Below are 56,415 nucleotides of genomic sequence, written 5' to 3' on the forward strand. Positions count from 1 at the left end.
CGGTCCGGACGTATGTTCGAACCGGGCGGCGCGTTGGGTGTCCTGCACGCGGAACGGGGGCACCATGGTGGGGGACGAACCAGGAGGAGGGTGTTGCGATGCCCGGTTCTACGGACGGTTCTACGCGAACGATGGGGGTGCTCACCGTCGGCGGACTCGTCGTGGTGACGGCCTACACGGTGGCGCTCGGCAGCAACGGCTGGCTGTGGTTCGGCTGGGTCGTGCTCGGGCTGATCACCCTCGGCATGGTGGTCACCCGCGGCTCGTGACGCTCAGGCGCCGGTCAGCCTGCCCGCGGAGTGCACGCCCGGCTGGTACTTGGGCAGCCGGGCGGTGACCTTCATCCCCGCCCCCACGGCGGTCTCGATGACGAGGCCGTAGTCGTCTCCGTAGACCTGACGGAGCCGGTCGTCGACGTTGGAAAGGCCGATCCCTCCGGACGGGCTGACCTCCCCGGCGAGGATGCGGCGCAGCAGGACGGGGTCCATGCCCACGCCGTCGTCCTCGATGACGACCAGCGCCTCCGCCCCCGCGTCCTGCGCGGTGATGCTGATCCGGCACTTGTCGGTCCTGCCCTCCAGGCCGTGTTTGACGGCGTTCTCGACAAGCGGCTGGAGGCAGAGGAAGGGCAGGGCGACCGGGAGCACCTCAGGGGCGATCTGGAGGGTGACGGAGAGACGGTCGCCGAATCGGGCCCGCACCAGCGCCAGATAGTGGTCGATGGCGTGGAGTTCGTCGGCGAGGGTGGTGAAGTCGCCGTGCCTGCGGAACGAGTAGCGGGTGAAGTCGGCAAACTCCAGGAGCAGTTCGCGGGCGCGCTCGGGGTCGGTACGGACGAAGCTCGCGATCACCGCGAGTGAGTTGAAGATGAAGTGCGGGGATATCTGGGCCCGAAGCGCCTTGATCTCGGCCTCTATCAAGCGGGTCCGGGACTGGTCGAGGTCGGCCAGCTCCAGTTGGACGGAGACCCAGCGCGCGACCTCACCGGCCGCCCGGACCAGCACCGCGGACTCGCGGGGGGCGCAGGCGACGAGGGCGCCGTGGACGCGGTCGTCGACGGTGAGGGGGGCGATGACCGCCCAGCGCAGGGGGCAGTCCGGGGTGTCGCAGGTCAGCAGGAACGCCTCGCCCCGGCCGGACTCCAGCGGTTCCGCGAGCCGTTCCATGATCTCGGCGCGGTGGTGGCCGCCGACTCCGTCCCAGGCCAGCACCCCCTTCTGGTCGGTCAGGCACAGGGCGTCCGTGCCGAGCAGGGAGCGCAGCCGGCGGGCCGACTTGCGGGCGGTCTCCTCCGTCAGGCCCGCCCGCAGCGGGGGCGCGGCCAGGGAGGCGGTGTGCAGGGTCTCGAAGGTGGCGTGTTCCACGGGGGTGCCGAGGCCGCCCTGGCTCTCGGGGCGCGCGGTGCGCCGGCCGAGCCAGAACCCCGCGGCCAGCAGCGGCAGGATCGCCACACACAGTCCGGCGATGAATCCGCTCATGCCTTCACCTCCGGTCTGACCTGTCCGCCGGCCAGCTCCTCCGGCAGATGGAACCGGGCCAGGATCGCCGCCGTCCCGGCCGGTACCCGGCTCGGGGTGGCCAGGGACACCAGGATCATCGTGAGGAAGCCCAGCGGCACCGACCAGAGCGCCGGCCAGGCGAGCAGGGCGTGCAGGGCGCCGGTGCCGGGGAAACCGGCCATCGTCGCGGCGACGGCGAGCAGCGCGGAGCCGCCGCCCACCAGCATTCCGGCGGCCGCCCCCTGCGGGGTGAGCCTGCGCCACCAGATGCCGAGCACGAGCAGCGGGCAGAACGAGGAGGCGGACACGGCGAAGGCGAGCCCCACGGCGTCGGCCACCGGCAGCCCGCCGACCAGGGCGCTCGCCGCAAGCGGTACGGCCATCGCGAGCAGCGTGCCGAGCCTGAAGTGCCGTACGCCGCGCGAGGGGAGGACGTCCTGGGTGAGGACGCCCGCGACGGCCATGGTCAGGCCCGAGGCGGTCGACAGGAACGCGGCGAAGGCGCCCCCGGCGATCAGCGCGCCCAGCAGGTCGCCGCCCAGGCCGCCGATCATCCGCTCGGGCAGCAGCAGGACGGCGGCGTCCGCGTCGCCGGTGAGGGTGAGTTCGGGGGCGTACAGGCGGCCGAGGGCGCCGTAGACCGGGGGCAGCAGGTAGAAGGCGCCGATCAGGCCGAGGACGGCGACGGTGGTGCGGCGGGCGGCGACGCCGTGCGGGCTGGTGTAGAAGCGGACGACGACGTGCGGCAGGCCCATGGTGCCGAGGAAGGTGGCGAGGATCAGTCCGTACGTCGCGTACAGCGGGCGTTCGCCGCGGCTCTCGGCCTGGGAGGGCGACAGGCCGCCGTCGCCGTCGCGCTCGGCCTCGGGGACGGCGGCGCCCTCGGCGAACGTGAGCTGGGTGCCGGCCTCGATGCGGTGGGTGCCGGCGAAGAGCCGGAGCTGCTGGTCCTCGTGGGGGCGGCCGTCGACGGTGCCGCTCACCGTGACGGTCAGCGGACGCTCGAGGCGCAGGTCGAGGCCGTCGTCGACGCGGACGGAGCGCTGTTCGCGGAAGGCGGCGGGTTCGTCGAAGGCATGGTGCGGGGCGCCGTCGCCCTGCCAGGCGACGACCAGGAACAGGGCGGGCACCAGCAGGGCCGTGAGCTTCAGCCAGTACTGGAAGGCCTGCACGAAGGTGATGCTGCGCATGCCGCCCGCGGCGACGATGGCGACCACCACGACCGCCACGATCACTCCGCCCAGCCAGTCGGGCGCGCCGGTGAGCACGGTCAGCGTCAGCCCGGCGCCCTGGAGTTGGGGCAGCAGATAGAGCCAGCCGACCCCGACCACAAAGGCTCCGGCCAGCCGCCGTACCGCCGAGGAGGCGAGGCGGGCCTCGGCGAAGTCGGGGAGCGTGTAGGCGCCGGAGCGGCGCAGCGGGGCGGCGACGAAGAGGAGCAGGACCAGATATCCGGCGGTGTAGCCGACCGGGTACCAGAGCATGTCGGGGCCCTGGACGAGGACCAGGCCGGCGATGCCGAGAAAGGAGGCGGCGGAGAGGTACTCGCCGCTGATGGCGGCGGCGTTCAGACGGGGGCCGACGGTGCGGGAGGCGACGTAGAAGTCCGAGGTGGTGCGGGAGATGCGCAGGCCGAAGGCGCCGACGAAGACGGTCGCGAGGACGACGAGCGCGACGGCGGGGACGGCGAGGTTCTCGTTCACGGCGCCTCAGCGGTCCTGGTCCTCGACGAGGCGGACGAAGTCCCGCTCGTTGCGTTCGGCGCGCCGCACGTACCAGCGGGCGAGCAGCACGAGCGGGGGGTACAGGCAGAAGCCGAGGACCGTCCATTCCAGGCGGTCGGAGTCCGGCATGGTGGCGAACAGCAGCGGCAGCGGGCCGATGAGCAGTCCGAGGACGGCGACCACGGCCATGGCGGCGCGCAGCTGGGAGCGCATCAGGGAGCGGACGTAGGTGTGGCCGAGGGTGGTCTGCTCGTCGATCTCGGTGCGCGGGCGGTAGTAGCCGGAGGCGGGGCGGGTGCGGCGGGGCGGTCCGGTGACGACGACGCGGCGCTCGGCGGGGTCCTGGTTCGGCACTGTCAGGTCCTCCTCATCAGCAGATCCCGCAGTTCGCGTGCGTGCCGCCGGCTGACCTGGAGTTCCTCGGAACCGACCAGGACGCTCACCGTGCCCGCGTCCAGGCGGAGTTCGCCGATGTGGCGCAGGGCGACCAGATGGCGGCGGTGGATGCGGACGAAGCCGCGGGAGCGCCAGCGCTCCTCCAGGGTGGACAGCGGGATACGGACGAGATGGCTGCCCTTGTCGGTGTGCAGACGGGCATAGTCGCCCTGGGCCTCGACATGGGTGATGTCGTCGACGGAGACGAACCGGGTCACCCCGCCGAGTTCGACGGGTATGTGGTCGGGGTCGGGCTCGTGCACGGGGATGCGCGGACCGGAGTCGATGAGTTCGGCGGCCCGACGTATCGCCTCGGCGAGGCGCTCCTTGCGGACCGGCTTGAGGACGTAGTCGACGGCCTTGAGGTCGAAGGCCTGGACGGCGAAGTCCTCGTGGGCGGTGACGAACACGACCAGCGGCGGCTTGGCGAACCCGGTGAGCAGCCGGGCCAGGTCCAGTCCGTCGAGTCCGGGCATGTTGATGTCGAGGAAGACGACGTCGATCGCCTCGGGCCCGGCCGGCCCCGACTCCAGCGCGCGGTTGATCCGGCGCAGCGCCTCGGTGGCGTCCCCCGCGCCCTCCGCGCTGCCGATGCGGGGGTCGGCGTGCAGGAGGTACAGCAGTTCCTCCAGCGAGGGGCTTTCGTCGTCGACAGCCAGGGCGCGCAGCATGAACGTGGAGTGTAGGAGCAATTCGTACGCCTGCACACGGGCCGAGGTGTGGACGTCTCCGCTGGATAGGGTGCCGCCATGAACAGCAGGCCCACGCCGTTCGACGACCTCGACCGGAAGATCATCACCGCCCTGATGGCGAACGCCAGGACCAGTTTCGCCGAGATCGGCGCGGCCGTAGGACTGTCCTCCACGGCGGTCAAGCGACGAGTGGACCGGCTCCGGGAGACCGGTGTGATCACCGGGTTCACGGCCACGGTGAAGCCGTCGGCGCTGGGCTGGCGCACGGAGGCGTACGTCGAGGTGTACTGCGAGGGCGCGGCACCGCCGCGGCGGCTCGCGGAGGTGGTCCGCAACCATCCGGAGATCACCGCGGCGATGACGGTGACCGGCGGCGCGGACGCGTTGCTGCACGTCCGGGCGCGGGACGTGGAGCATTTCGAGGAGGTGCTGGAGCGGATCCGCGTCGAGCCCTTCATCCGGAAGACGATCAGCGTGATGGTGCTGTCCCATCTCCTCCCGGAAAGCCCGGAGGCGGGCGCCAGCCACGCGGCACCGGACGGCGCAGCAGACCTGCGCTGAGCAGCCGAACAACGCAGCATTCCTGCGCGAAGACGCAGCCCTGGTTCCTTGTCGGGCTTCTCGATCCCTTCCTACCTTGGTGTCAACCCAGTCCACACCGCACGAAGCGGAGGAACCCCTCTGTGCCCGAAAGCCGTGTGCCGCGCCGACGGCGCTTCCTCGTCTGCGAACCCAGACATTTCGCCGTGCAGTACGCGATCAATCCCTGGATGCACCCGGACACCCGGGTCGACGTCGATCTGGCCCAGGAGCAGTGGCAGTCGCTGATCCGCGCCTACCGCGCCCACGGCCACACCGTCGACACGGTGGAGCCGGTCCCGGGCCTGCCCGACATGGTCTTCGCCGCGAACTCGGCGGTCGTCGTCGGCGGCCGCGTCTTCGGATCCCTCTTCCACGCACCCGAGCGGCGCCCGGAGTCCACGCACTACGAGACCTGGTTCAAGACGGCGGGCTTCGACGTGTACCGGCCCGAGTCCGTGTGCGAGGGCGAAGGCGATCTGGTGTGGACGGGCCGCTATGTGCTCGCCGGCACCGGTTTCCGCACCACCCGTGAGGCGCATCGGGAGGTGCAGGAGTTCTTCGGCCACCCGGTGATCAGCCTGACGCTGGTGGACCCGTACTTCTACCACCTCGACACGGCGCTGTTCGTCCTCGACGACAACAACATCGCCTACTACCCGGAGGCGTTCTCGCCGGGCAGCCGTGAGGTGCTCGCGCGGCTGTACCCGGACGCGGTGCTCGCCACCCGCGACGACGCGTCCGCGTTCGGCCTGAACTCCGTGTCCGACGGCCGTCATGTCTTCATCGCGCCGCAGGCCGAGGCCCTGGCCGCCCGGCTGGACGCCCGCGGCTATGTCCCCGTCCCCGTCGACCTGTCGGAGTTCCGCAAGGCCGGCGGTGGCATCAAGTGCTGCACCCAGGAGATCCGCTCATGACCGCTCCCGCGCAGACCCGTTCGTCCACCGATCTGATCCGCGCCGAGGAACCGGTCCTGGCGCACAACTACCACCCGCTGCCCGTGGTCGTGGCCCGCGCCGAGGGCACCTGGGTGGAGGACGTGGAGGGCCGCCGCTACCTCGACATGCTGGCGGGCTACTCGGCACTGAACTTCGGCCACCGCCATCCGGCGCTGATCGAGGCGGCACACGCCCAGCTCGACCGGCTGACCCTCACGTCCCGGGCCTTCCACAACGACAGGCTCGCCGAGTTCGCCGAGCGGCTGGCTGCGTTGACGGGCCTGGACATGGTGCTGCCGATGAACACGGGCGCCGAGGCCGTGGAGAGCGGTATCAAGGTGGCCCGCAAGTGGGCGTACGAGGTCAAGGGCGTCCCGGCCGACCAGGCCACCATCGTGGTCGCGGCGGACAACTTCCACGGCCGTACGACGACGATCGTGTCCTTCTCCACGGACGAGACCGCTCGGCAGGGCTTCGGGCCCTTCACCCCGGGCTTCCGGATCGTGCCGTACAACGACCTGGCCGCGCTGGAGGAGGCCGTCGACGACACCACGGCGGCGGTGCTCATCGAGCCCATCCAGGGCGAGGCGGGCGTGGTCATCCCGGACAACGGCTATCTGGCCGGGGTGCGGGAGCTGACCCGGCGCAAGGGGTGCCTGTTCGTCGCGGACGAGATCCAGTCGGGTCTCGGCCGCACCGGCCGCACCCTCGCCGTCGAGCACGAGTCGGTCGTGCCCGACATGCTGCTCCTCGGCAAGGCGCTGGGCGGCGGCATCGTCCCGGTGTCCGCGGTGGTGGCCCGGCGGGATGTGCTCGGGGTGCTGCGGCCCGGTGAGCACGGCTCGACGTTCGGCGGCAATCCGCTGGCCGCCGCGGTCGGCACGGCGGTGGTGGAGCTGCTGGAGACGGGCGAGTTCCAGCGCCGGGCCGTCGAACTCGGCGTGGTCCTGCGGGGCGGTCTGGCGGCGCTGGTCGGCAAGGGAGTCGTCGGCTTCCGGGCGCGTGGCCTGTGGGCGGGCGTGGACATCGACCCGGCCGTGGGCACCGGGCGGGAGATCGGTGAGCGGCTGATGCGGGAGGGTGTGCTGGTCAAGGACACCCACGGCTCCACGATCCGCCTCGCACCCCCGCTGACGATCAGCGCCGAGGAGCTGACCGGGGCGCTGGCCTCGCTGGAGAAGGTGCTTGCCTGAGGCTCGCGGTGGCCGTCACTCCTTCTCGCTGCGAGGGTGAACACTGGGATCAGAGGTGGTAGACCACTGACGTGGACCGCTCTCAGCGACCCCAGGGACGGAGAGGCGGCCGTGGGCACACATGAGGAGCACGCCGCGGAGCGGCATCGGTTCGACGTGGCCGATGCCGCCCCTGTGCTGCTCGACGCCCAGGGCCTGGTGACCTGCTGGACCAGCGGGGCCCAGCGGCTGTTCGGGTACGGTGCGGCGGACGTGGTGGGCAGGCCGGTCTCGGCCTTGCTGTCGGCCGAGGACGCGGCGCGCGTCCCCGAACTGGCCGAACGCTGTCGCCGGGACGGCGGCTGGGCGGGACTGCTGACCGCCCGGCGCGCGGACGGCCGTGAGCTGCGGGTCATGGTGCGGGTCGTCGCCGCGCCGGAGCCGGACGGTCCGGCGCGCTGGCTGGCGCTGCTGTCGGAGATGGATCAGGCGCCCGGCTGGGACATGAGCCGGACGATGCTGGAGCAGATGGTGGCCCGCTCGCCCGTCGGCATAGCGATCGTGGACACCGACCTCAGGTTCGTCTGGTCCAACGCCGCACTGGAGGAGTTCGGCGGCGGACCGCCGTACCAGCGGCTCGGGCGACGGCTCAGGGACATACAGCCCGGTCTGGACGCGGCGAGCGTCGAGACGCAGATGCGGCGCGTGCTGGAGACCGGCGAGCCGGTGATCGGCTACGAGCATCTGGGCCATGTGCGCTCCGCCCCGCACCGGGAGACGGCGCACATGATGTCGTTCACCCGGCTCGACGACGACCGGGGCCGGGCGATGGGCGTCTACTACACGGTCGTCGACGTCAGCGAGCGGCACCAGGCCCGCCGTCGGCTCGCCCTGCTGGACCGGGCGGGCCGGCACATCGGCCGCACCCTGGACGTGGTGCACACCGCCCAGGAGCTGGCCGACGTGGCCGTGCCGGGCTTCGCCGACCTGGTCGGGGTGGACCTGCTGGAGTCGGTGCTGAGCGGCGGGGAGCCCGCGCCGGGGCCGCTGAGCGACAGCGGGCCGGTGCAGTTGCGCCGGGCGGGCCACCGCTCGGTGGACGAGGACGAGGCCGTCGGCATCGGCTCGGTCGCCACCTACCTGGCCGGGTCGCCGCCGATCCGGTGTCTGACCACCGGCAGCTCCTGGCGCGCGGAACAGCTCGATCCGCTCGCCCGGGAGTGGGCGACGGACGTGCTCGGCCGGGAGGCCACCTTCCGGGAGCTCGGTCTGCACAGCGTGATGATCGTGCCGGTCCGCGCGCGGGGCGTCACCCTGGGGATCACCACGTTCTTCCGGCGGCGCCGCAAGGAGCCCTTCGACGAGGACGATCTGCGGCTCGCCGAGGATCTGGTGTCGCGGGCCGCGGTCTGCGTGGACAACGCCCGCCGCTACACCCGCGAACGCGACGCGGCCCTGGTCCTGCAGCGCAGTCTGCTGCCCCACCGGCTGTCCGAGCAGGACGCCGTGGAGGTCGCCGCCTGCTACCGGCCCGCCGACGAGCTGACCGGCCTCGGGGGCGACTGGTACGACGTGGTGCCGCTGTCCGGGGCGCGGGTCGCCCTGGTGGTGGGCGAGGTGCCCGGGCACGGCATCGGCGCCGCCGCGGCGATGGGACGGCTGCGTACGGCCGTACGGACGCTCGCCGCACTGGATCTGCGGCCCGAGGAGGTGCTGGCGCATCTCGACGACCTGGTCGGGCGGTCGGCCCGGGACGACGGTGTGGCGCCGGACGCGGAGGGCGCCGACAGCATGCGGGCGGTGGGGTCCGGGTGTGTGTACGCGGTGTACGACCCGGTCGACGGGCAGTGCACCCTGGCCGCCGCGGGCCATCCCTCCCCGGCCGTGGTGCTGCCCGACGGCGAGGTCACCTTCGTCGATCTGCCGCAGGGCCCGCCGCTCGGCATCGGCGGTCCGCCGTTCGAGTCGGTCGAGACGGTGCTGGCCGAGGGCAGCACCCTCGCCCTGTACACGGACGGTCTGCTGGCCCGTGGGGACTCCCGGGCCGTCGACGCGGACCCCGACCGGCTGCGGCCGGCCCTGGAGCGCCCCGCCCCCTCACTCGCCCTGCGTTCCAGGGCCGTGGTCGACGCGCTGGTCCCGGCGCGGCCGCACGACGACGTGGTGCTGTTGATGGCCCGCACCCGGTTGCTCGGCGACGACCAGGTCGCGGACTGGGACCTGCCGAGAGACCCTGCCATGGTCGCCGACGCCCGCAAGAACGCCACCCGCCAGCTGACCGAGTGGGGCCTCGAACCGCTGGCCTTCACCACCGAGCTGGTCGTCAGCGAACTGGTCACCAACGCCATCCGGCACGCCACAGGACCCATCCGGCTACGGCTGATCAGGGAACGCTCACTGATCTGCGAGGTCCTCGACGGCGGCGCCTCCGCACCGCATCTGCGCCACCCCCGCGTCACCGACGAGGGCGGCCGCGGGCTGCTGCTGGTGTCCCAGTTCGCCGAGCGGTGGGGCACCCGTTTCGCCCCCGAGGGCAAGATCATCTGGGCCGAGCAGTCGCTCACGGAACCGAGGGATTGATCAGCGGACTCATCACATATGCGACATGACATGCCAAACTGGGTTGACCCCGGTGGTGAGGCGGGAGCCATGAACGACACGGCGATCGACTACGCGGCGGTCTTCCAGGCCCTGCCCGGCATTTTGGCGCTCCTGACGCCCGACCTGGTCTACGCGGACGTCAACGAGGACTTCCTGCGCGTGACAGGGCGCACACGCGAGCAAGTGGTCGGCCACCACATCTTCGATGCCTTCCCGGAGAATCCTGACAATCCATCCGCAAAGGGCATGCGCAACGTGGAGGCCTCGATGCGCCGGGTGCTGGCCACCGGCGAGCGCGACACCATGGCCCTTCAGCGATACGACGTCGAGTATCCCGACCGGCCGGGACAGTGGGAGGAGCGCTACTGGAGCCCGGTCAACGCCCCGGTCCTCGGGCCCGACGGAAAGGTGCGACTGCTGGCCCACCGGGTCGAGGAGGTCACGGAACTGATCCGGGCCCGCGGCGGCCCGAGCGGCACCCGGACCCGGGTGCTGGAGGCCGAGCTGTACACGCGCGCCCGGGAGCTCCAGGAGCTCAACGACCGGCTCCGCCAGGCCCACGCCCGCGAACGGGAGGTGGCCCTGGCCCTCCAGGAGGCGATGCTGCCCGCCCGCCGGCAGGTCCGCCATCAGGCCGTCGCCGTGCGCTACCGGCCCGCGGTCGGCGCGCTCAACGTGTGCGGGGACTGGTACGACCTGGTGGACCTGGTCGGCGGCAACCGCCTCGGCGTGTCCGTCGGCGACGTGGTCGGGCACGGCCTTCCGGCCGCCTGCGTCATGGGCCAGCTGCGCAGCGCCCTCAGCGCCGCCTCGCGCGTCGCCGCGGGGCCCGCCCAGGCGCTCGACGTCCTCGGCCGGTACGCGCATGTCGTGGACGGCGCCGAATCGGCCACCGCGGTCACCACGTTCGTCGACTTCGACCACCACGCCATCGCCTACAGCAGCGCGGGCCACCCACCGCCCGCGCTGCTGCATCCCGACGGCCGCGTGGAGTTCCTCGACAAGGCCACCGACCCCCCGCTCGACGCCCGCCCCGACCCGATCCCGAGACCGCAGGCGGAGACCGGGTTCACCGAGGGCGCCACGCTGGTGCTGTACACCGATGGACTGGTCGAACGGAGATACGAGGACATCTACGCCGGTCTCGCCCGGCTCGCCGACTCCCTCGTCGCCCACCGCCACGAAGACCCCGAGACCCTCGCGGACGCGGTCCTGCTGGACCTGCTGCCCTCGGGCGGCGCCACGGACGACACGGCACTGGTGGTCGTACGGCTCTGACCTGACGTGAGGACCCTGTCAAGGTCGTCGGAAAGGTCTGCGCCACTCGTCCCCGGCCCGGTTCCGGCCGCCACCGCCGACGCCTACACTGGCACCCCCACAACACGCCGGTTGACCTGCCGGAACACGGCAGTTGAGCCGATCCGCCGGAGTAGAGGAGCGACTCCTTGTTCTACTACCTGCTCAAGTACGTGTTGCTGGGCCCGCTTTTGAGACTCGTCTTCCGCCCCCGCACAGAAGGCCTCGAACACGTTCCGTCCACCGGAGCGGCCATCGTCGCGGGCAACCACCTCTCCTTCTCGGACCACTTCCTGATGCCCGCGATCCTCAAGCGGCGCATCACCTTCCTGGCCAAGGCCGAGTACTTCACAGGCCCCGGTCTCAAGGGCCGCCTCACGGCCTTCTTCTTCCGCAGCGCCGGCCAGATTCCGGTCGACCGCTCCGGCAAGGAGGCGGGCAAGGCCGCGATCCGCGAGGGCCTCGGGGTGCTGCGCAAGGACGAGTTGCTCGGCATCTACCCGGAGGGCACCCGCTCCCACGACGGCCGCCTGTACAAGGGCAAGGTCGGGGTCGCGGTGATGGCCCTCAAGGCCGGAGTGCCGGTGATTCCCTGCGCGATGATCGGCACCTTCGAGGCCCAGCCGCCGGGCAAGGTCATCCCCAACATCCACCCCGTGGTCATCCGCTTCGGCAAGCCGCTCGACTTCTCCCGCTACGCCGGAATGGAGAACGAGAAGGCGATCCTGCGCGCCATCACCGACGAGATCATGTACGCCATCCTGTCCCTCTCCGAGCAGGAGTACGTGGACGAGTACGCGGCCGTCGTCAAGGCGAAGCAGGCCGAGGCGAGCGGACACAAGGAGCGCAGGTTCCGGAGGATCCCGCTCGGCTGAGCCCCCTGGAGCAAGGGGAGTCGGGCTACCGCCCGGGAGTGAGAGACCCCAGCGCCTCGTCCAGCAGCCGACGCAGTACACGCGCGTCCGGCGCGACGGCGGTCACGAGTACGGCGGGACCGGGCAGCGGCATCAGTACGGCGCTCTCCCCGAGACACCTCGCGGTAACCGGCTCACTCCCGAACTCGTGCCGTACGACGACGAGTTGCCCGACAGCGCGATGCCCCGCAAGACCTGCGGGCCCGTCCCAGCCGCCCGGCGACCCGGGCCCGCAGGCGAGTTCCTGATCGAGCACGGTCCGCCCGGCGATCCGCACGGTCAGCCGACTGGTGAGCCGCCCCGGCTCCTCCCCCACCCGCCCGAGCACCTGCTCCTCGCGCAGCACGAGCCGGGCGTTCGCACCGAGGTCGGCCCGTGTGGTGACGTACAGATCGCTGCCGCCGGCGCAGATCAACTGCTCGGGCAGCCAGCGCAGTTCGCCGCCGTCGGCGACGGTGAGCCGGACGTCGTAGCGGGCGTCGCCCTTGGCCTGCCCCGGGAGGGCGATGGTCGCGGCGGCGGATCCGACGTGCAGTCGGGCGCCCTCCGCCACATCGGCCTCGACGGCGAAACGGTCACCGCCCAGGGGCCCGCTCATCGCGCCGACGAGCATGACCCGGGCCTCGCTCCCGCTCCCCCGGGTGCGCCGCAGCGCCAGCGGCCCGTCGCCCTCCAGCACGGGCAGCGCCGTACCGCCCCTGCCGTCGCCGCGCGCGCCGATCCGTGCGGTGGCGGCGACGCCGGTCGCGATCACGCCGACCACGCGGCGAGCTGAGCGCGCACCCAGTCGGCGACGTCCCGCACCCCGTCCTCGGCCCGCAACGACTGGAACACCACCGGCAGTTCGGCTCGCTGCGCCTTGGCGTCGGCCGCCATCCGGGCGAGGTCGGAGCCGACGTAAGGGGCGAGGTCGGTCTTGTTGACGACGAGCAGGTCGGCGGTGGTGACCCCGGGCCCGCCCTTGCGCGGAATGTCATCGCCACCTGCGACGTCGATCACGAAGATCTGCGCGTCGACGAGCCCCTTGGAGAAGGTGGCGGTGAGATTGTCCCCGCCGGACTCCACGAGGATCAGCTGCAGCGGCCCGACCTCGTCCTCCAGATCCTCCACGGCTTCGAGGTTGGCGGAGATGTCGTCCCGGATGGCGGTGTGCGGACAGGCGCCCGTCTCGACGGCGGTGATCCGCTCGGGCGGCAACACGGCCTCGCGCAACAGGAACTCGGCGTCTTCGCGCGTGTAGATGTCATTGGTCACGACGGCGAGGGACAACTCATCGCGCAGGGCCCGGCAGAGCGCGGCAACGGTAGCGGTCTTCCCGGACCCGACGGGCCCACCGAGCCCGATCCGAAGGGCACGACGAGAGCCGTCGGGGCGACGGGCGTCGGCGCTGACGGCGGAGGGTCCGTCGTGGGAGTGGTCGAGATGCATATACGGCTCCAGTTCTGCCGGCCTTGCGCTTTTCAGCCCGTCCGGCGGGTCTTTCGGTCGGGATGGGGAAGGTGCGGCGGGGGCGGAAACTCACGACGCGAACAACCGCACAGCCCAAGCCGCATGCACCTCCGCCCCGATCTCCAACAGCGGCGAGGACGAGGCGGGCAGCGCATCGACCCCGTTGTCGACGACCTCCCGCGCAGCCTCCACCGCCTGATCCACCACAAGGTCCATCTCGTGCGCCAGCCGAGCCAACACCGCCGTGGCCTCGAACGGATCAAGACTCAACAACCGCACGGTCGCGGACGCGGGCCCACTGACGCTCTCGTACACCGCGCAGTACGCGGCATCCACCGGCCCGAGCCCAGCCGCCCGAGCCGCGACCCCCAACACCACTGGCTGATGCGCCCCCTTGGGAAACGCCCGAGCCAGCGCATCAAGCTCACCGGACGGCCAGACGGCCCGAGCGGCCCGCAACAACTGCCGCCCCAACTTCCGCGCGGCGACCCGCAAGGCGGGCGAAGGCGTCCGCGCATCGGCAGCCGCGTCCAACGACACCGGATCCACCCCGAGCGCGGCCGACGCCGCAAGCGCCGCGGCCACCCGCCCCGCCGTGTGCAACCGCCCCCGACAGAAGTCCTCCAGACTCCCGGCCCCGGTGACCCGCCCGGCCTTGACAGCCGCCTCGGCCCCACCGGAGTGCGCATGCCCTCCGGCGGGAAACCGGCCGTCGGCCAGGACGAGAAGCGCTGCCCTGGACATCAGAAGAGGAAGTACCGCTGAGCCATGGGCAGTTCAGCGGCCGGGGTGGCCTCGACCAGCTCCCCTTCGATGTGCACGGCAAAGCTGTCGGGGTCCACGCGCACCTCGGGCCGAGCGTCGTTCTCCCGCATATCGGCCTTGGTGACACCCCGAGTCGACTCGATGCCCACGAACCGCTTCCCGAGCTGAAGCCGCTCGGGCAACCCGTCCTCGATCGCCAACGGAGCGACGAAGTTGAAGGAGTTGGCGGCGGGCCCCCGCCCGATCGCGCCGAACATCGGCCGGGGAAGAATCGGCTGCGGCGTGGGAATCGACGCGTTGGCGTCGCCCATCTGCGCGTACGCGATCTGCCCGCCCTTGATGACAAGCTGCGGCTTGACCCCGAAGAACGCGGGCTCCCACAGCACGAGATCGGCGAGCTTCCCGGTCTCCACGGACCCGACCTGCCCGGCGATCCCCTGGGCGAGGGCGGGGTTGATCGTGTACTTGGCGACGTACCGCCGTACCCGGAGATTGTCCGCGTGCCCGTCCCCCGGCAGCGCCCCCCGCCGCCGCTTCATCACATGCGCGGTCTGCCAGGTCCGCATGATGACCTCGCCGACGCGTCCCATGGCCTGCGCGTCGGAGGAGATGATCGAGATGGCGCCGAGGTCGTGCAGGATGTCCTCGGCACCGATCGTGGAGGGCCGGATCCGGGACTCCGCGAAGGCCAGGTCCTCCGGCACCGCCGGGTTCAGGTGGTGGCACACCATCAGCATGTCGAGGTGTTCCTCGGCGGTGTTGACGGTGAACGGCCGCGTGGGGTTGGTGGAGCTGGGCAGCACATGCGGCTCGGAGACCACGGTCATGATGTCCGGCGCATGCCCGCCGCCCGCGCCCTCGGTGTGGTACGCGTGAATGCCGCGCCCGCCGATGGCGGCGAGCGTGTCACCGACGAAACCGGCCTCGTTCAACGTGTCGGTGTGGATGGCGACCTGGATGCCGGTGCGGTCGGCGACAGTCAGCGAGGCATCGATGACGGCGGGCGTGGACCCCCAGTCCTCGTGCAGCTTCAGCCCCATCGCGCCCCCGCGGATCTGCGACAGCATCGCCTCGTGCGAGACGGTGTTGCCCTTGCCGAGGAAGCCGATGTTGAGGGGGTACTGCTCCATCGCCTCCAGCATCCGCGCCAGATGCCACGGGCCAGGCGTCACGGTGGTCGCCTTGGAGCCCTCGGCCGGTCCGGTACCGCCGCCGATCAGCGTCGTGACCCCCGAGCCCAGGGCCTCGTCGGCGATCTGCGGGCAGATGAAGTGGACGTGCGCGTCGATGGCACCGGCCGTGAGGATCCGCCCGTTGCCCGCGATGACCTCGGTCTCGGGGCCGATGACGAGGTCGGGGTGGACCCCGTCCATGGTGTCGGGGTTGCCCGCCTTGCCGATGCCGGTGATCCGGCCGTCGCGGATGCCGACGTCGGCCTTGACGATCCCCCAGTGGTCGATCACCACCGCGCCGGTGATGATCGTGTCGGGGGTGCCGTCTGCGCGCGTAGCACGCGACTGGCCCATGGACTCGCGGATGACCTTGCCACCGCCGAACACCGCCTCGTCACCGGCGAGTCCGGGCCCGCCGGAACGGTCCTCCTCGATCTCGACGATCAGATCGGTGTCGGCGAGCCGGATCCGGTCGCCGGTCGTCGGGCCGAACAGGTCGGCGTACGCGGCACGCGAGATCTCAGGCATCGAGGGCACCTCCGGTCTCCCCACGCAGTCCGGGCACGACACGGGCGCCGGCGAGCGGGACGAGTTCGACGTCGACGGGGATTCCGGGCTCGAAGCGCACGGCGGTGCCGGCGGCGATGTTGAGCCGCTTGCCGCGGGCGGCGCCGCGGTCGAATTCCAGACCGGGGTTGGCCTCGGCGAAGTGGTAGTGGGAGCCGACCTGGACGGGCCGGTCGGCGGCGTTGAGGACGGTCAGCCGGGTGACCTCACGGCCCTCGTTGAACACGACGTGCTCGTCGGCGAACAGGATCTCTCCGGGAATCATCGAAGCGCCCCTCAGACGATCGGCTCGTGGACGGTGACGAGCTTGGTGCCGTCCGGGAAGGTCGCCTCGACCTGGACGTCATGGATCATCTCCGGGATGCCCTCCATGACGTCGTCCCGGGTGAGCAGCTTGCGCCCGGAGGCCATGAGCTCGGCGACCGTACGGCCGTCCCGCGCGCCTTCGAGGATGTGCGAGGTGATGAGGGCGACCGCCTCGGGGTGGTTGAGCTTGAGCCCCCGGGCCCGGCGCTTCTCGGCCACGTCGGCGGCCACATGGATCAGCAGCCTCTCTTGCTCGTGCGGGGTCAGTTGCACGTCCCACCTCACAGTCCTCGCTCCGGACCGTGCGGGGCCCGGTTGCCGCAGCCACGGGCAAAGTCCCTGGTGGCGTGGAGGGAGGCTAGTTGGACCGAGTTTCGGGCAAGTTAACCGAGCTGTGATCCCGTCATGCTCATCAGGGCGCGCAGACCGTCCTGGAGGACCTCGACCGGGGCCGGCCCGAGCAGGGACTGCTGGGCGATGAAGCCCTGGACGACGGCGACCATGGTGCGCGCGACATGCTCGGCCGGAATGTCCGACCGCATCATTCCGGCCTCCTGGTAGGCCTCGGCCACCCGGATCCAGGCCGTGGTCACCACGCCGTACACCTCGTCCATGACGAGCGCGAGCTCCGGGTTGCGTACGGTCTCCGCCCACACCTGCATGATCAGCCGCGGGAAGGCGGGCTCGCCTTCGACGGACAGGGTGCCCCAGATGCCGAGCGCGCGGCCTAGGACCTCGCCGACCAGCACGTCCGGCGGCGGGGGCGGGCTCTGCCGGGTGACCTCCTCGAACGCCGCGCGCACTTCGGCGAGGACGCCCTTGACGATCGCGGCGATCAGCTCGTCCTTGCCGCTGAAGTAGCGGTAGACCGCCCCGGCCGAGAGGTCGACCTCCTTCAGCACGTCCTGCATGGAGGTGGCGTGGAAGCCGTTGCGGGCGAAGCAGCGGGCGGCGCCTTCCAGGATCTGGCGGCGGCGGGCGTCGAGGTGTTCCTGGGATACGCGGGCCATGCCTCCGAATGTAAAACGAACGTTCTTTCTTGACAAGGGCGCGAGAGGAGTCGGACCGTGGTGTCAGAACTAAAACGAATGATCGTTCTCTATAGCTCCATCGCACACGCAAGGGGGAACCATGTCCACCCGCCGCCGACTGATCGCGGTCGTCGTCCTCGTCCCGCTCCTCGCGGCCCTCGCGCTGTGGGCCTTCGCCTGGCCCGCCGCCCGTACCGCACCCCGTGACCTGCCGCTCGGCGTGGCCGGACCGGCCGCCGCCACGGCTCAACTGGAGCGGCAGCTCGCCCGGCAGGAGGGCGCGTTCGAGATCCACCGTTACGCCGACGAGGCCGCCGCCCGCGACGCCGTCGAGGACCGGTCCGTATACGGCGCGATCGTCGTCGCCCCGGAAGGCACCGAACTGCTCACGGCCTCGGCGGGCAGCCCTGTCGTGGCCCAGTTGCTCCAGGAGCGGCTGGGGCGCCAGGCTGCCGTCGAGAGCACCCGGCTCACGACCGTCGACGTGATGCCCGCACCGGAGACCGACCCGCGGGGCGCGGCCCTGACCGCGAGCGTGCTGCCGCTCGCCCTGGCCGGCATCGCGGCCGGCGCGGTGGTGACCCTGCTCGGGCTGCGCGGCACTCGGGCCGTGGCCGCCCTCGTCGGCTCCGCCGTGCTGGTGGGCCTCGCCGCGACCGCCGTGGCGCACAGCTGGCTGGAGGTCATCGACGGCAACTGGTGGGCGGAAGCCGGGGTACTGGGCCTTGCGACGCTTGCGGTGAGCGCCGCCGTCGCCGGTCTGGCCGCACTGCTCGGACCCGCCGGGATCGGGATCACCGCGGGTCTGGTCATGCTGTTCGGCAACCCCTTCTCCGGGGCGGCCTCGGCGCCGGAGATGCTGCCGGAGCCGGTCGGCGCGGTCGGGCAGTGGCTGCCGCCGGGCGCGGGCGCCGCCGCGCTGCGTTCGACGGCCTTCTTCGACGGCGCCGCGGCGACGGGGCCCGCCCTGACGCTGACCTGGTGGGCCGCGCTGGGCCTCGGCGCCGTACTGCTCGGCACCCTGCTGAAGCAGCGGACGGAGAGTGAGCCCGCGGCCGAGCGGGAACTCGCCTCGGTGTCCTAGGAGGCGCCCGGCCCCGTGTGCTCGGCGGCGATACCGAAGCGCTGCCGTTCGCGGGGGGCCGAGGCGACCTCGCGGACGCCGGAGATCGCGCTGATCACCTGCTCCTCCGGGAGATCGGCGGGGTCCGCGAGCTGTTCGAGCCGTTCGAGGTCGGCGGCGGACACCAGGGCGACGAGGGGCTTGCCGTGCCGTGTCACGACGACGCGCTCCCCGCCGTAGACCACCCGGTTGATCAGGTCGGCGAGCTCAGCCCTGGCTTGCGTCACCGGAATCTCGTAGGCCATGCACCCATCATAACGTCATGTACGTCCTGTACATTTTTTACAGAGACAGCTCGGAGACAGCCCGGAGAACCAGCTCTGCCGCGAGGAGGGGGTCCTGATGACCCGACCGTCCACACCGTCCGCCCGCCATGTCCTGCCCGAGTTCACCGAGCGCACCAGCTACGGGACCCGGACGATGGATCCGTACTCCAAGCTCCTGGAGGAGCGGATCGTCTTCCTCGGAACGCAGATGGACGACACCGCGGCGAACGACGTGATGGCGCAGTTCATGTACCTGGAGCACCAGTCCCCCGACCGGGACATCTCGCTGTACGTCAACTCCCCCGGCGGCCCGTTCAGCGCCATGTCCGCGATCTACGACACCATGCGCTACGTCACCTGCGACGTGGAGACGATCCTGCTGGGCCAGGCAGGTCCGACCGCCGCGGTGCTGCTCGCGGCGGGCACCCCGGGCAAGCGGTACGCGCTGCCGGACGCGCGCGTGGTGCTCAGCCAGCCCTCGCTGCCCGAGCCGGTGGAGGGTCAGGCGAGCGATCTGGCCATCCAGGCCGAGGAGTTGACGCGCATCCGGACCCTGCTGGAAGAGATGCTCGCGCGGCACACGGGGCGCGAGCCGGAGCAAGTGCGCGCGGACATCGAGCGGGACAAGGTGCTGAACGCCCAAGAGGCCCTGGAATACGGGCTGGTGGACGGGATCATCCCGAGCCGCAAGGCCTCGCGCACCGCTCCGGGCGCGAGGTGAGCCGCGGATGCTGCCACCGGAGCTGCCGCCCCTGCCCGCTCTGACACGCGCCGAGGGCGAGTTGATCGACCGATACCTCGACGTGGTCGATCTGCTCGCGCGGATCAACCCCGCGAATCACGGCGACACCTACCGCGGGCTGCGCGCCGCCCAGGCGCTGGTCACCAAGGCGGCCGAACTGCGGGACGCGCTGGCGCTGATGCACCAGCGGGGCGAGACCGAGGTGCACGCCCCCACGCTGGCGCGTGCGCTGCGTGTGCTGGACGGAGAGCGCCGCACGGCTCGTGTCACGGTGCCCCCGCGCTCGGACAGTTGACGCAATCGTTCCCGGTCCGGACACCTCGCGATGGCGCCGAGGCGTCCGGACCGGAGTTGAAACGGACCAAACGAGGTACCCCCTTTCGGCGTAGTCGCGTCTCCTTTTTCCGGCCCGTCAGGGTTGCGCAACGCGCGTTACCCCGGAACCGGAAGAGACGTTCCGTCGCTGGTCCGGGCATCCCCCAGCGCCTCGACACTAGTTCGAACGGAGCAGCGACCACCCGAACGGGTGAGTGGTGAGTAACACCACAAATCCCCGGTTCCGTTGGGATTTCCGGACACCCGTGAGCCAAGATCCCTGTCTGACGACAAGCCCCCGCCACAGCGGCGGGGCGGTCCGGGCGGACGCCGAGTCCTGCCGCCGCCCGGATGACCGGTCGACAGGAGTGGATCGGCAGGAGTGGAGGACCCGAGCACGACGGGTCGCCGGCACGGAGGTTCGTGCCGAGCAGCCCTTGGGGTGAAGCCGCATCGCGGCCGGGCAACTTCGCCAGCCCGAATCCGACAGGTCATCCTTCACAGGCGGCTGACGAAGGGTTGCGCATGACTGCGCTCAATCGTGTCCCGTCGCTCATGGCCCGGGCCGGTACGGCTTCGGCCCTCACCATCGCCGCCGTGGGCGGTTCGATCGTGGCCCCGGGCCTCTCCTCCGAAGCGGAGGCGGCCACACCGGCGACGAAGGCACTCCAGGTCGCGGCCTCCAAGAAGGGCTCCCCGTACAGGTGGGGGGCCGTCGGACCGCACCGCTTCGACTGCTCCGGGCTCACGCTGTACTCGTACAAGAAGGCAGGCAAGAAGCTGCCTCGTACGGCGGCCCAGCAGTACAACAAGTCGCGCCATATCTCCGCCAAGAGCCGCAAGGCCGGCGACCTCGTGTTCTTCCACTCGGGGTCGAACGTCTACCACGTCGGCATCTACGCCGGGAAGGGGAAGATCTGGCACGCCCCGAAGTCCGGGGACGTGGTGAGGCTGCAGAAGATCTGGACCAAGAGCGTCTGGTACGGCCGGGTGAGCTGACCCGGCCGCCCGAGGGGCGGCGGCGCCCTGACACGCCGCCGCCCCAAAGGGTGTGACGCGGGCTCAGAGCCCCCTTCCAGGAGGAGGGCCGTACCCAGGGCCGCCAGCGGCTCCGCCGTCGAGGGGGGCGGCGCCTGCCGTGGACGAGTTTCGGGCGCCGGTGCGGGGGAGGCGTTCGCTAAGGCTCCTGCTGGATCGAGGTGTTGACCGCGCGGGCGGGTACGGTCCAGGGGAGTTCGATGGAGACCGTTTTGCCGCCCTCGCGGGTGGGCCTGACTCTGAGTCGGCCGCCGCACTCGGCGGTCAGCCAGCGGATGATCACCAGGCCGCGGCCGTTGTCCTGCTGGACGGCGGCGGGCAGGCGCTTGGGGAAACGCGGGTGACTGTCGGTGACCCCGATGCGCAGTTGTTCGTCATGGTGCAGTTCGATGTCCACCGTGAAGGTGGGTGACTGGCCGAGGGTGTGCTGTACGGCATTGGTGGCGAGTTCGGAGACGATGAGTCGGATGGTGTCGGCCACGTCCGTCTCCGCCGACAGACCCCATTCCGCGAGGGTGCTCACGACATAGCCCCGGGCCGCGGAGACCGAGGCGGGATCGCTCGGCAGAGTGACGGATGCTTCCAGATGGTCTGCCATGACGACGTCGTCCCTTTCCCACGGGACCGCAGTCCGACACGGAGCGGAAGGTTCGAGTACGGTCCCGGACTGGTGCTTCATCGCCAGACTGCCATTCCCGCGCCGGTCACGGTGGCGATCCACCAAGATATGCATATATCTGTCGCTCAAAGCGGTGAACTCTGCTACGCGAAACCGTATTTGGGCGGCCCGGTTGGAGTAAGGAGTAGCGCATGCAGAACGGTCCCGCGGTACGCCGCCGAAAGCTGGGCGCCGAACTGCGCGCGTTGCGCACCGGTGCGGGGCTCACCAGTGGCGAGGCCGCGCGTCTGGTGGGCTGGCACCAGTCGAAGGTGAGCCGGATCGAGACCGGCGCCAGCGGGGTGAAACCGGCCGACGTGCGGTTACTCCTGGACGCCTACGGCGTCGCCGACTCCCAACTGCGGGAGTTGCTGCTGGTGTTGGCCGGGTCCGACGGCGGCGCCGGACGGCACCACTGGTGGCACGCGTATCGCGGAGTGCTGCCGCCGACCTACCGGGACTTCATCAGCCTGGAGTCCCAGGCGAGCGCGATGCGGACCCTGGAGACCTCCGTGGTGCCGGGGCTGTTGCAGACGCCCGAGTACGCACGGGCGGTGACCCGGGCCGCGGTGGGCGGCCTGGACGAGACGGACGAACGCCTGGACGCGCTGGTCGAGGTGCGTCTCGCCCGGCAGGACGTGCTGCGCGGCGAGCCGCCGCTGGAGCTGAGCGCCGTACTGGACGAGGCGGTGCTGCACCGGGAGATCGGCGGTCCGGGCGTGATGGGCCGACAGCTGTGGCGGCTCGTGGAGGCGGGGCGGCTGCCTCAAGTGCGCTTGCAGGTCCTGCCGTTCAGGGCCGGGGCGCACATCGGCATCACCGGGCCTTTCGTTATCTTCCTGTTCTCGCACACTTCTGATCTGGATGTGGTTGTTCTCGACCACTTGACGAGTAGCCTCTACCTCGAACGGAAAGAAGACCTCCAGGCGTACTCGGAGGCCTTCACCACCCTCCAGATCCACGCCCTTTCACCCGAGGAATCGTTGGATTACATCGCCGGGATAGCTGACGGCGCGTAAGGAGGCACCATGTCTGCACTGCCTCGGAACGTACCTTCCAGTACCGATCTGTATGACGTGCACTGGCTGCGCAGCAGCTACAGCACGGGCGCGAACAACTGCGTGGAGACCGCTCGGCCGCTGACCGGTCCCTGGGCCGGACTGCTCGCCGTACGCGACTCCAAGGCCCCGGCCGGGCCCGCGCTGCTCTTCTCCCCCGAGAGCTGGGCGGACTTCACGGCCGCATTCCAGCCCTGACCGTTCCGATCAAGTCCCGATCAATCCCAATCAGTTCCGATCATTTCCGCAGCCGCGGCGGCAGGGCCGTGTCACGCCGACTCATGGTCGTGTCTCGCCGATGATCCGTACAGCGCGTTCGATCTGCCCGTCCGTGAGGTCCGCGCGGGCGGTCAGCCTCAGCCGTGAGATGCCGTCGGGCACGGAGGGAGGACGGAAACAGCCCACGGCCAGGCCCGCCGCCCGGCAGTCCGCCGCCCAGCGCACGGCCCCCTCCGGGGAGGGCGCGCGCACGGAGACGACCGCGGCGTCCGGACGCACCGCCTGATGGCCCGCGGCCGTCAGGCGGGCGTGCAGTTCGCCGGCCACCGCACGCGCCCTGGCCGCCCGCTCCGGCTCCCGCCGCAACAAGCGCAGGGCCGAGAGGGCGGCACCGGCCGCCGCGGGGGCGAGGCCCGTGTCGAAGATGAACGTCCGCGCCGCGTTGACCAGGTGGTCGATCACCCGGGCCGGACCGAGCACGGCACCGCCCTGGCTGCCCAGTGACTTCGACAGCGTCACCGTGACCACCACATCGTCGGCGCCCGCGAGCCCCGCCGCGTGCGGGGCTCCCCGGCCACCGTCGCCGAGCACGCCCAGGCCGTGCGCGTCGTCGACGACGACTCCCGCGCCGTACTCCCGGCACGCCTCGGCGAGCCCGGCCAGCGGGGCGGCGTCGCCGTCCACCGAGAAGACCGTGTCGGAGACCGCGACAGCCGGTCCTTCGTGCGTCTGGAGCGCCTTGCGCACGGCGTCCGGTTCGGCGTGCGCGACCACCTGGGTCGTACCCCGGGCCAGTCGGCAGCCGTCGATGAGCGAGGCGTGGTTGCCCGCGTCGGACACGATCAGCGAGCCGTGCGGGCCGAGCGCGGTGACCGCGGCGAGGTTGGCCGCGTAGCCGGAGGAGAAGACCAGCGCCGCCTCGAAGCCGCAGAAGTCCGCCAGCTCGCGCTCCAGCTCGCCGTGCAGCTCCGTCGTACCGGTGACGAGCCGGGAGCCGGTCGCGCCGCCGCCCCAGGTCCGCGCCGCCCGGGCCGCGCCCTCGGTGACCTCCGGGTGGTGGGCCAGACCCAGGTAGTCGTTGCTGGCGAGGTCCAGCAGCGGCGAGTCGGCGGGGCGGGGACGCAGCGTCCGTACGAGTCCGGCGCGGCGGCGCAGCTCCGCCTGCTCGTCGATCCAGCCGAACGCCATGGGTCCTCCGGGGATTTTGTAGGCAGCGCACAGACACTAGCGGGACGACCAGGCACCCACGGTGTGGCAATACCCACACCTCGAAGGGCCTGAGTTGTACGAACTCTCCTTGGCCGGGGACCACTCCTTAGGACAGGATCTGCTCTCATGGACCTGCTGAACACGCTGCTGGACAAGGGGCTGCGGCGCGAGCTGCCGACCCGCGAGGAGGCCCTCGCCGTCCTCGCGACCTCCGACGACGACCTGCTCGATGTGGTGGCCGCGGCCGGAAAGGTGCGCCGGCACTGGTTCGGCCGCCGGGTGAAACTGAACTACCTGGTCAACCTCAAGTCCGGCTTGTGCCCCGAGGACTGCTCCTACTGCTCGCAGCGGCTCGGCTCGACCGCCGGGATCCTGAAGTACACCTGGCTCAAGCCCGACGAGGCGTCGAAGGCCGCGGCCGCGGGGCTCGCGGGCGGCGCCAAGCGCGTCTGTCTGGTGGCCAGCGGACGCGGTCCGACCGACCGTGACGTGGACCGGGTCTCGGACACCATCAAGGCGATCAAGGACCAGAACGAGGGCGTCGAGGTGTGCGCCTGCCTCGGCCTGCTCTCCGAGGGCCAGGCCGAGCGGCTGCGCGAGGCGGGCGCCGACGCCTACAACCACAACCTGAACACCTCCGAGGCCACCTACGGCGACATCACCACCACCCACACCTACGCCGACCGCGTCGACACCGTGAACAAGGCGCACGCGGCCGGTCTGTCCGCCTGCTCCGGTCTGATCGCGGGCATGGGCGAGAGCGACGAGGACCTGGTGGACGTCGTCTTCTCGCTGCGCGATCTTGACCCGGACTCGGTGCCGGTCAACTTCCTGATCCCGTTCGAGGGCACCCCGCTGGCCAAGGAATGGCACCTCACCCCGCAGCGCTGCCTCAGGATCCTGGCGATGGTGCGGTTCGTCTGCCCGGATGTCGAGGTACGCATCGCGGGCGGCCGTGAGGTCCACCTGCGCACGATGCAGCCGCTCGCGCTGCACCTGGCCAACTCGATCTTCCTCGGCGACTACCTCACCAGCGAGGGCCAGGCGGGCAAGGCCGACCTGGACATGATCGCGGACGCCGGGTTCGAGATCGAGGGCACCGACGAGGTGACACTGCCGGAGCACCGGGCGGGCGGCGGCTGCGGCTCCGAGAGTTCGTGTGGTTCCGAGGGGGTCTGCGGTTCCGCACCGGCCGTGCAGACCGAGCCCGGCGAGGCACGCACCGACCTGGTCGCCGTCCGCCGTCGGGGCGCCGGAACGGACCTCGCGCCCAATGCCTGACCTGAGCGTGCCCGAGCTGCTGGACCTCGACCGCAGGCACGTGTGGCATCCGTACGGTCCCATGCCGGGTCGGCAGGAACCGCTGGTCGTGGAGTCGGCGAGCGGGGTACGGCTGCGGATGGCGGACGGCTCGGGCGAGCTGGTCGACGGGATGTCGTCCTGGTGGTCGGCCATCCACGGCTACAACCACCCGGTGCTCAACGAGGCGGCGCGCGAGCAGCTCGGCCGGATGAGCCATGTGATGTTCGGCGGGCTCACCCATGAGCCCGCCGTCCGCCTCGCGAAGCTCCTTGTCGATATGTCGCCAAATGGTCTGGAGCATGTGTTCCTCGCCGACTCGGGTTCCGTGTCGGTCGAGGTCGCGGTCAAGATGTGCCTGCAGTACTGGCGCTCGCTCGGCCGTCCCGGCAAGCAGCGGCTGCTGACCTGGCGGGGCGGCTACCACGGCGACACCTGGCAGCCGATGTCGGTGTGCGATCCCGAGGGCGGGATGCACGAGCTGTGGACCGGAGTCCTCCAGCGCCAGGTCTTCGCGGACCCGCCGCCGGCCGAGTACGAGGAGTCGTACGCCGACCGTCTGCGGGCGCTGATCGCGCGGCACGCCGATGAACTGGCCGCGGTGATCGTCGAGCCGGTGGTGCAGGGCGCGGGCGGGATGCGGTTCCACTCCCCCGCCTATCTGCGGGTGCTGCGCGAGGAGTGCGACACGCACGGCGTGCTGCTGGTGTTCGACGAGATCGCGACCGGGTTCGGGCGCACGGGCGCGCTGTTCGCCGCGGAGCACGCGGCGGTGACGCCGGACGTGATGTGCGTGGGCAAGGCGCTGACCGGCGGCTATATGACGATGGCCGCCACACTGTGCACCTCGCGCGTGGCCGACGGGATCTCCCGGGGCGAGGTGCCGGTGCTGGCGCACGGGCCGACGTTCATGGGCAATCCGCTGGCGGCCTCGGTGGCCTGCGCCTCGATCGAGCTGCTGCTCGGCCAGGACTGGCTCGCGGAGATCAAGCGGATCGAGGCGGGACTGCGGGACGGGCTGGCACCCGCGCTCGACGTGCCGGGCGTCAAGGACGTACGGGTGCTCGGTGCCATCGGGGTCGTCCAGCTGGACCACCCGGTGGACATGCGGGCGGCGACGGAAGCCGCCGTGCGCGAGGGCGTGTGGCTGCGGCCGTTCCGCGATCTGATCTACACGATGCCGCCGTATGTCACGGGCGACGCCGATCTGGCGCGGATCGCGCGTGCGGTGTGCGCGGCGGCGCGGGAGGGCTGAGATGACGGTTCTGGTGATCACGGGCACCGGCACGGAGATCGGCAAGACGGTCACCACCGCCGCGGTCGCCGCCACGGCCCTCGCCTCCGGGCGCACGGTGGCCGTGCTGAAGGCCGCGCAGACGGGGCTGCGGCCTGACGAGCGCGGGGACGCCGCCGAGTGCGCGCGGCTCGCCGGCGGGGTGACGACGGCCGAGCTCGCCCGCTATCCCGAGCCGTTGGCTCCGGCGACGGCGGCGCGCCGGGCGGGGCTGGCGCCGGTGCGCCCGCATGAGATCGCCGAAGCCGCCGCGCAGCTGGCCACCGAGCACGATCTGGTGCTGGTGGAGGGGGCGGGCGGACTGCTCGTCCGCTTCGACGACAAGGGCGGCACGCTCGCCGACGCGGCCGAACTGCTGGCGGCACCGGTCCTGGTGGTGGCGTCGGCGGGTCTGGGCACCCTGAACTTCACGGAGCTGACGGCCCGTGAACTGCGTTCACGTCGGCTGGACTTGCTCGGTATGGTGATCGGGAACTGGCCCGACGCGCCTGATCTGGCGGCGCGTTGCAATGTGGCGGATCTGCCGGAGGTGGCCGGAGCGCCGCTGCTCGGGGCGCTGCCGGCCGGGTCGGGGGCGCTGGCACCGGCCGACTTCCGTGCGGCGGCGCCGGGTTGGCTGGCTGCCGAGCTGGGCGGGACCTGGGACGGCGTGGCCTTCCGGGAACGCGTCTGAGGCGTCATGCCTTCTCGGCGAGCAGCCGCACCAGTTCGATCCGGGACCGGATGCCCAACCGTGTGAACACACCGCGCAGATGATGGTCGATCGTCCGGGGGCTCAGTGCGAGCCGGGCCGCGATCTCGCGGTTCGTGGCGCCCTCGGCGGCCATCCTGGCCACCAGGAGCTGTTGCGCGGTGAGCCGGGCGGTGGGGTCGTCGGGACCGCAGGGCGCGGGGTCCGCGGGGGCGCCGAGGGCGCGCAGTTCGGCGCGGGCCCGGTCCGCGCAGTGCGGGGCGCCGAAGGACTCGAACGCCTCCAGCGCGCTGTGCAGCCGGTCCCGCGCTTCCGTGCGGCGTCGCAGTCGGCGCAGCGCGCTGCCGAACAGCAGCTCCGTGCGGGCGCGTTCGAAGTCGCGGGTGCCGCGTCCGTGCAGGCCGAGCGCGGCGCGGTAGTGCTCTACGGCCTCGGCGCCGGGCGTGAGAAGCGCGCGGCAGCGGGCACTCAGGGCGAGGTCGTCGGCGCTGCCGACGGCGGTGGCCCAGCGGTGGTAGTCGGCGTGGGCCACCCGGGCGATCCGGGTGTCGCCGGTGCGTACGGCGGCCTCGACATAGTGCGGAGTGGCCAGGTGGCGGATCGCCCGGTGACCGTGGCCCGGGCCGAACCCGGCCAGCGCCCGCAGCCGGGCCGCCGCCGCGGCGAACCGGCCACTGCCCAGGTCCAGGAAGGCGAGCGCCCACTGTGCGAGGGCCGCGGGCAGACCCAGGCCATGGGCGAGGGCGTACGACCGTGAGCCTGTTGCGTTTTCGTTCTGACTGCGCAGTAGCAGTGGGACACCACATCCGGCCCGGACGCCCCGGTCGTCTCAAGCGCATGGCTGTCTGTCCTCGTGGCTGCGGACGCCGGCACCGGCTTCCTGTCGGCTGGATTCCCCTCAGGCGGCCAGGGCTGCTGCCCGAAGACGGGGTCCAGTCGGCAAAACTTGCGGAGGTTGAGCACCAGCGCAGCGAGTTCCAGTTCGGACTGGCAGGCCGCCCGCCCTCGGCGGGCGAACCGGCGTAGGCGAATACGGTCCTTGAGCTGGCCGTTGACCGGCTCGACGGTGGCGGCCCGGCGCTTGTAGGTCGTCGATCCGTCTTCGGTGGCGAGGCGGTAAAGCATCCAGGTTGTAGCGTCGGCATCCTCGGGCGGGGGCTTCACATTGTGATCCACCTGGGGCAGATCCCGGGCCTTTCCTGGTGCGATGAGGCGGTCGGGCCCGGGGGCGTTCAGGTTCTCCTCGCTCCAGTAGCCGCTGTCGAACAAGAGCGTGCCGATCCAGTCCAGCGTGCAAGGGCACGACGTCTGACTGCACCCGGACGCAGACATGATCCCGGCTCCTGTGGGTGATGCGCACGCTTCGATGCAGCACCCGCCCAGATCCGGGCATTGACGCGGGCAGCGGGCCTGGTGGACGGCGAGGGCTGCCGCGACAGCCACGGGCATCATCGGCTTGAGTTGTCGCCGGTCGTTGCTGTCCTGGACAAGTTCGCAGGCCATGATCAATCCGTCAGCCCCGACGGCCAACTGGGCGTTGTAACCCTGCAGAGCGCCGCCGTCGGCCCCTTGCATCTGTCGGCTATCGGGATCGGTGACGTTGCGCCGGACCTGTGCCGACCTGTCTTTGACACTGTTGCCCCGTGGCCCGCGTTTGCCGCCGCCGGGTGTGATCTGCGCGGTAGTCACAGTGGCCTGGTCCATGGCGTTCTCCCGGGCCGAGCGGGCCCTCGCCAGTTCGTTCTCGGCCCGGACCACCCACCGCTTGGCGCGGGCAACTTCGCGTCCACGGTTCTCGTCGAAGCTGAACGGCCCGAGCACAGGCTTGGGTCCGTGGCCGGCCTCGAAGAGCCGGATCCTTTCTCGCATCGCTTCGATCTGCTCACGTTTGGCAGCCTTCTCGCGCGCCAGACGATCTTGAGCGGCCTGCAGCCGGGCTTCGGCAACAGCCAGCGGGTCCACTCCCACCGGGCGGGTGCCTACTGTGTTGTCCCCGCGCCGGGTGCGCTCGAGGAATTCCTCGTGTTTGGTTGCGATCGCTTTGGCGTCGAGTCCGCGCGCGGCCTCCTCGGCGAGCACCTCTTCCAAGGCTCTGTGCAGTCGGCGCTCGCGGTCCTGTCGGCCCCGAAGTTGCTGTGGTGTCTCGGTGTCTTTCGCTCGGGCTGTGAACCTGGCGTCCTCGGCCTCATCAGCAGCGGCGGCCTCGGCGGTGATCGCGGCGACCTGTTCCTGCAGCCATTCGCGGCGGCAGGATGCATACCGGGATGCGTTTGCCGCGATCTTGGTGCCGTCGATTGCTATCGTGCCCAGCCGTCCCAGCCCGGCCTTCGCGCACACCAGCAGCACCTGCGTGAACAGGTCCCTCACCGAGTCCTGGTGCAACTGCCGGAAGCGGGCTATGGCGGTGTGGTCGGGGACCTGCAGCCCGCAGATAACGCGCATGGCCACGTCGGTTCGGCACAGCCGCTCGATCTGCCGGGACGACCGCACCCCGTCCGCATAGGCGTAGATCAGAAGTACGAGCATCATCCGCGGGTCGTACGCCCGGCGCCCCCTCCCGCCGAGTGCATACCGGGACTCGATCCTGGACAGGTCGAGGTGATCCACGACCTCCAACAGGATCCAGACGACATGGTCTTGGGGCAACCATTCCCGCATGTCGACCGGGAGGAGGAACTGTTGGTCGCGGTCGACCCGACGGAAGCCCTTCGCCATGGACTCATCCAACAGTTCCAGCGGTGCGAACTCCAAAACGCAACAGGCTCCGTGCCGTGCCGGCGCGTTCACGGCACACGTCCGCGTCGCCGGTGAGAGCCGCGAACATCGCGAGGGCGGCCTGGAGATGGCAGGCCCCGTTGTCCTGGCCGGTGGCGTGGGCCTGCCACAGGGCGTCGGTCGCGGCGGCCTCGCCGGCCCGGGGGCGGCCGGTCCAGAAGTCCGCGTACGCCCGGAACTCCATCGCCTGGGCCACGGCGACCGTCGTGCCCCGGGCACGCGCGGAGTCGGCGGCGCGGACGGTGGCGCCGGCGGCGCGGGTGTGGTCGCCGAGGAGCAGGGCGGCGATACCGGCGTGGATGAGGAGGGTGGGGTCGCCGCCGGGACCGCAGCGTCCGGCCGCCGCCTCCAGCAGGTCCCGTGCGTCGGCGTACCGGCCCTCGAAGGCCGCCACCAGCCCGCCCAGCGTGCCGGGCACCGCGACACCGAGTCGCTCGGCGACCCGGGCGGCCTCCCGAAGCCGGCGCAAGTCACCTGTGTAGATGGAGGCTTCGGTGGCTCGGGCGAGGAGGTGGGTCGCGCGTCCGCCCTGTTCCCGTCCCGCTTCTCCGAGCAACGCGTCGAAGGCGTCCGTCGCGTTCCCCGCCCTCAGGGCCACAACGCCGGTCAGGGCTGTGGCGGTGTTCAGGTGGCGGGCGCGGTCGCTGTCCCCCGAGTGCCAGGCGTAGTCGGCGGCGCGCGCCAGCAGGCGGGTCTGCTCGGGTGGGTCGGGGCAGAGGGTGGCGGCGCGTTCGGCCAGGGCGCGTGCCAGGGTGAGGCGTCCCGTCTGCTCCGCCGTACGCGCCGCCTCCCCGAGTTCCGCCGCCAGCCGCCCGCTCGGCCCGAGCGCGCCCGCGCCCCGGTGCCAGGAGCGCCGGGGCGTCTCCCCGGCACCGTGCAGCACCCGCGCCAGCAGCCGGTGCACATCACGCCGGTCCGTCGGACTCCCGGTCTCGAAGGCGGCGATGCGTGTCCACGCGTCGCGGAAGACGACCCCGCTCCCTCCGGCGTGGGCGACACCGGCCGACTCGGCGGCCTCCAGCGGGCGGGTGTCGAGGCGGGCGGCGGTGATGGCGCGCAGGAAGGCGTGGGTGGCGACCGGGTACTGGTCGGCCGCAGCCAGCAGCAACAGCAGCCGGGTGTCGTCGGGCAGGGCGCGGATCTCCGCTCGATGCGCGTAGAGGAACGCGGGCGCCAGTTCGGCGGGTTCCGTCGGGAGCGGGTCGAGCCCGGCCGTCTGCCGCGCGGTCAGTCTCGGTACGGCCTCGGCGGCGGCGCGCGGATCGCCGTACACCGCGCGCAGGACGCGCACTCGGACGGGCTCGGGGAGGGTCGGGGCCAGGTGCTGCCACGCGTCCGTGAGCCGCGGTGTCGAAGTGCGGTCGAGAGGCGGGGGGTTCACCGGGGTCACCACACCAACGACGTTACTGGTGAGTTAATTGACCAGTAAAGACCGGCGATTTCGCCGATGCGGCGCGCGTAGACCCTGCCCGACACTCCTGGCGACCCCACATGCCTCAGGAGGCACCCATGCAGCGCACCGCGCGTCGCATCGCCACGGCCGTCTCGGCCGCGGCCGCATCGCTCCTTCTGGCTCTCTCGCTCTCCCCCACACCCGCCCGGGCGGCGACCCACAACCCGGTCGTGTTCGTACACGGTCTGAGCAGCTCGGCGAGCAGCTGGGACGACTGGATCGCCGACTTCAAGGCGGACGGCTACACCTCCTCGGAGCTGTACGCCTGGTCGTACAGCTGGTCCCAGTCGAACGTCACCACCGCGGGCCAGCTCTCCAGTTACATCAACACCGTGCGCGCGCAGACCGGTGCCGCCAAGGTGGACCTGGTCGTGCACTCCATGGGCGCGCTCAGCTCCCGCTACTACCTCAAGAACCTCGGCGGGACGGCGTACGTCGACGACTTCGTCTCGACGGCCGGCACCCACCATGGCACGACCACCGCCTCATGGTGCGCGTGGCTGTACACCTCGTGCGCCGAGATGTACACCGGCAGCTCCTTCCTCACCGCGCTGAACTCCGGTGACGAGACCCCGGGCAGCGTCTCCTACGCCAGCTACTGGTCGAACTGCGACGACGCGCTCACCCCGGACACCACCGCGATCCTCAGCGGGGCTACCAACGTCGAGGTCGGCTGCATCTCGCACACCGACATGAACAACGACTACGGCGTCTACGAACAGGTGCGCGACTTCATCGCCTGAGCACAGCGGGGGTGCGCGGGGGCGGTCGGGGGGACAATCGGGGTAGTGTCCGTCCTGCCCGGGAGGTCCCCCATGCCGCTTCGGTCCGCCGGTACCGGCAAGGTGCCGCGGGATGCCGTGCACCATCCGCTGTTCGCCCGCTACTACGCCCGCATCAGCGTGAGCGCCGAGTCGAAGCTCGGCATGGGCGCCGTACGCGACCGACTGCTCTCCGGTCTTTCCGGGCGGGTGATCGAGATCGGCGCGGGCAACGGCCTGAACTTCGCCCACTATCCGAGCACCGTCTCGGAGGTCGTGGCGATCGAACCGGAGCGGGTGCTGCGGAAGTTGGCCGTGGAGGCGGCCCTGCGCGCCGACGTGCCGGTCGACGTGGTGCCCGGTGCGGCGGAGGCCCTGCCGGTCAAGAGCGAGGCGTTCGACGCGGTGGTGGTCTCGCTGGTGCTGTGCAGCGTCCGTGATGTGCCGCGCTCGCTCGCGGAGATCCGGCGAGTGCTGCGGCCCGGCGGTGTCGTGCGGTTCTTCGAGCACGGCCGGGGCGGCGGACGCGTGATGACCTTCACCCAGCAGGCCCTGGACCGGACGGTGTGGCCGCTGCTGAGCGGCGGCTGCCATGTCGGCCGGGAGCCGATCGCCTCGCTGCGCGACGCCGGGTTCGAACTCGGCCCCTACCGGCGGATGCTGATCCCGGAGAAGGGGCCGACGCTGCCGTCCTCGTACTGCGTGCTGGGCACGGCGTGGCGGCCCGTGGTCAAGGACTGAATCACTCGCACCACTGCCGCAGCTCGTCCGCGATGTCCTGCACCGTGGCCTCGCCGGTCTTGACCAGCCGGGCCAGTTCACGGACCTGTACCGGCGAGGTGACGACCTTCAGGCCGCTGGCGACCAGATAGGCGTACGCCACGGCGGAGGCGAACAGGGCGTTGGAGCGCTCCAACGCCGGGACGTGGATGAGCAGTTGGAGCAGGGCGGCGGCGCGGGCGGGCGGGGTGTCGTAGACGGGGACGTCGAATATCTCGGCCTCGTGGCGGGCGACGGCGGCGATCAGCGCGCCCCAGTCGGTGACCTGCGGGTCGCCGGGGGTGTTCTGTTCGGCGAGCATCAGCAGCCAGGCGAGGTCGATCCTGAGATTGCTCAACGGATCAACGACGGCCTTCGCGCTCGGCGCCGAACTCCTCGGCGAACACGGACTCGTACTGCTTCATGAAGTCGGCGGCGGCCTCCACGAAGGTGTGGCCGACCTCGCCGGTGTCCTGTCGGACCAGTTCCTCGATGTAGCGGTTGACGCTCATGCCGCGCGCGAGGGCACGTTCGCGGGCCGCGCGGGCGGTGCCCTCGTCCACGCGTACGTTCAGCTGAGTCTTCGCCATGCATCGAAGCTAGCGCCAAGACGCTAGCAGGGCAAGGGGGTCATTCCTGGGGTGGAGACCGGCTCGGACCCAAGAAGGATGTCCGGTGTGCGCCTGGTCACACTACGCTCGGGCCTGGCAAGGAAGTCGCGATGTCCAGGACCGAGGAGGCAGCCTTGTCCACTCCTGCTTCGGCGCACGACTCGGCCGACGGGATCGCGGCCCGGGCCCGCGGTCTGACCAAGGCGTACGGCTCGGGCGAGACGACGGTGCTGGCCCTGGACGCGGTGGACGTGGAGATCGCGCGCGGCCGCTTCACCGCGGTGATGGGTCCCTCCGGTTCCGGGAAGTCCACGCTGATGCACTGTCTCGCCGGGCTGGACAATGTCTCGGCCGGGCAGGTGTGGCTCGGCGACACCGAGATCACGGGCCTGAGGGAACGCGAGCTGACGCGGCTGCGCCGGGACCGGATCGGATTCATGTTCCAGTCGTTCAACCTCATCCCGACGCTGAACGCCGCCGAGAACATCACCCTGCCCATGGACATCGCCGGCCAGAAGCCCGACGAGAAGTGGCTGGACCAGGTCATCGACACACTCGGTCTGCGGGACCGCCTCAGGCACCGGCCCGCCCAGCTCTCCGGCGGCCAGCAGCAGCGTGTCGCCTGCGCCCGCGCCCTCGCCTCCCGCCCCGAGCTGATCTTCGCCGACGAGCCCACCGGCAACCTCGACTCACGGGCCGGTCTGGAGGTGCTCGGCTTTCTGCGCGACGCCGTGGACCAGCTCGGGCAGACCGTCGTCATGGTCACCCACGACCCCGGCGCCGCCGCCCACTCCGACCTGGTGCTCTTCCTCGGGGACGGACGGATCGTCGACGAGATGGCCCGCCCTACGGCCGAGGCGGTGCTGGAGCGGATGAAACGGTTCGACGTGATCCGGGGCGCCGCCGACTCCGAGGAGGACTGACCCGGTGCTCAAGGCGACCCTGCGCAGCTTCCTCGCCCACAAGGGGCGGCTGCTGCTCTCCGCCCTCGCGGTGATCCTGTCCGTCGCGTTCGTCGCGGGCAGCCTGATCTTCTCGGACACGGTCAGCCGTACCTTCGACCGGCTCTTCGCCTCGACCGCGGCCGATGTCACGGTCAGCCCGAAGGAGAACCTCGACGAGTCGCTGCCCTCCGGATTCACGCCCACCCTGCCGGCCTCGCTGGTGGACCGGGCGGCCCGGGTCGAGGGCGCCGAGGCCGCACGCCTTGACGTGGACGTGGAGGGCATCACCGTCGCCGACGAGGACAACGAGTCCGTCGGCCCGACCACCGGCGCCCCCACCATCGGCACCAACTGGAACCCCACCGACCGCAGTCCGGTCGAGCTGACGTCCGGTCACGCCCCCGAGGGTGCGGACCAGGTGCTGATCGACGCGGACACCGCCGACAGCAAGGACGTCGGCATCGGCGACACGCTCACCGTCATCGCCGCACCGGGCTCGTTCAAGGTCGAGGTCGTCGGCATCGCCACCTTCACCACCACCAACCCCGGCGCCGCACTGATCTTCTTCGACACCCCGACCGCGCAGACCAGGTTGCTCGGCGACGCGGACGCCGCCACCAGCATCTCCGTCGACGCCGCGGAGGGCGTCAGCGACCCACAGCTCAAACAGCGCGTGGCCGCCGCGCTCGGCGCGAACACCTACGACTTCCGCACGGCCGACGAACAGGCCGAGTCGGACGTGGAGCAACTGGGCGGATTCCTCGACATCATCAAGTACGTGATGCTCGGCTTCGCCGGGGTCGCCGTGCTGGTCGGGGTGTTCCTGATCGTCAACACCTTCTCGATGCTGATCGCCCAGCGCACTCGCGAACTGGGCCTGCTGCGCGCGCTCGGCGCGGACCGGCGCCAGGTGCGGCGCTCGGTCCTCACCGAGGCGTTCCTGCTGGGTCTGGTCGGCGCCTCGCTGGGGCTGGCCACCGGGATCGGTCTCGCCATCGGGCTGATAGAGCTGATGGGCCTGCTCGGCATGAACATCCGCTCGGCGGACATGGTGATCGGCTGGGCGACCCCGGTCTCGGCGTACGTCGTCGGCCTCGGCGTCACCTTCGTCGCCGCCTACCTCCCGGCCCGGCGCGCCGCTGCCGTCTCCCCGATGGCGGCACTGGCGGACGCCGAGATCGCCGGGGTGGGCCGGCCGCTGCGGATGCGCGCGGTGGTGGGCACCGTTGTCGGGGCACTCGGCGCGGCGGCGCTCGTGGGATGCGCCACCGCCTCCAAGACCTCCTCGTCCGCCTCCCTGCTCGGCCTCGGCGTGCTGCTCACCCTGATCGCGACCGTCATCGCGGGGCCCCTGCTGGTGCGGCCCGTGATCCGGGTCCTGGGCGGGGCCTTCCCGGCGCTGTTCGGCTCGATCGGCCGGATGAGCCAGCGCAACGCCCTGCGCAATCCACGCCGTACGGGCGCCACCGCGGCCGCGCTGATGGTGGGGCTCGCGCTGGTCGGCGGGATGTCGGTGGCGAGCGCCTCGATGACCAAGTCGTTCGACGAGCAGATCGACAAGACGCTGGGCGCCGACTTCGTCGTGCAGAACACCAACTTCGTGCCCTTCCCGCGGGAGATCACCGAGAAGGTCCGCGACACGGAGGGCGTCGGCCTGGTGGTCCGCTCCCAGCTCACGACGATCGCGGCACGGTTCCCCGACGGCGACCGCGTCGAGACGACCGCGGCGGGCTACGATCCGCAGCTCGACGAGGTCGCCAACATCACCTACGCGCAAGGCGATACGGCCACCGCGCTGGCCGACGGCCACATGGCCATGGACCGGGAGTTCGCGCAGGACCACGGGGTGCGCGTCGGCAGCACCGTCCCCGTCGAGTTCCAGGGCGGGCGCACGGCCGAGCTGACGGTGGCGGCGCTGACCGACCAGGACTCCGCCGACGGGTTCGGCACCCAGGGCGGCATGTACTTCGGCCTGGGCACGCTGGAGCGGTACGCGCCGGGCGGCCAGGAGTCCGCGGTGTACGTCAACGCGGCCTCCGGCACCAGCGCCGACGACCTGCGCGCGAACCTGGAGGAGACGCTCGACCCGTATCCCCAGGTACAGGTCAGGGACCTCGCCGACTACAAGGAGCTGGTGCGCGACCAGATCGCCGTCCTGCTGTACCTGGTGTACGCGCTGCTCGGGCTGGCGATCGTCATCGCGGTGCTCGGTGTGGTCAACACCCTCGCCCTGTCGGTCGTGGAGCGGACCCGGGAGATCGGGCTGCTGCGGGCGATCGGCCTGTCCCGGGTCCAACTGCGCCGGATGATCCGGCTGGAGTCGGTCGTGATCGCGGTGTTCGGGGCGGTGCTCGGGCTCGGGCTCGGCCTGGTGTGGGGCGTGTGCACCCAGCAGGTGCTGGCCCTCCAGGGCATGACCGCGCTGGCGATTCCCTGGGGCACGATCGTCGCGGTGGTGATCGGCTCGGCGGTGGTGGGCATCGTGGCGGCCCTGCTGCCCGCGCTGCGCGCCTCGCGGATGAACGTGCTGGCGGCCATCGCGCACGAGTGAGCATCCGGATACCGGAATTCCGGGCTCTCGGCGGGCCACCCGTGGTGTGATCGTCACATGACTGAACTGCGGATACGGCCCGCCGGGCCCGGGGATCTGGACACCGTGCTGGCGTTTTGGAAAGTGGCCGCCGAGGGCACGAGCATCAGCGACGACCGGGACGGGGTGGAGCGGCTCGTCGGCCGGGACCCCGAGGCACTGATCCTGGCCGAGCGCGGCGGCGAGCTGGTCGGCACGGTGATCGCGGGCTTCGACGGCTGGCGCTGCCATCTGTACCGGCTCGCGGTGCACCCGGGCCACCGTCGCCAGGGCATCGGCACGGCGCTGCTCGCCGCCGCCGAGGAGCGCTTCGTACGGCTCGGCGGACGGCGCGGGGACGCCATGGTGCTCCAGCGCAACGAACGGGCGCACCACGCCTGGCGGGCGGCGGGATACGCCCCCCAGGACCAGTGGCTGCGCTGGGTCAAGCCGCTCGCCGACTGACCCTCTTTGCTCGTCCTTTACCCTTGGAGGACCGACTCCCGATCCTCCGACGAAAGGTGTGTGAGCGTCCGCCCATGGGCGAGCCTCCCAGTACGCGACATCGCGCGCTCCTTCCCACCCTGTCCGATCATGGGACGGAGGTGACCCGATGACCGAAGTGCTCCTGCTGCTGGTGGCGATCCTGCTCTCGGTGGTCTGTGGTGCCTTCGTCGCCGCCGAGTTCTCGCTCACCACCGTCGAGCGCGGCGAGCTCGAAGCGGCCGTGGAACGCGGCGAGCGGGGCGCCTCCGGGGCCTTGAAGGCTGTACGGAATCTGACCTTCCAACTCTCCGGCGCACAGCTCGGCATCACCGTCACCAACCTGGTGGTCGGCATGCTCGCGGAGCCGTCCATCGCCCGGCTGCTCGCGGGGCCGCTGGAGTCGCTCGGCGTCTCCTCCTCCACGGCGAGTTCGATCGCCCTGGTGATCGGCACCGCGCTGTCCACGGTCGTCCTGATGGTCGTCGGCGAACTGGTGCCGAAGAACTGGGCGATCTCCTCGCCGCTGGCGATGGCCAAGCGCGTGGGCAACGCGCAGCGCTGGTTCAGCGCCGCCTTCCGCCCGTTCATCACCCACCTGAACAACACCGCCAACCGGATCGTCCGCCGCTTCGGCGTGGAGCCCGCCGAGGAACTGGCTTCCGCGCGCGGGCCGCAGGAGCTGGCGGCGCTCGCCCGGCACTCCGCCAAGGAGGGCATCCTGGAGGCGGACACCGCCGAGCTCTTCGTGCGGACCCTCAACCTCGCGGACCTGACCGCGGAGAACGTGATGACACCGCGCGTGCAGGTCATCGCCCTGGAGGCGTCGGCGACCTGCGAGGACGTGGCGAACGCCACGCGCGCGACCGGCCTGTCCCGGTTCCCCGTCTACCGGGGCAGCCTCGACGCCGTCGTCGGCACCGCGCACATCAAGGACGTCCTCGCCATACCCGCCGCAAGGCGGCCCCGGGTCCGGGTCGCCGAGCTGATGCGCGAGCCGCTGCTCGTGCCGGAGACCCTCACCGTCGACCGGCTGCTGGACCGGCTCTCCGGCAAGCGCACCATGGCCGTCGTGATCGACGAGTACGGCGGTACGGCGGGCGTGGCCACGCTGGAGGACATCGTCGAGGAGGTCGTCGGCGAGGTGCGCGACGAGCACGACCCGCACGAGACGGCCGACCTCTCCCCCGCCGGCAGCGACGACAGCGGCCGGGCCCTGTTCTCGGCCGACGGCTCGGCTCGCCTCGACCAGCTCGCGCGCGTGGGCCTCAGGGCGCCCGAGGGGCCGTACGAGACGCTCGCCGGGCTCGTGGCGACCGAGCTCGGCCGGATCCCCGAGGTCGGTGACTCCGTGCAGGTCGCCCGATGGCGGCTGGACGTCACGGACGCCTCCGGGCACCGCGCCGCGCGCGTGCTCCTGCACGCGCCCCTCGATGACGCCACTGACGGCATGGACGACAAGGGGGAGACGCTGTGACCGCGATCCAGTTGCTGATCGGTCTGGCGACCCTCGTCGTCAACGCCTTCTTCGTCGGCGCCGAGTTCGCGCTGATCTCCGTGCGTCGCAGCCAGATCGAGCCGCACGCCGATCAGGGCGACCGGCGCGCGAAGAGCGTGCTGTGGGGCCTGGAGCATGTGTCCGCGCTGATGGCCGCGGCCCAGCTCGGCATCACCCTGTGCACCCTGGTCCTGGGTGTGGTCGCCGAGCCGGCCATCGAGCACCTGCTGGAGCCGGTGTTCCACGCGCTGGGTGTGCCGGAGGGCGCGGGACACGCGGTGTCGTTCGTGATCGCGCTGACCCTGGCGACGTATCTGCACATGCTGCTCGGCGAGATGGTGCCGAAGAACATCGCACTGGCCGAGCCGGCGCGCAGCGCGCTGCTGCTCGGGCCGCCGCTGGTGACTCTGTCCCGAGGCCTGCGCCCGGTGATCTTCACCATCAACGCCTTCGCGAACGCCCTGCTCAAGCTGTTGCGCGTGGAGACCAAGGACGAGGTCACCGCGACTTTCTCGGACGCCGAGCTGGCGCGGCTGGTGCGGGTTTCGGGCGAGGCGGGCCTGATCGACGAGCGCGCCCGGGAACGGCTGCACGACGCCCTGGAACTGGGCCGCCGGCCCGTGCGGGACGTCGTGCTCCCGCTGGAACGCGTCGTCCACGCGCGCGTGGGCGTCACGCCGGAGGAGTTGGAGGGCCTGTCGGCCGAGTCCGGGTTCTCCCGCTTCCCGGTGGTGGACGAGGCCCGCCGGATCGTCGGCTACCTCCATGTGAAGGACGCGCTGGACGCCTCGCCGCGGGATCTGCCGTTCCGGGTGCCGGACATGCGGCCCATCGCGCGCGTACGGGAGAGCACACCGCTGGACGACGTGCTCACCGCGATGCGGGGCAGCCGTACGCACCTCGCGGCGGTGCTCGGGGACGACGGACGGCTGTCGGGCCTGGTGACCATGGAGGACGTGCTGCGGGAGCTGTTCGGGCAGCGGGCGTGAGAAGGGGGCTCCTTGGTACTTTCCGGGACCCTTGGACGGTACTTCCCGGGACCCTTGGACCGACCGACCGACGGGTATGCGCCTCGGGATACCATGTGCCCCGCCATGCAGACGAACCCCGCACACACCAGCCTGGTCGCCGTCGGCGACTCCTTCACCGAAGGCATGTCGGACCTGCTCCCGGACGGTTCCTACCGGGGCTGGGCCGACCTCCTCGCCGCGCGGATGGCGGCCCGGTCGCCCGGCTTCCGGTACGCCAACCTCGCGGTGCGGGGCAAGCTGATCGGGCAGATCGTCGAGGAGCAGATCGAGGTCGCGGCGGCCATGGAGGCCGACGTGGTGACGCTGGTCGGCGGTCTGAACGACACTCTGCGGCCGAAGTGCGACATGGGCCGGGTGCGCGGGCTGCTGGAGGGGGCCGTGGAACGCCTCGCGCCGTCCTGCAAGCAGCTGGTGCTGATGCGCAGCCCGGGCCGCCAGGGCCCGGTGCTCGAGCGGTTCCGGCCGCGCATGGAGGAGCTGTTCGTCTGCGTCGACGAGCTGGCCGCGCGGCACGGCGCCCTCGTCGTCGACCTCTACGGCGCCCCGTCGCTCGGCGACCCGCGCCTGTGGGACGTGGACCGGCTGCATCTGACCGCCGAGGGTCACCGCCGGGTCGCGGAGGCCGTGTGGCAGACCCTCGGCTACGAGCCGGAGGACCCGGAGTGGCGCACTCCGCCGCCTGCCTCGCTGCCGCCGGGCTGGTTCAGCCGACGGGTCGCGGACGCCCGGTTCGCCCGGCAGCACCTGCTGCCGTGGATCGGCCGCCGCCTCACCGGCCGCTCCTCGGGCGACGGCCTGCCGCCGAAGCGGCCGGACCTCTTGCCGTACGAGCTTCAGTGACCTGGGTCTCGTAGGTTCCACCGAACAGGCCCGTGGCGCTGGCCTGCACGAACCGCCAGTAGAATCTGGACACGTGACTTCAGCGCCCGCCAAGCCCCGCATCCCGAACGTCCTCGCCGGACGCTACGCCTCCACCGAGCTCGCCACGCTCTGGTCCCCCGAGCAGAAGGTGAAGCTGGAGCGTCAGCTCTGGCTCGCCGTGCTGCGGGCCCAGAAGGACCTCGGGATCGAGGTGCCGGACCAGGCGCTGGCCGACTACGAGCGTGTCCTCGACCAGGTCGACCTGGCCTCCATCGCCGAGCGCGAGAAGGTCACCCGGCACGATGTGAAGGCGCGGATCGAGGAGTTCAACGACCTCGCCGGGCACGAGCATGTGCACAAGGGCATGACCTCCCGCGACCTGACGGAGAACGTCGAGCAGCTCCAGATCCGGCTCTCGCTGGAACTGATGCGCGACCGCACGGTGGCGGTCCTCGCCCGCCTCGGCAAGCTCGCGGGCGAGTACGGCGAGCTGGTCATGGCCGGCCGCTCGCACAACGTGGCCGCGCAGGCCACCACCCTCGGCAAGCGCTTCGCGACCGCCGCCGACGAACTGCTCGTCGCCTACGGCCGCGTCGAGGAGCTGCTCGGCCGCTACCCGCTGCGCGGCATCAAGGGCCCGGTCGGCACCGCGCAGGACATGCTGGACCTGCTCGGCGGTGACGCCGCCAAGCTCGCCGAGCTGGAGCAGCGGATCGCCGGGCACCTGGGCTTCTCGCAGGCCTTCACCTCGGTCGGCCAGGTCTACCCGCGCTCGCTCGACTACGAGGTCGTCACCGCGCTGGTGCAGCTGGCGGCGGCGCCGTCCTCGCTGGCCAAGACGATCCGTCTGATGGCCGGGCACGAGCTGGTCACCGAGGGATTCAAGCCGGGCCAGGTCGGCTCCTCCGCGATGCCGCACAAGATGAACACCCGCTCCTGCGAGCGCGTCAACGGCCTGATGGTCATCCTGCGCGGCTACGCGTCGATGACCGGCGAGCTGGCGGGCGACCAGTGGAACGAGGGCGACGTGTCCTGCTCGGTGGTGCGCCGGGTCGCGCTGCCGGACGCCTTCTTCGCGCTGGACGGTCTGCTGGAGACGTTCCTGACCGTCCTCGACGAGTTCGGTGCCTTCCCCGCCGTCGTCGCCCGGGAGCTGGACCGCTACCTGCCGTTCCTCGCCACCACCAAGGTGCTGATGGGCGCGGTGCGGGCGGGCGTCGGCCGTGAGGTCGCGCACGAGGCGATCAAGGAGAACGCGGTCGCCTCCGCGCTCGCCATGCGTGAGCAGGGTGCCGAGCGCAATGAACTGCTCGACAAGCTGGCCGCGGACGAGCGCATCCCGCTGGACCGTGCTCGGCTCGACGCGCTGATGGCCGACAAGCTGTCCTTCACGGGCGCCGCCGCCGACCAGGTGGCCGCCGTCGTGGGCCGTATCGAGGAGATCGTGAAGCAGCGTCCGGAGGCGGCCGGTTACACCCCCGGAGCCATCCTCTGACGCGCTTCACCCCCGCGGAGCTGGAGGCCGCCCGCGACCGTCTCGTACCGGACGTCGTCGCGGACGGCCTCCGCGCGCTGTTCTGTGGCATCAACCCGGGGCTGATGACCGCCGCCACGGGCCATCACTTCGCCCGTCCCGGCAACCGCTTCTGGCCGGTGCTGCACCTGTCCGGGTTCACGCCGAGGCTGCTGAAGCCGTCGGAGCAGGGGGAGTTGCTGTCGTACGGGCTCGGCATCACCAATGTCGTGGCGCGGGCGACGGCTCGTGCGGACGAGCTGGGCGCCGAGGAGTACCGAGAGGGCGGGCGGCTGCTGGCCGCGAAGGTCGGCAGGCTGCGGCCGGCCTGGCTGGCGGTGGTGGGGGTGACGGCGTACCGCGCGGCCTTCGACGACCGCAAGGCCCAGGTGGGGCCGCAGGAGCGGATGATCGGGGACACCCGGGTGTGGGTGCTGCCCAACCCGAGCGGGCTCAACGCGCACTGGACGGCTCGGACGATGGCGGAGGAGTTCGCCCGGCTGCGGGTCACGGCGGATCCGTTGTCGTGACGACGCAGTACACCTGGGGACAGTGCTCGGCGTCCCCGTCGATGACCGTCAGGATGACCCAGCGGTCGGCCACTTCCCATGTGCGCAGGTCCGTCGCCAGGGCGCTGAGCCTGGCCCACGGCTCGGGTATGCGCTCCCCTCGCGCTCCGCGCTCGATGAGCGTCGCGGTGCCCCACCGCGACGGTTCTCCCCACTGTTCGGTCAACCGCTCCGCTATGGCCGCCTCGTAGGCGTAGCAGTCCTCCGCGCTCTGCCATTGGCGCAGCCCTAAGACGGCCTGGCGGTAGCCGTCTTCGCCGGGCTCCGTGGGGATGTCCCCGGTGCGGAGCCCGTCGATCAGGGCGAGGTCCTTCGCGATGTCCATGTGATCCAGTAAACCGGCCACCACTGACATTTGGCGGGGCGTCAGTCGACCTTCGGTCAGGCGTCCCGTCTCCGCACGCTCCACGCGCCCGCGAGCAGGGCGGCCGCCGTCCACAGCGCGGTCACCGCGAGCCCGGACCACGGGCCGAGCGTCCCGTCGTACGTCTCGTACAGGATCACCTGACCTGCCTTGTCGGGCAGGAACTCGGTGGCAGCTCCGGCCGCGTCGCCGATGACGAAGGAGACGACGAGCACGAACGGGATCAGCAGGGACAGCGTGGCCACACCGCTGCGCAGCAGGGCCGTGAGTCCGGCCGCGAACAGGGCCATCAGCGTGAGGTAGAGCGCGGAGCCCAGGACACCGCGTACCTGTTCGGCCGCGCTGAGGCCGCCGACCGCGTCGCCGAGTCCGGCGCGGCCCACGGCGAAGGCGGCGAGTGTCGTGGCCAGTCCCACGGTCAGGGCCGGTACGGCGATCGCCGTCATCTTGGCCGCGAACCATCGCCCGCGACGCGGGACCGCGGACAGCGACAGCCGGAGCGCGCCCCCGTGGTACTCGGCCGAGACGGCCATCGCGCCGAAGCTGATCGCCGCGATCTGGCCGGGCAGGACTCCGGACAGCGCCGTGAACAGCGGGTCGAGGTCCGGCTCTGAGGTCTCGGCTCCGGCGAGCGGGAGGCGGAGGTGCTGCGGCTGATGACGCGTGGGTTGTCCAACGCGGAGATCGCGGCCCGGCTGGTGGTCGGCACGGAGACGGTGAAGTCGCATGTGAGCGCCGTACTGGCGAAGCTGGGGGCCCGGGACCGTACGCAGGCGGTGATCGCGGCGTACGAGTCGGGGTTCGTGGCGCCGGGATAGCGCCGGGACAAAAGCGCCTGCCCGGCGCGGCTTGGACGGACCGGTCGGTGGGCCGCAGGTCGCCCGGCACTCGCCGGGGTCCGCCGGGCCGAGTACGATCCGGCCAACACGCGCACGAGCTGGGAGGACGGACGGTGGGGCGGCTGACCGGCGGGGATCCCTCGCTGCTGCGAAGGATCAACTCCGCTGTGGTGCTGCACGCGCTGCGTGCCACGGACTGCGCGACGCTGACCGAGATCACCCGGGTGACCGGACTGTCCCGACCGACCGTCGAGGGCGTGGTCGAGGACCTCATCGGGGCGGGCTACGTCGTCGAGAAGGCAGCCGACGAGGGTGTCGCGCGGCGCCAGGGGCGGCCGGCCCGGCGGTACCGGTTCCGGGCCGAGGCCGGCCATCTGCTGGGCCTGGACATCGGGCCGCACCGGGTGGCCGCACTCCTGTCCGACCTCGACGGCCGGGTGCTCGGCTCCATCGCCAAGGACGTCGAGGAGACGGCCGGCGCCGACGAGCGTCTGGAGAAGCTGCGTACGGCGGTCGCCGAGCTGCTGCGCCGGGCCGGGGTGGCGCGCGGCTCGCTGCGGGCGGTGGGCGCCGCGACGCCCGGGATCGTGGAGGCGGACGGCACGGTACGGCTGAGCACGGCGCTGCCGCAGTGGTCGGGGCTGCCGCTGGGCGAGCGGCTGAGCCGGTCCTTCAAGTGCCCGGTGCTGGTCGAGAACGACGCCAACGCCGCTGCCGTGGCCGAGCACTGGAAGGGCGCCGCCACCGAGTCCGACGACATCGTGTTCGTGCTGGCGGGACTGAGCCCGGGCGCGGGTTCGCTGATCGGCGGGCGGTTGCACCGGGGCTTCGGCGGGGCGGCCGGTGAGATCGGCGCGCTGCACCTGCTGGGCCGTGAGGCGACGCCGGAGACCCTGCTGTCCACCACGGACGAGCCGCTGCACCCGCTCGACGAACAGGCGGTCGCCGAGGTGTTCGCCAACGCGCGCGAGGGCGACCGGCGGGCCCGCGCGGCCGTGGACCGGTTCATCCATCGGCTCGTCCATGACGTGGCCGCCCTGGTGCTGGCCCTCGACCCGGAACTGGTCGTAGTGGGCGGCTGGGCAGCCGGTCTTGACGGCGTACTGGAGCCGCTGCGCCGGGAGTTGGCGCGCTACTGTCTGCGGCCGCCGAAGGTCACGCTGTCCCTCCTCGGCGAGGCGGCCGTCGCGACAGGGGCGCTGCGGCTGGCGCTCGACCATGTGGAGGAGCAGTTGTTCGCGGTGGAGGGGACGGTCACGGCGCGCCGCTGACCATGCAACGCCCCGCGCCCCGGAGGCGTTCCGGGGCGCGAGGGATGCTGCGGGCTACTGGGCTCAGGACGCCTGGCGTGCGGGGCCTTCGTGGATCTCCACGCCTCCGGAGTCACCGAAGGTGAGCCGGCAGGTGTCCGCACGGTAGGTGGCGACCGAGAGGGCAGCGGTGCGGCCCTGGGCGACATAGCGCGTGGTGACGACCAGGACGGGCGCCCCGGGGAGCCGGTCCAGCTGCTTGGCGTCGTCCGCGCGGGCCGAGCCGAGCTCGACGGCGCTCTCCCGGCCCTCCAGCTCCAGTCGCTGAAGCTCGCGCAGCACCGCACGCGCGCGTGCCGCTCCGGCGGGCGCGTCGATGGCGGACAGATCGCGCACCGACGACGCGGGCACGTAGAGCAGCTCCGCGGCGACGGGCTGGCCGTGCGACACACGGGAGCGGCGCACCAGGTGCACCGTCTCGTCGGCGCCGGTGTCCAGGACCCCGGCGACGGACGCGGGCGGGACCTCCAGCGTGCTGTCGGCGGGCTGCCAGTCGTCTCCGGCCGCCCCCGGCCAGATGTGCTGCTCGGTGCCGACCGCGACCCCCATGCGCGGCGGCGCCACCGTCGTACCGACACCGCGGCGACGCTGCAGCCTGCCTTCCAGTTCGAGCTGTTCCAGAGCCTGCCGGAGCGTGGCGCGGGCCACGCCGAAGCGGGCGGCGAGATCGCGTTCGTTGGGCAGGATCTCGCCCACTGCGAACTCGGAGTCCAGCGCCTCGCTGAGCACGGTCTTGAGGTGCCAGTACTTCGGTTCCGGCACCGATTCCAGTTGCGTGGTCCCCACCCTGTCCTCCGCAATCGCCGTGGTCCGGCAGCGTTTTAGCGCCTTGTTTATTAAAGGTTGTTGCACTTCTCTGCGACCATAGGGCGGCCCCCACCCTTGGTCAATACCAATCCTCGATCCCTTGTGCGCACTGCGTAGGAGGCTTGAGGACGGCGCCTAGTCGAGGTCCAAGGACCGCAGCTTGTCGGGGTTGCGGATGACGTAGATCGACTGGATGTGGCCGTCCAGGATCTCCAACTGGAAGACACTGTCGGGCCTGCCGTCGGCCAGGGCGAGCAGGGCGGGGCCGCCGTTGACCTCCAGGAAGCGGAACGAGGCTTCGGGTACGCCCTTGTCCGCGGCGGCGACGAGGAAGCGGCCCACCTTCTCCGCACTCTCCACGACCCGCAAGGGGGCCCGGGACTTGCCGCCGCTGTCGCCGACGAGGCGCACGTCCGGGGCGAGCAGCGACATGAGTCCCTCCAGGTCACCCTCGGACGCGGCGGCAAGGAAACGTTCGGTCAGGTCGCGGCGCTCGACGGGGTCGACGTCGTAGCGGGGCCGCCGCTCGTCGACGTGCCGGCGCGCCCGTCCCGCCAGTTGGCGTACCGCGGGCTCGCCCCGGTCGAGCATCGAGGCGATGTCCGCGTAGGGGTAGCCGAAGGCCTCCCTGAGCACGAACACCGCCCGCTCCAGCAGCGACAGCGACTCCAGGACGACGAGGACGGCGAGGGAGACGGTGTCGGCGAGCACGGCCCGTTCGGCGGTGTCCGGAACGGTGTCGCCGAAATCGGTGACGTACGGCTCCGGCAGCCAGGGCCCGACGTACGCCTCGTTGCGCGCCTTGACCTGGCGCAGCCGGTCGATGGCCAGGCGGGTCGTGACGCGCACCAGGAAACCGCGCGGGTCGCGCACCTCGCCGCGGTCCGCGCCCGTCCAGCGCAGCCAGGCCTCCTGGACCACGTCCTCCGCGTCGGCGACGCGTCCGAGCATGCGGTACGCGACTTCCAGGAGGACGGGGCGATGCTCTTCGAAGACGTCGGTCACGGTGTCGGTGCTCACGGCACCATCCCAACCGACCTGTCAGGTCGTGTCCAGGCGAGGCATCGCAGACGCAAAGAACAGCGCTCGAATCGCGCCGAGTCTCGGCCTCCGTTCGAGTGCACATCTGGGGTCTACCCGCCGGTAGCAATTGCTGACAAGCTGTCTACGGCGTCCGACGAGTCCCAGACGAGGAGCACCCATGTCCGCCACCGTCTCCTTCGAGGTCCCCTCCCCAGGGGGCCCGCGGTCCGTGACCCTCTCCTACGCGCGCGTGGGTCGCGGTGAACCGCTGCTCCTGCTGCACGGCATAGGTCACCACCGGCAGGCCTGGGACCCGGTGCTGGACATCCTCGCGACCGAGCGTGACGTGATCGCCGTCGATCTGCCCGGGTTCGGCGCGTCCCCGGCGCTGCCCGAAGGGCTCCCGCACGACCTGCCCACGATGACCGCCACGCTCGGCGCCCTGTGCGAGGCACTGGAGATCGAGCGACCGCATGTGGCGGGCAACTCGCTGGGCGGCCTGCTCGCCCTGGAGCTCGGCCGGGAGAAGCTCGTACGGTCCGTCACCGCGCTGTCCCCCGCCGGGTTCTGGACGCAGGCCGAACGCCGTTACGCCTTCACCCTGTTGCTGTCGATGCGGCGGATCGCCCAGAGCATGCCGCTGCCGCTGGTGCGGCGACTGTCCCTCTCGGCGGCCGGGCGCACCGCCCTGACGAGCACCATCTACGCCCGGCCCGGCCGCCGTTCACCCGAGGCCGTGGTCGCCGAGACGCTGGCCCTCGCGCACGCCACGGGCTTTGCCGAGACCCTCCGGGCCGGGAACACGGTCCAGTTCACCGACGACCTCCCCGGTCTCCCGGTCACCGTGGCCTGGGGCAGCAAGGACCGGGTGCTGATCCGCCGCCAGGGGGTCCGTGCCAAGCAGATCATCCCCCGGGCCCGGTTGATCCGGCTGCCCGGCTGCGGCCACGTCCCGATGAACGACGACCCCGCGCTCGTCGCGCGCGTCGTCCTCGACGGCAGCCGCTGACCCACGCCGGGCCAACGCGCCGGAGCCCAGGGCGACTCCGGCGCCGACCAGGGCGCTGCCCGCGGCCTGTGCGGCGCCGTAGGAGCCCGTGCCGACCAGCGGCGCGGTGCAGGCCGCGGCGACCGGGATGAGGCCGGAGAACAGCGTCGCGCGCTCCGCGCCGATCCGCTGCATGCCCATGTACCAGCACACGAAGCCGATCACGGTGACGATCACCGCCTGCCACAGCAGCGCCGCCGTCTCCGTGGCGTCCGGCCGCCGCAGCCACCCGGTGCCGTCGGCGAGCAGTCCGGCCACCGCGGACTCGACGGCGGCGACACCGCACACCGTGGCGGACAGCAGCCGCGGGCCCAGCGGGCGCAGCACGGGCACGGCGAGGACGGCGAACCCGACCTCGCCGACCAGCGCGCACACCGAGAAGGCGATGCCCGCGCCGTCCGTTCGGCCCCAGCCCTGGACGGTCAGTGCGCCGACGGCGACAAGTGTGGCCCCGTACAGCACGACCCGTTGCGGACAGCGCCCGTCCAGGAGCGGGACGACGACGGCCACGACCACGGGCGCGCAGCCCACCAGTACGCCGGGGACGGCCGGTTCCGCCGTGCGTTCGGCGGCGATGACGGCCAGGTTGAAGCCGACCATGCCGACGGCCGCGAGCAGTGACAGGCGCACCCATTGACGGGCGGTGAGCGCTCGCAGCCTGGCCGCGGAGCCCCGGCCCGCGAGCGGCACGAGCAGCAGACAGGCCAGGCCGTAGCGCAGGAACTGGCCGCCCGCGTACGGATAGTCGCCGAGGACGCTGTTGGCGGTGAAGGACCCTCCGACGAGGACACAGGCGAGCGCGGCGAGCAGGGCCCCGCGCGTGGTGGTGGCGTTCATGGCACCGACGCTAGGAAGCGAGGCGGTCCGGATTAAGGTCCACTTTCATGACGGTGTCACAGACCAATCCGGATGGGCACGAGGGCGCGGACGGTGGCTCGGCCGCGTGGGAACTGTTGCTGCCGGCCGCCTCCGCGCCGGCACGCGCGCGTGGGCGGGCGTTGCAGGCGGCGTTGCGGGAGGCGGTGCGGTCCGGGCGGCTCGCGCCGGGGACGCGGCTGCCGTCGAGTCGGGACCTCGCCGCCGACCTCGGTGTGTCGCGCGGGCTGATCACCGAGGCGTACGAGCAGCTCACGGCGGAGGGCTATCTGCGCAGTGGCCGAGGGGCGGGGACCTGGGTGGGCGGTGCCGTACGGTCGGCACCGCCACGCGCGCGTGACCTCGCGCCGCGCTCCCCGGGCGCCCGGGCCGACTTCGTGCCCGGGACGCCCGACCTGTCGCTGTTCCCGCGCGCCGCCTGGGCCGCGGCACAGCGGGGCGTACTGGCCGAGCTGCCGCACCAGGACCTCGGGTATCCCGATCCGCGCGGGCTGCCCCGGCTCCGTACGGCGCTGGCCGAACTGCTGGCCCGGCGCCGGGGCGTGGTCGCGGACCCGGAGCGGCTCGTGGTCGTCTCCGGAGTGGCGCAGGCGACGACGCTGCTCGGTTTCGCGCTGCACGCGCGCGGGATGCGCACGGTCGGCGTCGAGGACCCGGGCAGTCCCCAGCACAACGCGCTCTACGCCGCCGCGGGCGTCACCACCGTGCCGTTGCCCCTGGACGACGAGGGGCTCGCCCTCGACCCACTGCGGACCTCGGGCGTACGGGCCGTCGTGACGACCCCCGCCCACCAGTACCCGACCGGGATCGCGTACTCCGCGCGGCGCCGCGCCGAACTCCTGGACTGGGCACGGTCCGTGGACGGATTCGTCCTGGAGGACGACTACGACGGCGACTTCCGCTACGACCGCGCTCCCGTGGGCGCGCTCCAGGGCCTGGACCCGGAGCGCGTCGCCTACGCGGGCTCGGTCAGCAAGTCGCTCGCGCCGGGACTGCGGCTGGGGTGGCTGCTGGTCCCGGAGGGGCTGGCCGACGAGGTCGTCGAGCGCAAACGGACGATGGATCTCGGCCATCCCACGCTCGACCAGGCACTGTTCGCCCGGTTCGTGGAGCGCGGTGACTACGACCGGCAGTTGCGCCGCTGCCAGCGCGCCTACCGGGAGCGGCGCGACGCCCTGGTCGCCGCGCTGGAGGAGCACTTCCCGGGCTCCCGGGTGTCGGGCATCGCCGCCGGGCTCCATGTGATCGCCGTACTGCCGAAACGGTTCGGGCCCGAGGAGGACTTCCTGGCGCGCATGGCCGCGGCCGGAGTGGCGGTGCGCCTGCTCGCGGACTGCACGCACGCGCGTGCGGAGCACGACGACGTACGGCTGGTCCTGGGGTACGCGCATCTGTCACCGGCCCGGATCCGGGAGGGCGTGCGGGCCATGGCCGAGGCGGTGTGAACCGGTCATCGGCCCCCTTGTCCCGTCGGTCAGTTGTTCACTTGTGGTTTCCGTGTGCGCTGCGGCGCACCAGTAGTTGTGGCACTGCACACTGGCCGGATCCCGTCCTGGAGGCCCACCCATGTCACACCGTCCGTTCCCCGGCCGCCGCAGTGTTCTGCGCGGCTCGCTCGCCGCCTCCGCGGCCCTGACCCTGCCCACCGCGCTCGGCGCGGCGCCCGCGTTCGCCCTGTCCGGGCGGCCCGAAGCGGGCTGGGGCGTGCAGACGGGCGATGTGACGACGGACTCGGGCCTGGTCTGGGTCCGCTCCGACCGGCCCGCCCGGATGATCGTCGAGACGTCCGCCACCGAGTCGTTCCGCAACCCGCGCAGATGGCACGGACCGCTGCTCGGCGCGGACACCGACTTCACCGGTACGACCCAGCTGCGCGGGCTCCCCTCCGGCGAGCAGATCCACTACCGCGTCCTGCTCGCCGACCCGGACGACCCGCGCCGCACCGGCGAGCCGGTGACCGGCACCTTCCGCACCGCGTCGGTCAAGCGGCGCAGCGGCGTCCGCTTCCTCTGGTCCGGCGATCTCGCCGGGCAGGGCTGGGGCATCAACCCGGACCTCGGCGGCTACCGCATCTACGACACGATGGCCGCCCTCGACCCGGACTTCTTCATCTGCAGCGGTGACAACATCTACGCCGACGGCCCGATCACCTCGGCCGTGACCCTGCCCGACGGCCGGACCTGGCGGAACATCACCACCGAGGAGAAGTCGAAGGTCGCCGAGACGCTGGCGGAGTTCCGCGGCAACTTCCGCTACAACCTGCTCGACGAGAACCTGCGCGCGTTCAACGCCCAGGTCCCCTCCATCGTCCAGTGGGACGACCATGAGGTCACCAACAACTGGTACCCGGGCGAGATCCTCGGCGACGCCCGGTACACCGAGAAGAACGTCGACGTGCTCGCCGCCCGTGCCCGGCAGGCGTTCTCGGAGTACTACCCGATCTCCACGCTGCGCCGCCCCGACGGCCGCGTCTACCGGGCCCAGCACTACGGCCCGCTGCTGGACGTGTTCGTGCTGGACATGCGCACCTACCGCAATGCCAACTCGCCGGACAACCAGACCACCGACCCGGTGGGCATCCTCGGCCGGGAGCAGCTGGAGTGGCTCAAGCGCGAGCTGGCCCGCTCCCGGGCGGTGTGGAAGGTCATCGCCTCCGACATGCCGATCGGCCTGGTCGTGCCGGACACCGGCGACGGCAAGCCGCACATCGAGGCGGTCGCGCAGGGCGACCCGGGGGCCCCGCTCGGCCGTGAGCTCCAGATCGCCGAACTGCTGCGGTTCATCAAGCACCTGCGGATCACCGGCACGGTGTGGCTGACCGCCGACGTCCACTACACCTCGGCCCAGCACTACCAGCCCTCGCGGGCCGCGTTCACCGACTTCGAGCCGTTCTGGGAGTTCGTCTCGGGTCCGCTCAACGCGGGCGGCTTCCCGGCCAACGCGCTCGACAACACCTTCGGCCCGGAGCGGGTGTTCCTGAAGGCCCCGACCGTCGCCAACGTCTCCCCCGCCCAGGGCTACCAGTTCTTCGGCGAGGTCGACATCGACGGCGACAGCGGCGAGCTGACGGTACGGCTGCGCGATCAGGACAGCACCGTGCTGTTCACGCAGGTGCTCCAGCCGGGGCGGGTCGGCCAGTAACCGGCGTAGTCTTCAAGGGTGTCGCGCACCGGCGTCATCCCCCGGCGCGCGGCACCTTCAACTCGGCCTCGTTGAGCGCGTTTTCGCAGGTCGGAGCCGATTGTCAGTGGTCGCGTCTACGGTTTTTCCATGACGCGATCACTGCAGGCAGTGGCCTATCGCCGACCCTCCGTGCTGGACTCCACCGCGGACGGCCGACGCCTGGGGCTTGAGACCTCACGGGGTGCGACGCCCACCGGCACCACCGACCATCCCCGTTTCTTCGCCGGGTTCCTGACGGCACCTCAGGCCGCCTCCGCCGGGCTGCTGGCGGTGGCCGACGTGGCGGCCGCGCGGTACTACCAGCGGCAGTTGCGCGCCTCGCTGGACCCGGTGGTGACCGGCAACGGCGACCGGCTGCGCTTCGAGTCGTTCTCCGGCTGCGGCGGGGTGTATGCCCGTCTGGACGTGCTCACGGCGGGCCTGGACGGCGACGAGGTGGGCCACGGCACGACGAACGTGGACGTCAACAACCCGCTGCGCGAGGCCCTTTCGAGGATCGGCACGGACGATCCGCTGCACATGCGGGTCGGACCCGACGACCTGACGGTGACCACGCTCGACGGCCCGGTCGTCGAGAAGAAGGTCCCGCTCCCCGACCGCTGGCTGCGCGGTTTCGCGGAGTCCCAGGTGATCGCCGCCGGCTTCGACCTGCGCGCCGAACTGCCCGCCGCCGAGGCGGTGCGGTTCCTGCGCGCGCTGCCGAAGGCCGGAGCCCGCGGCGCCGTGGGAGGTCCGCGCTGGCTGGTCCCGGCGGGCCGCGCACTGCGCCCGACCACCCGCGCGGTGCCCGGCGCGGTCTGTCTGCCCGGCCCGGAGCGCCTCATCGCGCTCCAGCGGGTGCTCCGGCACGCCACGACCCTGCGGATCTACGGCCCCCCGGTCGGGGCGGGCTCGGCGGCGACCGCCAGTGCCTGGGAAATGGTGCTGCCGGGCATGCGGCTCACCCTCACCCTGTCGCCCGACGCCTCCCGTGGCTTCTCCGGCGAGGGCGGCGTCCTCGACGCGCTCGCCACCGACGAGGCCGCCGGGGACGCGGAGCTGATCTCGGTGCTCCTCGCCTGGGAGCCGCGCATCGACGTCACCGACCTCGCCGCCGCCTCGGGCCTCACCCCCGAGCGCGTGCGCGCGGCTCTGGTCCGCCTCGGCACCTCGGGCCGGGTCGGCTACGACACCGCGGAGGCGGCCTACTTCCACCGGGAGCTGCCCTACGACTCCGCGCGCGTGGAGCGGCACAACCCCAGACTGCGCTCCGCCCAGGCGCTGGTGGCGGCGGGCGCGGTCGCCCTGGACGGCGCCCTCGGCACGGTGACCGCGGAGGACGGCCATGTGCACCGGGTGCGGGACGAGGCGGGCGTGCTCACCTGCACATGCCTGTGGTGGGCGAAGTACCGGGGCGGGCGCGGACCCTGCAAGCACGCCCTGGCGGTACGGATGGTGCGGCGCGGCGCCGCGGCGGAGCAGGGGACGGAAAAGGCACGAGTCGACGGGGGTGTGCGATGAGTTCGCTGATGGACGCGGTACGGGCGGGGCGGATCGCCGAGGTGACGAGCCTGCTGGACGGGATGACGGATGCCGAAAGGCGGGCCTGCTTCCCCGAGCTGAAGGCACTGCGCAAGGAGCTGCGCCCGGACCGCTGGAGCGAGCGGGGGCGTCAGGTCCTGCCCGCCCTGCATCTGGCCGGCGCGGCCTGCCAGACCGGTGCGGCGGCCGTGGCGAACTGGCTGGCGGCCACCGACTTCATCTGGGCGCCCGCGTCACCGGCCCGGCTGATCGACACCCTCGCCGACCGGGACCTCGCCTGGATCGCCGATGTCACGCATCGGCTCGCCCAGCGTCCGGTCAGCGCGCGCGTGCCCTTCGATCTGATGACGGGCCTGGTACGGCTGTCCGCCTGCCCGGTGCCCACCACCACCGCGTACGTCCAGGGCTGGCTGATGCACATCGGCAGCACCTGGGCGCGCTCGAGCTCCGTCGTCGACCGACTCCGTCAGGAGCCGCATCTGGCGGAGCTCGTGGCCGCGCTGTTCGAGATCGACGACATCGGCTCGGTGTTCGGATGGGTGGCCGGCGAGGGGCGCAACAGCTGGCCCGCCTCCCTCGCCCGCCTCACCGAGGAAGGCGCCCTGGACCGGAAGTCGATGCTGGACGGGTGCGCGGCCCGCCTGCTGCGGGGCGGCCGGGCGTCCGATGTCCGGGTGTTCCTCCAGCTGTTGCGGGCGCTGGCCCCGACCCGTGCGGAGGAGCGGGAGCGGGTGGCCGACTGGACGGCGCTCGCCGCGGACGCCGCCTCACCGGTCGCCGCGCACGCCCAGTCGGTACTGGCCGGACTTGCCCTGGACGGCGAACTCCCGCCCCGGCGGCTGGCGGAGATGTCGGAGTCGGTGCTGTTCCGCACCGAGAAGAAGCTGCTGCGGGCCCAGCTCGTGCTGCTCGGCAAGGTCCTCGCCAAGGACGCGGGCGGCGTCGACGAGTTGCTCCCCGCCCTGGCACAGGCCCTCGGGCACATGGACTCCGAAGTGCAGGAGCGTGCGGTCAAGCTGGTGGAGCGGCACGCGCCGAGGATCGGCGACCCGGGAGTGCGTGACGTGCTCGCCGCCGGCGCCGAACAGCTGAGCCCCGTCCTGCGTGCGCGGGTGGCCAAGGCCCTGGGCGTAGGCCTGGTCCCGGCGTCGGCGGAGGCGTACGAAGAGGCGCTGCCAGCGGTGCCGGTGCCGCTTCGCCTCTCGCCCGCTCCGGAGTCGGCAACCGAACTCGCCGAAGAAGTAGGGGCGTTGCTGGCCGGAGCCGCCGATGACGTGGCCGCCTTCGAGCGCACCCTCGACGGCCTGGTGCGCCACGCCCACCAGGATCCGGGCGCCCTGCGGGAAGCCCTCGAACCGGTGGCGAGCCGACTGCACTGGTTCACCGCCGCCACCGTCCATCCGAGCGACTTCTTCGGCCACCGCCATCTGGAGCTCATCCTCGCGGCGCTGCTGAGAAAGACACCGGGTGGCGGGTTCCGTACGCCGCTGCGGGACCCGCTGTCCGTGGCAGGCTGCATCCACAGTCCCCTGGGCCAGGCCTTCAACGCCCGCATATGGGAGATCGCCCACCGTATCCACGCCGATCCCCCGCCCTTCCTCCTCTCCACACCCACCTGGAGCACCGGCATCCTCGAACCGGACGAGCTGGTGGCCCGACTCGACGCCTACCGCGAACTGGGCGTCCGGGCGACGCCCACCGACTTCGCGCAGGCGCTGCTCCGGGTCCGGCGCCAGGACCGTGCGGGGGCCGAGGCGGCCGCGGAGCGCGCGGCGGCGCTGGGCACACCCGAGGGCACCCGGCTCGCACAGTGGCTCACCGCCGAGGGACCGGCCCTGCCACCCGTGACACTGCGCACCGCGGGCCCCCGAGTCCTGCTGGAGTTCGGCGAACTCGAAGAGCTGCAGCGGGACTTCCCGCCGGACTTCCGCCCCCTGGGCAGGCCCGTGTCCGTCTACCGCGAACACTGGCGCTGCTACCACTGGGACGCCGACCTGCGGCCGCACTGGACGGCCCTGCTGCCCGAGCAGCGCGAACTGGTGGCGGTCCGGCTGCTGCGGGACTTCTCTTCGCTGGCCGTGGACGACACCCGGGGAGCCGCCGAGATCCTTCCCCGGCTCGCCGAGTCGGACGGTGCCGCGGGTCCTGCCCTGCACCTGGGCCTCGCGTACGCGCTCGGCGCGCGGCACGAGGAGGACCGGCTCGCCGCCGTGGACGCCCTGCTGGTGCTGGCCGCGCGTGGACAGCTCGACGCCGAGCGGCTGGGCGCCGACCTCGGGGAGCTGATGGGCAGCGGGACGGTCAAGCCGGCGCGGCTGGTGGAGTCCGTGCGGACGGCGGCGGCCACCGGGGCGAACGCCACCATTTGGGGGATACTCCGGCACACCCTGCCCGCCCTGCTCGCCGGCCTCACCGGCGAACGGCCGCCTGCCCCGCCACGCGGGCTGCCGGATCTGCTGGCCGTGGCCGCGGACTGCGCCGAGCGGTCCGGTGCGCGGGGCGATGTGCCGCACCTGGCGCAGACGGCCGACCGGCGTGGCTCCTCCCGGCTGGTGTCCCAGGCCC

General features: G+C 71.7%; 51 protein-coding genes, 6 pseudogenes and 1 riboswitch (1 of these 58 only partly in view). Of the genes and pseudogenes, 33 read left to right on the top strand and 24 right to left on the bottom strand.

The window, feature by feature from the left end:
* Positions 1-98: 98 nt before the first annotated feature.
* Positions 99-269 (top strand): hypothetical protein, encoded by a 171-nt coding sequence (locus H4N64_RS13685; RefSeq protein ID WP_186282554.1) that lies wholly within the window; start codon positions 99-101, stop codon positions 267-269.
* A gap of 3 nt (positions 270-272) precedes the next feature.
* On the opposite strand, the gene H4N64_RS13690 is transcribed toward H4N64_RS13685, so the two are convergent.
* The 4 genes from H4N64_RS13690 to H4N64_RS13705 are packed head-to-tail and all read right to left on the bottom strand — an operon-like array spanning position 273 to position 4,329.
* On the bottom strand, positions 273-1,478 hold the full coding sequence (locus H4N64_RS13690) for a sensor histidine kinase (RefSeq protein WP_186282555.1): 1,206 nt from the start codon (positions 1,476-1,478) through the stop codon (positions 273-275).
* A complete protein-coding gene (locus H4N64_RS13695; RefSeq protein ID WP_186282556.1) occupies positions 1,475-3,202 on the bottom strand; it encodes a sodium:solute symporter family transporter in 1,728 nt (575 codons plus the stop codon). Before H4N64_RS13695 ends, H4N64_RS13690 begins: the two co-directional genes overlap by 4 nt.
* Before the next feature lie 6 nt (positions 3,203-3,208).
* Positions 3,209-3,577 carry a hypothetical protein gene (locus H4N64_RS13700; RefSeq protein ID WP_186282557.1) on the bottom strand — a complete coding sequence of 123 codons (369 nt, stop codon included), beginning with the start codon at positions 3,575-3,577 and terminating at the stop codon, positions 3,209-3,211.
* A 2-nt stretch (positions 3,578-3,579) separates the two neighbouring features.
* Positions 3,580-4,329, bottom strand: coding sequence for a LytR/AlgR family response regulator transcription factor (locus H4N64_RS13705; RefSeq protein ID WP_186282558.1), 750 nt, complete (start codon positions 4,327-4,329; stop codon positions 3,580-3,582).
* A 78-nt stretch (positions 4,330-4,407) separates the two neighbouring features.
* Between H4N64_RS13705 and H4N64_RS13710 the strand changes: the two genes are divergently transcribed.
* From H4N64_RS13710 to H4N64_RS13735, 6 genes are all read left to right on the top strand, one after another.
* Positions 4,408-4,911 (top strand): Lrp/AsnC family transcriptional regulator, encoded by a 504-nt coding sequence (locus tag H4N64_RS13710; RefSeq protein WP_186282559.1) that lies wholly within the window; start codon positions 4,408-4,410, stop codon positions 4,909-4,911.
* A 122-nt stretch (positions 4,912-5,033) separates the two neighbouring features.
* On the top strand, positions 5,034-5,846 hold the full coding sequence (gene ddaH, locus H4N64_RS13715; protein WP_186282560.1) for a dimethylargininase: 813 nt from the start codon (positions 5,034-5,036) through the stop codon (positions 5,844-5,846).
* Positions 5,843-7,060, top strand: a complete 1,218-nt coding sequence (rocD, locus tag H4N64_RS13720; RefSeq protein ID WP_186282561.1) for an ornithine--oxo-acid transaminase — start codon at positions 5,843-5,845, stop codon at positions 7,058-7,060. The genes ddaH and rocD overlap by 4 nt, the downstream gene beginning before the upstream one ends.
* A gap of 111 nt (positions 7,061-7,171) precedes the next feature.
* A complete protein-coding gene (locus H4N64_RS13725) occupies positions 7,172-9,619 on the top strand; it encodes a SpoIIE family protein phosphatase (RefSeq protein ID WP_186282562.1) in 2,448 nt (815 codons plus the stop codon).
* A gap of 69 nt (positions 9,620-9,688) precedes the next feature.
* A complete protein-coding gene (locus tag H4N64_RS13730) occupies positions 9,689-10,918 on the top strand; it encodes a PP2C family protein-serine/threonine phosphatase (protein WP_186282563.1) in 1,230 nt (409 codons plus the stop codon).
* A 167-nt stretch (positions 10,919-11,085) separates the two neighbouring features.
* Positions 11,086-11,811, top strand: a complete 726-nt coding sequence (locus H4N64_RS13735; RefSeq protein WP_186282564.1) for a lysophospholipid acyltransferase family protein — start codon at positions 11,086-11,088, stop codon at positions 11,809-11,811.
* Positions 11,812-11,836: 25 nt separating this feature from the next.
* Here H4N64_RS13735 and H4N64_RS13740 read toward each other — a convergent pair whose 3' ends face one another.
* The 7 genes from H4N64_RS13740 to H4N64_RS13770 form a co-directional block, all read right to left on the bottom strand.
* Complete coding sequence (locus tag H4N64_RS13740; protein WP_186282672.1) at positions 11,837-12,604, bottom strand: urease accessory protein UreD; 768 nt, start codon at positions 12,602-12,604, stop codon at positions 11,837-11,839.
* Positions 12,601-13,278 (bottom strand): urease accessory protein UreG, encoded by a 678-nt coding sequence (ureG, locus tag H4N64_RS13745; RefSeq protein ID WP_186282565.1) that lies wholly within the window; start codon positions 13,276-13,278, stop codon positions 12,601-12,603. Before ureG ends, H4N64_RS13740 begins: the two co-directional genes overlap by 4 nt.
* A 90-nt stretch (positions 13,279-13,368) precedes the next feature.
* Entirely contained in the window at positions 13,369-14,043 is a 675-nt protein-coding gene (locus tag H4N64_RS13750) for an urease accessory protein UreF (RefSeq protein WP_186282566.1), read from the bottom strand.
* Positions 14,043-15,764: an urease subunit alpha gene (locus H4N64_RS13755; protein WP_186282567.1), complete on the bottom strand. Its 1,722-nt coding sequence runs from the start codon at positions 15,762-15,764 to the stop codon at positions 14,043-14,045. Before H4N64_RS13755 ends, H4N64_RS13750 begins: the two co-directional genes overlap by 1 nt.
* Complete coding sequence (locus H4N64_RS13760) at positions 15,757-16,068, bottom strand: urease subunit beta (RefSeq protein WP_186282568.1); 312 nt, start codon at positions 16,066-16,068, stop codon at positions 15,757-15,759. The genes H4N64_RS13755 and H4N64_RS13760 overlap by 8 nt, the downstream gene beginning before the upstream one ends.
* Positions 16,069-16,079: 11 nt before the next feature.
* On the bottom strand, positions 16,080-16,382 hold the full coding sequence (locus H4N64_RS13765; RefSeq protein ID WP_186282569.1) for an urease subunit gamma: 303 nt from the start codon (positions 16,380-16,382) through the stop codon (positions 16,080-16,082).
* A gap of 110 nt (positions 16,383-16,492) precedes the next feature.
* On the bottom strand, positions 16,493-17,119 hold the full coding sequence (locus H4N64_RS13770; RefSeq protein ID WP_186282570.1) for a TetR/AcrR family transcriptional regulator: 627 nt from the start codon (positions 17,117-17,119) through the stop codon (positions 16,493-16,495).
* 121 nt (positions 17,120-17,240) lie between these two features.
* On the opposite strand from H4N64_RS13770, the gene H4N64_RS13775 reads away from it, so the two are divergent.
* A complete protein-coding gene (locus H4N64_RS13775) occupies positions 17,241-18,224 on the top strand; it encodes an ABC transporter permease (RefSeq protein WP_186282571.1) in 984 nt (327 codons plus the stop codon).
* Here H4N64_RS13775 and H4N64_RS13780 read toward each other — a convergent pair.
* Entirely contained in the window at positions 18,221-18,508 is a 288-nt protein-coding gene (locus H4N64_RS13780; protein ID WP_186282572.1) for a type II toxin-antitoxin system Phd/YefM family antitoxin, read from the bottom strand. The genes H4N64_RS13775 and H4N64_RS13780 overlap by 4 nt on opposite strands.
* Positions 18,509-18,605: 97 nt before the next feature.
* On the opposite strand from H4N64_RS13780, the gene H4N64_RS13785 reads away from it, so the two are divergent.
* From H4N64_RS13785 to H4N64_RS13795, 3 genes are all read left to right on the top strand, one after another.
* Entirely contained in the window at positions 18,606-19,250 is a 645-nt protein-coding gene (locus H4N64_RS13785) for an ATP-dependent Clp protease proteolytic subunit (RefSeq protein ID WP_186282573.1), read from the top strand.
* Between the two features lie 7 nt (positions 19,251-19,257).
* Entirely contained in the window at positions 19,258-19,566 is a 309-nt protein-coding gene (locus H4N64_RS13790; RefSeq protein WP_186282574.1) for a hypothetical protein, read from the top strand.
* Between the two features lie 416 nt (positions 19,567-19,982).
* A riboswitch (cyclic di-AMP (ydaO/yuaA leader) is annotated at positions 19,983-20,108 on the top strand.
* 3 nt (positions 20,109-20,111) lie between these two features.
* Positions 20,112-20,585: a C40 family peptidase gene (locus H4N64_RS13795; RefSeq protein ID WP_186282575.1), complete on the top strand. Its 474-nt coding sequence runs from the start codon at positions 20,112-20,114 to the stop codon at positions 20,583-20,585.
* Positions 20,586-20,763: 178 nt separating this feature from the next.
* On the opposite strand, the gene H4N64_RS13800 is transcribed toward H4N64_RS13795, so the two are convergent.
* The gene (locus tag H4N64_RS13800) at positions 20,764-21,222 is read right to left on the bottom strand and encodes an ATP-binding protein (RefSeq protein WP_186282576.1); all 459 of its coding nucleotides are present in this window, start codon (positions 21,220-21,222) and stop codon (positions 20,764-20,766) included.
* 212 nt (positions 21,223-21,434) lie between these two features.
* On the opposite strand from H4N64_RS13800, the gene H4N64_RS13805 reads away from it, so the two are divergent.
* Together H4N64_RS13805 and H4N64_RS13810 are read left to right on the top strand one after the other, a co-directional pair.
* Positions 21,435-22,301, top strand: coding sequence for a helix-turn-helix domain-containing protein (locus tag H4N64_RS13805; protein ID WP_186282577.1), 867 nt, complete (start codon positions 21,435-21,437; stop codon positions 22,299-22,301).
* Positions 22,302-22,310: 9 nt separating this feature from the next.
* The gene (locus tag H4N64_RS13810) at positions 22,311-22,538 is read left to right on the top strand and encodes a DUF397 domain-containing protein (RefSeq protein WP_186282578.1); all 228 of its coding nucleotides are present in this window, start codon (positions 22,311-22,313) and stop codon (positions 22,536-22,538) included.
* 81 nt (positions 22,539-22,619) lie between these two features.
* On the opposite strand, the gene H4N64_RS13815 is transcribed toward H4N64_RS13810, so the two are convergent.
* Positions 22,620-23,747, bottom strand: coding sequence for an 8-amino-7-oxononanoate synthase (locus H4N64_RS13815; RefSeq protein ID WP_186282579.1), 1,128 nt, complete (start codon positions 23,745-23,747; stop codon positions 22,620-22,622).
* A 147-nt stretch (positions 23,748-23,894) separates the two neighbouring features.
* On the opposite strand from H4N64_RS13815, the gene bioB reads away from it, so the two are divergent.
* Genes bioB through bioD form a run of 3 tightly spaced genes read left to right on the top strand, consistent with a single transcriptional unit; the run spans position 23,895 to position 27,034 of the window.
* The gene (gene bioB, locus H4N64_RS13820) at positions 23,895-25,049 is read left to right on the top strand and encodes a biotin synthase BioB (RefSeq protein WP_186282580.1); all 1,155 of its coding nucleotides are present in this window, start codon (positions 23,895-23,897) and stop codon (positions 25,047-25,049) included.
* A complete protein-coding gene (locus H4N64_RS13825; RefSeq protein WP_186282581.1) occupies positions 25,042-26,322 on the top strand; it encodes an adenosylmethionine--8-amino-7-oxononanoate transaminase in 1,281 nt (426 codons plus the stop codon). The genes bioB and H4N64_RS13825 overlap by 8 nt, the downstream gene beginning before the upstream one ends.
* Before the next feature lies 1 nt (position 26,323).
* A complete protein-coding gene (gene bioD / locus H4N64_RS13830; RefSeq protein ID WP_186282582.1) occupies positions 26,324-27,034 on the top strand; it encodes a dethiobiotin synthase in 711 nt (236 codons plus the stop codon).
* A 4-nt stretch (positions 27,035-27,038) separates the two neighbouring features.
* Here the strand turns inward: bioD and H4N64_RS13835 are convergent.
* The 3 pseudogenes from H4N64_RS13835 to H4N64_RS13845 form a co-directional block, all read right to left on the bottom strand.
* A pseudogene (locus H4N64_RS13835) lies at positions 27,039-27,812 on the bottom strand (LuxR C-terminal-related transcriptional regulator); the annotation flags it as partial.
* Between the two features lie 194 nt (positions 27,813-28,006).
* Positions 28,007-29,767: pseudogene (locus H4N64_RS46740) on the bottom strand (transposase); the annotation flags it as partial.
* A 46-nt stretch (positions 29,768-29,813) separates the two neighbouring features.
* Positions 29,814-31,220, bottom strand: a pseudogene (locus H4N64_RS13845) (LuxR family transcriptional regulator); the annotation flags it as partial.
* A 116-nt stretch (positions 31,221-31,336) separates the two neighbouring features.
* Here H4N64_RS13845 and H4N64_RS13850 point away from each other — a divergent pair.
* A complete protein-coding gene (locus H4N64_RS13850; protein WP_186282585.1) occupies positions 31,337-32,023 on the top strand; it encodes an esterase/lipase family protein in 687 nt (228 codons plus the stop codon).
* A gap of 72 nt (positions 32,024-32,095) precedes the next feature.
* Positions 32,096-32,782 (top strand): class I SAM-dependent methyltransferase, encoded by a 687-nt coding sequence (locus tag H4N64_RS13855; RefSeq protein ID WP_186282586.1) that lies wholly within the window; start codon positions 32,096-32,098, stop codon positions 32,780-32,782.
* A gap of 1 nt (position 32,783) precedes the next feature.
* Here H4N64_RS13855 and H4N64_RS13860 read toward each other — a convergent pair whose 3' ends face one another.
* Both H4N64_RS13860 and H4N64_RS13865 read right to left on the bottom strand, forming a co-directional pair.
* Positions 32,784-33,158, bottom strand: a complete 375-nt coding sequence (locus H4N64_RS13860) for a fic family toxin-antitoxin system, toxin component (RefSeq protein ID WP_186282587.1) — start codon at positions 33,156-33,158, stop codon at positions 32,784-32,786.
* 4 nt (positions 33,159-33,162) lie between these two features.
* Complete coding sequence (locus H4N64_RS13865) at positions 33,163-33,390, bottom strand: antitoxin (RefSeq protein ID WP_186282588.1); 228 nt, start codon at positions 33,388-33,390, stop codon at positions 33,163-33,165.
* Positions 33,391-33,521: 131 nt separating this feature from the next.
* Here H4N64_RS13865 and H4N64_RS13870 point away from each other — a divergent pair, with 131 nt between their 5' ends.
* The 8 genes from H4N64_RS13870 (at position 33,522) to mug (ending at position 42,840) form a co-directional block, all read left to right on the top strand.
* Positions 33,522-34,334 carry an ABC transporter ATP-binding protein gene (locus H4N64_RS13870; protein WP_186282589.1) on the top strand — a complete coding sequence of 271 codons (813 nt, stop codon included), beginning with the start codon at positions 33,522-33,524 and terminating at the stop codon, positions 34,332-34,334.
* 4 nt (positions 34,335-34,338) lie between these two features.
* Entirely contained in the window at positions 34,339-36,906 is a 2,568-nt protein-coding gene (locus H4N64_RS13875; protein WP_186282590.1) for an FtsX-like permease family protein, read from the top strand.
* A 57-nt stretch (positions 36,907-36,963) separates the two neighbouring features.
* Positions 36,964-37,389, top strand: coding sequence for a GNAT family N-acetyltransferase (locus H4N64_RS13880; RefSeq protein ID WP_186282591.1), 426 nt, complete (start codon positions 36,964-36,966; stop codon positions 37,387-37,389).
* 148 nt (positions 37,390-37,537) lie between these two features.
* The gene (locus H4N64_RS13885; RefSeq protein WP_186282592.1) at positions 37,538-38,884 is read left to right on the top strand and encodes a hemolysin family protein; all 1,347 of its coding nucleotides are present in this window, start codon (positions 37,538-37,540) and stop codon (positions 38,882-38,884) included.
* Positions 38,881-39,894: a CNNM domain-containing protein gene (locus H4N64_RS13890; RefSeq protein ID WP_186282593.1), complete on the top strand. Its 1,014-nt coding sequence runs from the start codon at positions 38,881-38,883 to the stop codon at positions 39,892-39,894. Before H4N64_RS13885 ends, H4N64_RS13890 begins: the two co-directional genes overlap by 4 nt.
* Positions 39,895-39,999: 105 nt before the next feature.
* On the top strand, positions 40,000-40,776 hold the full coding sequence (locus tag H4N64_RS13895) for an SGNH/GDSL hydrolase family protein (RefSeq protein ID WP_186282594.1): 777 nt from the start codon (positions 40,000-40,002) through the stop codon (positions 40,774-40,776).
* 73 nt (positions 40,777-40,849) lie between these two features.
* Positions 40,850-42,292, top strand: coding sequence for an adenylosuccinate lyase (purB, locus tag H4N64_RS13900; protein ID WP_186282595.1), 1,443 nt, complete (start codon positions 40,850-40,852; stop codon positions 42,290-42,292).
* Positions 42,289-42,840: a G/U mismatch-specific DNA glycosylase gene (gene mug / locus H4N64_RS13905; protein ID WP_186282673.1), complete on the top strand. Its 552-nt coding sequence runs from the start codon at positions 42,289-42,291 to the stop codon at positions 42,838-42,840. The genes purB and mug overlap by 4 nt, the downstream gene beginning before the upstream one ends.
* Here mug and H4N64_RS13910 read toward each other — a convergent pair.
* A complete protein-coding gene (locus H4N64_RS13910) occupies positions 42,818-43,204 on the bottom strand; it encodes a hypothetical protein (protein WP_186282596.1) in 387 nt (128 codons plus the stop codon). The genes mug and H4N64_RS13910 overlap by 23 nt on opposite strands.
* Before the next feature lie 56 nt (positions 43,205-43,260).
* A pseudogene (locus tag H4N64_RS13915) lies at positions 43,261-43,875 on the bottom strand (ABC transporter permease); the annotation flags it as partial.
* On the opposite strand from H4N64_RS13915, the pseudogene H4N64_RS13920 reads away from it, so the two are divergent.
* A pseudogene (locus tag H4N64_RS13920) lies at positions 43,873-44,061 on the top strand (response regulator transcription factor); the annotation flags it as partial. The pseudogenes H4N64_RS13915 and H4N64_RS13920 sit on opposite strands and share 3 nt — an antisense overlap.
* A 134-nt stretch (positions 44,062-44,195) precedes the next feature.
* Positions 44,196-45,353, top strand: coding sequence for an ROK family protein (locus H4N64_RS13925; protein ID WP_186282597.1), 1,158 nt, complete (start codon positions 44,196-44,198; stop codon positions 45,351-45,353).
* A gap of 63 nt (positions 45,354-45,416) precedes the next feature.
* On the opposite strand, the gene H4N64_RS13930 is transcribed toward H4N64_RS13925, so the two are convergent.
* On the bottom strand, positions 45,417-46,178 hold the full coding sequence (locus H4N64_RS13930) for a GntR family transcriptional regulator (protein WP_186282598.1): 762 nt from the start codon (positions 46,176-46,178) through the stop codon (positions 45,417-45,419).
* 156 nt (positions 46,179-46,334) lie between these two features.
* Positions 46,335-47,219: an RNA polymerase sigma-70 factor gene (locus H4N64_RS13935; protein ID WP_186282599.1), complete on the bottom strand. Its 885-nt coding sequence runs from the start codon at positions 47,217-47,219 to the stop codon at positions 46,335-46,337.
* A gap of 181 nt (positions 47,220-47,400) precedes the next feature.
* On the opposite strand from H4N64_RS13935, the gene H4N64_RS13940 reads away from it, so the two are divergent.
* Positions 47,401-48,231, top strand: a complete 831-nt coding sequence (locus tag H4N64_RS13940) for an alpha/beta fold hydrolase (protein WP_186282600.1) — start codon at positions 47,401-47,403, stop codon at positions 48,229-48,231.
* Between the two features lie 87 nt (positions 48,232-48,318).
* Here H4N64_RS13940 and H4N64_RS13945 read toward each other — a convergent pair.
* Positions 48,319-49,107: pseudogene (locus H4N64_RS13945) on the bottom strand (DMT family transporter); the annotation flags it as partial.
* Positions 49,108-49,154: 47 nt separating this feature from the next.
* Between H4N64_RS13945 and pdxR the strand changes: the two are divergent.
* From pdxR to H4N64_RS13965, 4 genes are all read left to right on the top strand, one after another.
* A complete protein-coding gene (pdxR, locus tag H4N64_RS13950) occupies positions 49,155-50,591 on the top strand; it encodes a MocR-like pyridoxine biosynthesis transcription factor PdxR (RefSeq protein WP_186282601.1) in 1,437 nt (478 codons plus the stop codon).
* A 121-nt stretch (positions 50,592-50,712) separates the two neighbouring features.
* The gene (locus H4N64_RS13955; RefSeq protein ID WP_186282602.1) at positions 50,713-52,287 is read left to right on the top strand and encodes an alkaline phosphatase D family protein; all 1,575 of its coding nucleotides are present in this window, start codon (positions 50,713-50,715) and stop codon (positions 52,285-52,287) included.
* A gap of 129 nt (positions 52,288-52,416) precedes the next feature.
* On the top strand, positions 52,417-53,829 hold the full coding sequence (locus tag H4N64_RS13960; protein WP_186282603.1) for an SWIM zinc finger family protein: 1,413 nt from the start codon (positions 52,417-52,419) through the stop codon (positions 53,827-53,829).
* Positions 53,826-56,415, top strand: partial view of a DUF7824 domain-containing protein gene (locus H4N64_RS13965; RefSeq protein ID WP_186282604.1) — the 5' portion only. Its footprint extends 41 nt past the window's final position; 2,590 of the gene's 2,631 nt are visible here — the first part of the coding sequence; its start codon is at positions 53,826-53,828; its stop codon lies beyond the right edge, outside the window. The genes H4N64_RS13960 and H4N64_RS13965 overlap by 4 nt, the downstream gene beginning before the upstream one ends.

This window comes from Streptomyces cupreus (genome assembly GCF_014257025.1).
GTDB classification, from domain to species: Bacteria; Actinomycetota; Actinomycetes; order Streptomycetales; family Streptomycetaceae; genus Streptomyces; species Streptomyces cupreus.

Excerpts from the sequence above, each read along its gene's own strand:
- H4N64_RS13870 (WP_186282589.1), top strand. The coding sequence starts at position 33,522 with ATGTCCAGGACCGAGGAGGCAGCCTTGTCCACTCCTGCTTCGGCGCAC.
- H4N64_RS13780 (WP_186282572.1), bottom strand. The coding sequence starts at position 18,508 with ATGGCCTACGAGATTCCGGTGACGCAAGCCAGGGCTGAGCTCGCCGAC.
- H4N64_RS13910 (WP_186282596.1), bottom strand. The coding sequence starts at position 43,204 with ATGGACATCGCGAAGGACCTCGCCCTGATCGACGGGCTCCGCACCGGG.
- H4N64_RS13730 (WP_186282563.1), top strand. The coding sequence starts at position 9,689 with ATGAACGACACGGCGATCGACTACGCGGCGGTCTTCCAGGCCCTGCCC.
- H4N64_RS13810 (WP_186282578.1), top strand. The coding sequence starts at position 22,311 with ATGTCTGCACTGCCTCGGAACGTACCTTCCAGTACCGATCTGTATGAC.
- H4N64_RS13895 (WP_186282594.1), top strand. The coding sequence starts at position 40,000 with ATGCAGACGAACCCCGCACACACCAGCCTGGTCGCCGTCGGCGACTCC.
- H4N64_RS13815 (WP_186282579.1), bottom strand. The coding sequence starts at position 23,747 with ATGGCGTTCGGCTGGATCGACGAGCAGGCGGAGCTGCGCCGCCGCGCC.
- H4N64_RS13805 (WP_186282577.1), top strand. The coding sequence starts at position 21,435 with ATGCAGAACGGTCCCGCGGTACGCCGCCGAAAGCTGGGCGCCGAACTG.
- H4N64_RS13770 (WP_186282570.1), bottom strand. The coding sequence starts at position 17,119 with ATGGCCCGCGTATCCCAGGAACACCTCGACGCCCGCCGCCGCCAGATC.
- H4N64_RS13760 (WP_186282568.1), bottom strand. The coding sequence starts at position 16,068 with ATGATTCCCGGAGAGATCCTGTTCGCCGACGAGCACGTCGTGTTCAAC.
- bioD (WP_186282582.1), top strand. The coding sequence starts at position 26,324 with ATGACGGTTCTGGTGATCACGGGCACCGGCACGGAGATCGGCAAGACG.
- H4N64_RS13705 (WP_186282558.1), bottom strand. The coding sequence starts at position 4,329 with ATGCTGCGCGCCCTGGCTGTCGACGACGAAAGCCCCTCGCTGGAGGAA.
- rocD (WP_186282561.1), top strand. The coding sequence starts at position 5,843 with ATGACCGCTCCCGCGCAGACCCGTTCGTCCACCGATCTGATCCGCGCC.
- ureG (WP_186282565.1), bottom strand. The coding sequence starts at position 13,278 with ATGCATCTCGACCACTCCCACGACGGACCCTCCGCCGTCAGCGCCGAC.
- H4N64_RS13955 (WP_186282602.1), top strand. The coding sequence starts at position 50,713 with ATGTCACACCGTCCGTTCCCCGGCCGCCGCAGTGTTCTGCGCGGCTCG.
- H4N64_RS13775 (WP_186282571.1), top strand. The coding sequence starts at position 17,241 with ATGTCCACCCGCCGCCGACTGATCGCGGTCGTCGTCCTCGTCCCGCTC.
- H4N64_RS13960 (WP_186282603.1), top strand. The coding sequence starts at position 52,417 with ATGACGCGATCACTGCAGGCAGTGGCCTATCGCCGACCCTCCGTGCTG.
- H4N64_RS13755 (WP_186282567.1), bottom strand. The coding sequence starts at position 15,764 with ATGCCTGAGATCTCGCGTGCCGCGTACGCCGACCTGTTCGGCCCGACG.
- H4N64_RS13880 (WP_186282591.1), top strand. The coding sequence starts at position 36,964 with ATGACTGAACTGCGGATACGGCCCGCCGGGCCCGGGGATCTGGACACC.
- H4N64_RS13750 (WP_186282566.1), bottom strand. The coding sequence starts at position 14,043 with ATGTCCAGGGCAGCGCTTCTCGTCCTGGCCGACGGCCGGTTTCCCGCC.
- H4N64_RS13710 (WP_186282559.1), top strand. The coding sequence starts at position 4,408 with ATGAACAGCAGGCCCACGCCGTTCGACGACCTCGACCGGAAGATCATC.
- H4N64_RS13785 (WP_186282573.1), top strand. The coding sequence starts at position 18,606 with ATGACCCGACCGTCCACACCGTCCGCCCGCCATGTCCTGCCCGAGTTC.
- H4N64_RS13795 (WP_186282575.1), top strand. The coding sequence starts at position 20,112 with ATGACTGCGCTCAATCGTGTCCCGTCGCTCATGGCCCGGGCCGGTACG.
- H4N64_RS13800 (WP_186282576.1), bottom strand. The coding sequence starts at position 21,222 with ATGGCAGACCATCTGGAAGCATCCGTCACTCTGCCGAGCGATCCCGCC.
- H4N64_RS13850 (WP_186282585.1), top strand. The coding sequence starts at position 31,337 with ATGCAGCGCACCGCGCGTCGCATCGCCACGGCCGTCTCGGCCGCGGCC.
- H4N64_RS13690 (WP_186282555.1), bottom strand. The coding sequence starts at position 1,478 with ATGAGCGGATTCATCGCCGGACTGTGTGTGGCGATCCTGCCGCTGCTG.
- H4N64_RS13865 (WP_186282588.1), bottom strand. The coding sequence starts at position 33,390 with ATGGCGAAGACTCAGCTGAACGTACGCGTGGACGAGGGCACCGCCCGC.
- H4N64_RS13790 (WP_186282574.1), top strand. The coding sequence starts at position 19,258 with ATGCTGCCACCGGAGCTGCCGCCCCTGCCCGCTCTGACACGCGCCGAG.
- pdxR (WP_186282601.1), top strand. The coding sequence starts at position 49,155 with ATGACGGTGTCACAGACCAATCCGGATGGGCACGAGGGCGCGGACGGT.
- H4N64_RS13685 (WP_186282554.1), top strand. The coding sequence starts at position 99 with ATGCCCGGTTCTACGGACGGTTCTACGCGAACGATGGGGGTGCTCACC.
- H4N64_RS13825 (WP_186282581.1), top strand. The coding sequence starts at position 25,042 with ATGCCTGACCTGAGCGTGCCCGAGCTGCTGGACCTCGACCGCAGGCAC.
- H4N64_RS13855 (WP_186282586.1), top strand. The coding sequence starts at position 32,096 with ATGCCGCTTCGGTCCGCCGGTACCGGCAAGGTGCCGCGGGATGCCGTG.
- bioB (WP_186282580.1), top strand. The coding sequence starts at position 23,895 with ATGGACCTGCTGAACACGCTGCTGGACAAGGGGCTGCGGCGCGAGCTG.
- H4N64_RS13885 (WP_186282592.1), top strand. The coding sequence starts at position 37,538 with ATGACCGAAGTGCTCCTGCTGCTGGTGGCGATCCTGCTCTCGGTGGTC.
- H4N64_RS13940 (WP_186282600.1), top strand. The coding sequence starts at position 47,401 with ATGTCCGCCACCGTCTCCTTCGAGGTCCCCTCCCCAGGGGGCCCGCGG.